The organism is Halomonas nitroreducens, from assembly GCF_003966155.1.
Classification (GTDB): Bacteria; Pseudomonadota; Gammaproteobacteria; order Pseudomonadales; family Halomonadaceae; genus Halomonas; species Halomonas nitroreducens.
Genome location: NZ_RXNS01000009.1, coordinates 111,369 through 169,039, shown reverse-complemented (window position 1 = coordinate 169,039; position 57,671 = coordinate 111,369). Strand labels below are relative to the sequence as shown.

General features: G+C 68.3%; 48 protein-coding genes (2 of these 48 cut by a window edge). 18 read left to right on the top strand and 30 right to left on the bottom strand.

The features are described 5' to 3' along the window. From kdsA to pilM, 11 genes are all read right to left on the bottom strand, one after another. Positions 1-745 carry the 5' portion of a 3-deoxy-8-phosphooctulonate synthase gene (kdsA, locus tag EKG36_RS11065; RefSeq protein ID WP_126484024.1) on the bottom strand. It extends 107 nt beyond the left edge of the window, so the window shows 745 of its 852 coding nt (coding positions 1-745); the start codon lies at positions 743-745; its stop codon lies beyond the left edge, outside the window. Between the two features lie 5 nt (positions 746-750). After that, positions 751-2,409, bottom strand: a complete 1,659-nt coding sequence (locus EKG36_RS11060) for a CTP synthase (protein ID WP_126484022.1) — start codon at positions 2,407-2,409, stop codon at positions 751-753. Positions 2,410-2,735: 326 nt separating this feature from the next. Beyond that, positions 2,736-4,154: an FAD-dependent oxidoreductase gene (locus EKG36_RS11055; RefSeq protein ID WP_126484020.1), complete on the bottom strand. Its 1,419-nt coding sequence runs from the start codon at positions 4,152-4,154 to the stop codon at positions 2,736-2,738. 22 nt (positions 4,155-4,176) lie between these two features. Then, positions 4,177-8,625 carry a glutamate synthase large subunit gene (gene gltB, locus EKG36_RS11050; RefSeq protein WP_126484018.1) on the bottom strand — a complete coding sequence of 1,483 codons (4,449 nt, stop codon included), beginning with the start codon at positions 8,623-8,625 and terminating at the stop codon, positions 4,177-4,179. A 436-nt stretch (positions 8,626-9,061) separates the two neighbouring features. Next, a complete protein-coding gene (gene aroB, locus EKG36_RS11045; protein WP_126484016.1) occupies positions 9,062-10,168 on the bottom strand; it encodes a 3-dehydroquinate synthase in 1,107 nt (368 codons plus the stop codon). A gap of 5 nt (positions 10,169-10,173) precedes the next feature. Then, positions 10,174-10,716, bottom strand: coding sequence for a shikimate kinase AroK (aroK, locus tag EKG36_RS11040; RefSeq protein ID WP_126484014.1), 543 nt, complete (start codon positions 10,714-10,716; stop codon positions 10,174-10,176). Beyond that, on the bottom strand, positions 10,716-12,743 hold the full coding sequence (locus tag EKG36_RS11035; protein WP_126484060.1) for a type IV pilus secretin PilQ: 2,028 nt from the start codon (positions 12,741-12,743) through the stop codon (positions 10,716-10,718). Before EKG36_RS11035 ends, aroK begins: the two co-directional genes overlap by 1 nt. A 70-nt stretch (positions 12,744-12,813) precedes the next feature. Beyond that, positions 12,814-13,338: a pilus assembly protein PilP gene (locus EKG36_RS11030; RefSeq protein ID WP_126484012.1), complete on the bottom strand. Its 525-nt coding sequence runs from the start codon at positions 13,336-13,338 to the stop codon at positions 12,814-12,816. After that, on the bottom strand, positions 13,335-13,967 hold the full coding sequence (locus EKG36_RS11025; RefSeq protein WP_126484010.1) for a type IV pilus inner membrane component PilO: 633 nt from the start codon (positions 13,965-13,967) through the stop codon (positions 13,335-13,337). The genes EKG36_RS11030 and EKG36_RS11025 overlap by 4 nt, the downstream gene beginning before the upstream one ends. Beyond that, positions 13,964-14,524 carry a PilN domain-containing protein gene (locus EKG36_RS11020; protein ID WP_126484008.1) on the bottom strand — a complete coding sequence of 187 codons (561 nt, stop codon included), beginning with the start codon at positions 14,522-14,524 and terminating at the stop codon, positions 13,964-13,966. The genes EKG36_RS11025 and EKG36_RS11020 overlap by 4 nt, the downstream gene beginning before the upstream one ends. Beyond that, entirely contained in the window at positions 14,521-15,582 is a 1,062-nt protein-coding gene (gene pilM, locus EKG36_RS11015; protein ID WP_126484006.1) for a type IV pilus assembly protein PilM, read from the bottom strand. Before pilM ends, EKG36_RS11020 begins: the two co-directional genes overlap by 4 nt. 256 nt (positions 15,583-15,838) lie before the next feature. Between pilM and EKG36_RS11010 the strand changes: the two genes are divergently transcribed. Together EKG36_RS11010 and EKG36_RS11005 are read left to right on the top strand one after the other, a co-directional pair. Then, complete coding sequence (locus EKG36_RS11010; RefSeq protein WP_126484004.1) at positions 15,839-18,364, top strand: penicillin-binding protein 1A; 2,526 nt, start codon at positions 15,839-15,841, stop codon at positions 18,362-18,364. 86 nt (positions 18,365-18,450) lie between these two features. Next, entirely contained in the window at positions 18,451-19,194 is a 744-nt protein-coding gene (locus EKG36_RS11005) for a DUF481 domain-containing protein (protein ID WP_126484002.1), read from the top strand. A 60-nt stretch (positions 19,195-19,254) separates the two neighbouring features. Here the strand turns inward: EKG36_RS11005 and EKG36_RS11000 are convergent, their stop codons facing one another. Then, positions 19,255-20,526, bottom strand: a complete 1,272-nt coding sequence (locus tag EKG36_RS11000; protein ID WP_126484000.1) for a malic enzyme-like NAD(P)-binding protein — start codon at positions 20,524-20,526, stop codon at positions 19,255-19,257. Between the two features lie 277 nt (positions 20,527-20,803). Beyond that, positions 20,804-21,016, bottom strand: coding sequence for a 50S ribosomal protein L31 (rpmE, locus tag EKG36_RS10995; RefSeq protein ID WP_126483998.1), 213 nt, complete (start codon positions 21,014-21,016; stop codon positions 20,804-20,806). A 144-nt stretch (positions 21,017-21,160) separates the two neighbouring features. On the opposite strand from rpmE, the gene EKG36_RS10990 reads away from it, so the two are divergent. From EKG36_RS10990 to tatC, 13 genes are all read left to right on the top strand, one after another. Then, positions 21,161-23,404: a primosomal protein N' gene (locus EKG36_RS10990; RefSeq protein WP_126483995.1), complete on the top strand. Its 2,244-nt coding sequence runs from the start codon at positions 21,161-21,163 to the stop codon at positions 23,402-23,404. A gap of 243 nt (positions 23,405-23,647) precedes the next feature. Next, positions 23,648-25,333, top strand: a complete 1,686-nt coding sequence (gene argS, locus EKG36_RS10985; protein WP_126483993.1) for an arginine--tRNA ligase — start codon at positions 23,648-23,650, stop codon at positions 25,331-25,333. Between the two features lie 3 nt (positions 25,334-25,336). After that, positions 25,337-26,077, top strand: a complete 741-nt coding sequence (locus EKG36_RS10980; RefSeq protein WP_126483991.1) for an SPOR domain-containing protein — start codon at positions 25,337-25,339, stop codon at positions 26,075-26,077. A 272-nt stretch (positions 26,078-26,349) separates the two neighbouring features. Then, complete coding sequence (hslV, locus tag EKG36_RS10975) at positions 26,350-26,868, top strand: ATP-dependent protease subunit HslV (RefSeq protein ID WP_126483989.1); 519 nt, start codon at positions 26,350-26,352, stop codon at positions 26,866-26,868. 2 nt (positions 26,869-26,870) lie between these two features. Further along, positions 26,871-28,193, top strand: a complete 1,323-nt coding sequence (gene hslU / locus EKG36_RS10970; RefSeq protein ID WP_126483987.1) for an ATP-dependent protease ATPase subunit HslU — start codon at positions 26,871-26,873, stop codon at positions 28,191-28,193. Between the two features lie 123 nt (positions 28,194-28,316). After that, positions 28,317-28,700, top strand: a complete 384-nt coding sequence (locus EKG36_RS10965; RefSeq protein ID WP_126483985.1) for a gamma-butyrobetaine hydroxylase family protein — start codon at positions 28,317-28,319, stop codon at positions 28,698-28,700. Positions 28,701-29,032: 332 nt separating this feature from the next. Beyond that, the gene (gene ubiE, locus EKG36_RS10960; protein WP_126483983.1) at positions 29,033-29,788 is read left to right on the top strand and encodes a bifunctional demethylmenaquinone methyltransferase/2-methoxy-6-polyprenyl-1,4-benzoquinol methylase UbiE; all 756 of its coding nucleotides are present in this window, start codon (positions 29,033-29,035) and stop codon (positions 29,786-29,788) included. A 7-nt stretch (positions 29,789-29,795) separates the two neighbouring features. After that, positions 29,796-30,437: a ubiquinone biosynthesis accessory factor UbiJ gene (locus tag EKG36_RS10955; RefSeq protein ID WP_126483981.1), complete on the top strand. Its 642-nt coding sequence runs from the start codon at positions 29,796-29,798 to the stop codon at positions 30,435-30,437. Continuing rightward, complete coding sequence (gene ubiB / locus EKG36_RS10950; RefSeq protein ID WP_126483979.1) at positions 30,434-32,056, top strand: ubiquinone biosynthesis regulatory protein kinase UbiB; 1,623 nt, start codon at positions 30,434-30,436, stop codon at positions 32,054-32,056. The genes EKG36_RS10955 and ubiB overlap by 4 nt, the downstream gene beginning before the upstream one ends. Before the next feature lie 27 nt (positions 32,057-32,083). Further along, positions 32,084-32,419, top strand: coding sequence for a phosphoribosyl-ATP diphosphatase (locus tag EKG36_RS10945; protein ID WP_126483977.1), 336 nt, complete (start codon positions 32,084-32,086; stop codon positions 32,417-32,419). Between the two features lie 53 nt (positions 32,420-32,472). Continuing rightward, positions 32,473-32,727, top strand: coding sequence for a Sec-independent protein translocase subunit TatA (gene tatA / locus EKG36_RS10940; protein ID WP_126483975.1), 255 nt, complete (start codon positions 32,473-32,475; stop codon positions 32,725-32,727). Between the two features lie 6 nt (positions 32,728-32,733). Further along, positions 32,734-33,144, top strand: a complete 411-nt coding sequence (gene tatB, locus EKG36_RS10935; protein WP_126483973.1) for a Sec-independent protein translocase protein TatB — start codon at positions 32,734-32,736, stop codon at positions 33,142-33,144. Then, positions 33,141-33,917, top strand: coding sequence for a twin-arginine translocase subunit TatC (gene tatC, locus EKG36_RS10930; RefSeq protein WP_126483971.1), 777 nt, complete (start codon positions 33,141-33,143; stop codon positions 33,915-33,917). The genes tatB and tatC overlap by 4 nt, the downstream gene beginning before the upstream one ends. A gap of 167 nt (positions 33,918-34,084) precedes the next feature. Here the strand turns inward: tatC and elbB are convergent, their stop codons facing one another. Then, complete coding sequence (gene elbB / locus EKG36_RS10925) at positions 34,085-34,747, bottom strand: isoprenoid biosynthesis glyoxalase ElbB (protein WP_126483969.1); 663 nt, start codon at positions 34,745-34,747, stop codon at positions 34,085-34,087. Between the two features lie 204 nt (positions 34,748-34,951). Here elbB and hemB point away from each other — a divergent pair, with 204 nt between their 5' ends. Next, on the top strand, positions 34,952-35,959 hold the full coding sequence (hemB, locus tag EKG36_RS10920) for a porphobilinogen synthase (protein WP_126483966.1): 1,008 nt from the start codon (positions 34,952-34,954) through the stop codon (positions 35,957-35,959). Positions 35,960-36,001: 42 nt separating this feature from the next. Further along, the gene (gene ppk1, locus EKG36_RS10915; RefSeq protein WP_185827538.1) at positions 36,002-38,206 is read left to right on the top strand and encodes a polyphosphate kinase 1; all 2,205 of its coding nucleotides are present in this window, start codon (positions 36,002-36,004) and stop codon (positions 38,204-38,206) included. 7 nt (positions 38,207-38,213) lie between these two features. Here ppk1 and EKG36_RS10910 read toward each other — a convergent pair whose 3' ends face one another. The 7 genes from EKG36_RS10910 to rho all read right to left on the bottom strand — a co-directional run bounded on the left by EKG36_RS10910 (position 38,214) and on the right by rho (position 45,193). Beyond that, a complete protein-coding gene (locus EKG36_RS10910) occupies positions 38,214-38,726 on the bottom strand; it encodes a DUF3087 family protein (RefSeq protein WP_126483964.1) in 513 nt (170 codons plus the stop codon). An 88-nt stretch (positions 38,727-38,814) separates the two neighbouring features. Continuing rightward, entirely contained in the window at positions 38,815-39,909 is a 1,095-nt protein-coding gene (locus EKG36_RS10905) for a 3-deoxy-7-phosphoheptulonate synthase (RefSeq protein WP_126483962.1), read from the bottom strand. Positions 39,910-40,433: 524 nt separating this feature from the next. Then, a complete protein-coding gene (locus EKG36_RS20945) occupies positions 40,434-40,562 on the bottom strand; it encodes a hypothetical protein (RefSeq protein ID WP_263591145.1) in 129 nt (42 codons plus the stop codon). 41 nt (positions 40,563-40,603) lie between these two features. Next, entirely contained in the window at positions 40,604-41,317 is a 714-nt protein-coding gene (folM, locus tag EKG36_RS10900) for a dihydromonapterin reductase (protein WP_126483960.1), read from the bottom strand. Then, positions 41,314-42,093 carry an NAD(P)H-flavin reductase gene (locus tag EKG36_RS10895; protein ID WP_126483958.1) on the bottom strand — a complete coding sequence of 260 codons (780 nt, stop codon included), beginning with the start codon at positions 42,091-42,093 and terminating at the stop codon, positions 41,314-41,316. The genes folM and EKG36_RS10895 overlap by 4 nt, the downstream gene beginning before the upstream one ends. Next, on the bottom strand, positions 42,090-43,583 hold the full coding sequence (gene ubiD, locus EKG36_RS10890; protein WP_126483956.1) for a 4-hydroxy-3-polyprenylbenzoate decarboxylase: 1,494 nt from the start codon (positions 43,581-43,583) through the stop codon (positions 42,090-42,092). The genes EKG36_RS10895 and ubiD overlap by 4 nt, the downstream gene beginning before the upstream one ends. Positions 43,584-43,933: 350 nt before the next feature. Beyond that, entirely contained in the window at positions 43,934-45,193 is a 1,260-nt protein-coding gene (gene rho, locus EKG36_RS10885) for a transcription termination factor Rho (protein ID WP_126483954.1), read from the bottom strand. Positions 45,194-45,639: 446 nt separating this feature from the next. On the opposite strand from rho, the gene ppx reads away from it, so the two are divergent. Continuing rightward, a complete protein-coding gene (ppx, locus tag EKG36_RS10880) occupies positions 45,640-47,178 on the top strand; it encodes an exopolyphosphatase (protein WP_126483952.1) in 1,539 nt (512 codons plus the stop codon). Between the two features lie 7 nt (positions 47,179-47,185). On the opposite strand, the gene tilS is transcribed toward ppx, so the two are convergent. The 9 genes from tilS to EKG36_RS10835 all read right to left on the bottom strand — a co-directional run. After that, complete coding sequence (tilS, locus tag EKG36_RS10875; RefSeq protein ID WP_126483949.1) at positions 47,186-48,478, bottom strand: tRNA lysidine(34) synthetase TilS; 1,293 nt, start codon at positions 48,476-48,478, stop codon at positions 47,186-47,188. 281 nt (positions 48,479-48,759) lie between these two features. Next, positions 48,760-49,713: an acetyl-CoA carboxylase carboxyl transferase subunit alpha gene (accA, locus tag EKG36_RS10870; protein ID WP_126483947.1), complete on the bottom strand. Its 954-nt coding sequence runs from the start codon at positions 49,711-49,713 to the stop codon at positions 48,760-48,762. 128 nt (positions 49,714-49,841) lie between these two features. After that, a complete protein-coding gene (gene dnaE / locus EKG36_RS10865; protein ID WP_126483945.1) occupies positions 49,842-53,348 on the bottom strand; it encodes a DNA polymerase III subunit alpha in 3,507 nt (1,168 codons plus the stop codon). Between the two features lie 43 nt (positions 53,349-53,391). Continuing rightward, a complete protein-coding gene (gene rnhB, locus EKG36_RS10860; protein WP_126483943.1) occupies positions 53,392-54,003 on the bottom strand; it encodes a ribonuclease HII in 612 nt (203 codons plus the stop codon). After that, positions 54,000-55,187: a lipid-A-disaccharide synthase gene (gene lpxB / locus EKG36_RS10855; RefSeq protein WP_126483941.1), complete on the bottom strand. Its 1,188-nt coding sequence runs from the start codon at positions 55,185-55,187 to the stop codon at positions 54,000-54,002. Before lpxB ends, rnhB begins: the two co-directional genes overlap by 4 nt. 22 nt (positions 55,188-55,209) lie before the next feature. Next, a complete protein-coding gene (lpxA, locus tag EKG36_RS10850) occupies positions 55,210-55,977 on the bottom strand; it encodes an acyl-ACP--UDP-N-acetylglucosamine O-acyltransferase (RefSeq protein WP_126483939.1) in 768 nt (255 codons plus the stop codon). Beyond that, complete coding sequence (gene fabZ, locus EKG36_RS10845) at positions 55,974-56,417, bottom strand: 3-hydroxyacyl-ACP dehydratase FabZ (protein WP_126483937.1); 444 nt, start codon at positions 56,415-56,417, stop codon at positions 55,974-55,976. Before fabZ ends, lpxA begins: the two co-directional genes overlap by 4 nt. A 106-nt stretch (positions 56,418-56,523) precedes the next feature. Next, positions 56,524-57,561, bottom strand: a complete 1,038-nt coding sequence (gene lpxD, locus EKG36_RS10840; RefSeq protein WP_126483935.1) for a UDP-3-O-(3-hydroxymyristoyl)glucosamine N-acyltransferase — start codon at positions 57,559-57,561, stop codon at positions 56,524-56,526. Positions 57,562-57,594: 33 nt separating this feature from the next. Beyond that, positions 57,595-57,671, bottom strand: the final stretch of a protein-coding gene (locus EKG36_RS10835; RefSeq protein WP_126483933.1) for an OmpH/Skp family outer membrane protein. It continues 430 nt past the right edge of the window; only the last 77 of its 507 coding nucleotides appear in the window; its start codon lies off the right edge, out of view; it ends in the stop codon at positions 57,595-57,597.

Genomic DNA, 57,671 nt, shown 5'->3' with positions numbered 1-57,671 from the left:
ACTTGGCATTGTCCGGGTCCGGGTGCGCCTCCAGGAACAGGCCGGCCAGCCCCACGGCGACACCGGCCCGGGCCAGCTCGGCAACCTGGGCGCGACGCCCATCGGCGCTGTCGGCCCGGCCGCCCGGGCGCTGCAGGGCATGGGTGACGTCGAACAGCAGCGGGTAGCCGGTCTGCTTCATGTCACCGAAGCCGAGCATGTCCACGACCAGGTTGTTGTAGCCGAAGCTGGTGCCGCGCTCGCAGAGGATCAGCCGATCGTTGCCGGCCTCCTCGCACTTGCGCAGGATATGGCGCATCTCGTGAGGGGCCAGGAACTGCGGTTTCTTGATGTTGATCACCGCCCCGGTGGCAGCTATGGCCACCACCAGGTCGGTCTGGCGAGCAAGGAAGGCCGGCAGCTGGATGACGTCGGCCACCTCGGCGACGGGCTTGGCTTGCCAGGGCTCGTGGACATCGGTGATGACCGGCACGCCGAAGCGCGCCTTCACCTCGGCCAGGATCTCCAGGCCCTGCTCGATGCCCGGCCCCCGGAAGGAGTGGATGGAGCTGCGATTGGCCTTGTCGAAACTCGCCTTGAACACGTAGGGCATGCCCAGGCGCCCGGTGACCTCGACATAGGCCTCGGCGACCTCGAGGGCGAGCTCACGGGATTCCAGCACGTTCATGCCGCCGAACAGGGTCAGCGGCAGGGCGTTGCCGACCGGCAGGCCGGCAACGTCGATATGGCATTCGGGGGCGGTCATCGACCTCACTCCTGCGGGGCGGCGGTCTGGGCACGGGTGCGCACCGCCTTGTGCTCCAGGGCCGCGTTGACGAAGCCGGTGAACAGCGCATGGCCGTCACGGGGGGTCGAGGTGAACTCCGGGTGGAACTGGCAGGCGACGTACCAGGGATGGTCGGCCAGTTCGACCATCTCCACCAGGGAGTTGTCGACGCTGCGCCCGGAGACCACCAGGCCGGCCTTCTCGAGGCCCTCGACGAACTGGTTGTTGACCTCGAAGCGGTGGCGGTGGCGCTCGACGATCTCGTCGTCGCCGTAGGCCTCGCGGGCCTTCGAGCCCGGCGCCAGGCGACACACCTGGCCGCCCAGGCGCATGGTGCCACCGAGGTCGGAGGCCTCGTCGCGCAGCTCGATCTTGCCTTCCGGGTTGAGCCACTCGGTGATCAGGCCGACCACCGGGTGCTGGGTGTCATGGGTGAACTCGGTGGAGTTGGCATCGCCCCAGCCGGCCTTGTTTCGGGCGAACTCGATGACTGCCACCTGCATTCCCAGGCAGATGCCCAGGTAGGGGATCTTGTTCTCCCGGGCGAAGCGAGCCGTGGCGATCTTGCCTTCCACGCCGCGCTCGCCGAAGCCACCGGGCACCAGGATGGCGTCCTTGCCGGCCAGGCGTTCCGGGCCATGACGCTCGATGTCCTCGGAGTCGATGTAGTCGATGTTGACCTTGACCCGACTCTGGATGCCGGCGTGCACCAGCGCCTCGTTGAGCGACTTGTAGGCGTCGAGCAGCTCCATGTACTTGCCGACCATGGCGATGTTGATCGACTTGAGCGGGTTGAGCTTGGCATCGAGCACACGGATCCACTCGGTCAGATCGGCCTCGTCGGCCTCCAGGCGCAGCTTGTCGCAGACGAACTCATCCAGGCCGTGCTCGTGGAGCATCAGCGGGATGCGGTAGATGGTGTCGGCGTCCTGCAGCGGGATAACCGCGCGCTCCTCGACGTTAGTGAACAGCGCGATCTTGCGCCGCTCGCTTTCCTCCAGCTCCACCTCGCTGCGACAGATCAGGATGTCCGGCTGGATGCCGATGGAGCGCAGCTCCTTGACGCTGTGCTGGGTGGGCTTGGTCTTCGTCTCCCCGGCGGTCTTGATATAGGGCACGAGGGTGAGGTGCATGAAGATTGCCCGGCTGGCGCCCAGCTCGCTGCGAATCTGACGGATCGATTCGAGGAAGGGCAGCGACTCGATATCGCCCACCGTGCCGCCGATCTCGACCAGGGCCACGTCGGCGCCCTTGCCGCCCTCGTAGACACGGCGCTTGATCTCGTCGGTGATATGCGGAATCACCTGCACGGTACCGCCCAGGTAGTCGCCGCGGCGCTCCTTGCGCAGCACGTGCTCGTAGACCCGCCCGGTGGTGAAGTTGTTGGCCTGGGTCATCTTCGTGCGGATGAAGCGCTCGTAGTGCCCGAGGTCCAGGTCGGTCTCGGCCCCATCCTCGGTGACGAACACCTCGCCGTGCTGGAAGGGACTCATGGTGCCCGGATCCACGTTGATGTAGGGATCGAGCTTGAGCATGGTGACCTTGAGGCCCCGAGCCTCGAGAATCGCCGCCAGCGAAGCCGACGCGATGCCCTTGCCGAGAGAGGACACAACGCCGCCGGTCACGAAGATATATCGTGTCATGGAGAACCTGTCGAAACGTGATCGGTAGGCCCGGCAGGAAGCCGCGCCAGGATGGGACGACAGCGTAGCAGAATACGACCAATGGCTCAATTTGAGCGCCAGACAGGATCATGGAGGGGAGTCCCGACGACGGGTCCCGGTGTGCCGGACCATCGAGGGGGCCTGTGCCCTGCCCTGCGGCACTCTGGCCTGCTGGGCCGGCCCGTTCGGCGGCATCCGCCCTATCCATGGCCAAAGCCCCCTCCACGAACTGTCCCCGGCGCCGCTCGCTTCGAGCGTCGAGCAGGACGATAACGCCACCCTGCTCGAGGCCCTGAGCCCGTGGCTTACACCTCCAGGTAGTCGAGGATGCCCTCGCCGGCCTGGCGCCCTTCGTAGACCGCGGTGACCACCAGGTCGGAGCCGCGCACCATGTCCCCCCCGGCGAAGATCTTCTCGTTGGTGGTCTGGAAGGCGTGGGCGCCGTGCTCCGGCGCCTTGACCCGGCCGCGCTCGTCGACGTCGATGCCCACGGTCTCGAACCAAGGCGCCGGGCTCGGCTGGAAGCCGAAGGCAATGACCACGGCATCGGCGGGCACCACTTCCTCGGAGCCGGGCACCACCTCGGGACGCTGGCGACCATTCTCGTCGGGCTCGCCGAGGCGCGTGCGCACCACCTTGACGCCCTCGACGCCGTCCTCGCCGACCACCGCCACGGGCTGGCGGTTGAAGAGGAACTCGACCCCCTCCTCGCGGGCGTTGACCACCTCCTTGCGCGACCCGGGCATGTTCTCCTCGTCGCGACGATAGGCGCAGGTGACCGCGCTGGCGCCCTGGCGGATGGCGGTGCGGTTGCAGTCCATGGCGGTGTCGCCGCCGCCCAGTACCACGACCCGCCTGCCTGCCAGGGAGACATAGTCCGCCGGGTCCTCCTCGAAGCCCAGGCAGTGGTTGACGTTGGCGATCAGGTAGTCGAGCGCCTTGTGCACCCCCGGCAGGTCCTCGCCGGGGAAGCCACCTTCCATGTACTTGTAGGTGCCCATGCCGAGGAAGACGGCATCATACTCCTCGAGCAGCGTGTCGAAGGGCATGTCGCGGCCGATCTCCACGCCCAGGCAGAACTCGACGCCCATCTCCTCGAACACCGCCCGGCGCCGTTCCATGACGGTCTTCTCGAGCTTGAACTCGGGAATGCCGAAGGTCAGCAGGCCGCCGATTTCGGGGTACTTGTCGAACACCACCGGCTTGACGCCGTTGCGCACCAGGATGTCGGCGCAGCCGAGCCCCGCCGGGCCGGCGCCGATGATCGCCACACGCTTGTCGGTCCAGGTGACGCCGGACATGTCCGGACGCCAGCCCATGGCGAAGGCGGTATCGGTGATGTACTTCTCCACCGAGCCGATGGTCACCGCCCCGAAGCCGTCGTTGAGGGTGCAGTCACCCTCGCAGAGGCGGTCCTGGGGGCAGACCCGGCCGCACACCTCGGGCAGCGAGTTGGTGCGGTGGGAGAGCTCGGCGGCCTCCAGGATATTGCCCTCGCTGACCAGCTGCAGCCAGTTGGGGATGTAGTTGTGGACCGGGCACTTCCACTCGCAGTAGGGGTTGCCACAGTGCAGGCAGCGATGCGCCTGGCTGGCTGCCTCCTGGGGCTTGAACGGCTCGTAGATCTCGGCGAACTGGCGCGCCCGGGTGCGGGCCGGCTTCTTCTCGGGGTCCTGGCGACCCACGTCGATGAACTGGAAATCGTTGCTCAAACGGTTGGCCATGTCTGTGCTCCTCTCTGCGGGCTTACTCGGGACGCCGACGGGATTCGGCAAGCAGGCCGGCGAGGCTCGCTGCCTTGGGCTTCACCAGCCAGAAGTGGCGGATGAAGTCGCTGAAGTCCTCGAGGATGTCGCGTCCGCGTTGGGAGCCGGTCTCCGCGACGTATTCCTCGATGATCTCCCGCAGGTGTCGCCGATGGGCCTCCATGGCCTCGGTGTTGACGCGGTGGATTTCCACCAGTTCATGGTTATACCTGTCGACGAAGGTGCGGTCCTCGTCGAGCACGTAGGCGAAGCCCCCGGTCATGCCCGCCCCGAAGTTGACACCGGTCTCGCCGAGCACGGCGACCAGGCCGCCGGTCATGTATTCGCAGCAGTGGTCTCCGGCCCCCTCGATCACCGCATGGGCGCCGGAGTTGCGCACCCCGAAGCGCTCGCCGGCGGTGCCGGCGGCGAACAGCTTGCCGCCGGTGGCGCCGTATAGGCAGGTGTTGCCGATGATCGCCGTCTTGTGGCTCTCGAAGGCGCTCTCTCGGGGCGGCACGATCACCACCTTGCCACCGTTCATGCCCTTGCCCACGTAGTCGTTGGCATCACCCTCGAGGTAGAGCTGCAGACCACGGGCGTTCCACACCCCGAAGCTCTGGCCCGCCACGCCGCGGAAGCGGGCAGTGACTGGTGCCTCTTCGAGGCCGGCCTCACCGTAACGCTTGGCGATCACGCCGGAGGCCAGGGCACCGACGGAGCGGTCGCAGTTGGTGATGACGAAGTCGAACTCGCCGCCCGATTTCTCCTCGATGGCCGTCTTGAGCGCCTCCAGCACCTCCTGGTTCTTGGCGCCCGGGTCGTGGGGCACGTTGCGACTGACACCGCAGAACTGTGGCGCCTCGGCCGGCACGAAGTCGTTGGTCATCAACGGCGACAGGTCGAGCTTGCGCTGGGACTCGGTCCCCCCCTCGATCACCTCGAGCAGGTCGGTGCGCCCGATCAGGTCGGTCAGCTGGCGTACGCCGAGCATGGCCATCAACTCGCGCACCTCCTCGGCGATGAAGCGGAAGTAGTGCTTGACCATGTCCACGGTGCCGCGGAAGTGCTCGTCGCGCAGGAACTGGTGCTGGGTGGCCACGCCGGTGGCGCAGTTGTTGAGATGGCAGATGCGCAGGTACTTGCAGCCCAACGCCACCATCGGGGCGGTACCGAAGCCGAAGCTCTCGGCGCCGAGAATCGCGGCCTTGATCACGTCGAGGCCGGTCTTCAGGCCACCGTCGGTCTGCAGGCGGATCTTGTCGCGCAGGCCGTTGAGCCGCAGCGCCTGGTGGACCTCGGGCAGGCCCAGCTCCCAGGGACTGCCGGCGTGCTTGATCGAGGTCAGCGGGCTTGCGGCGGTACCGCCATCGTAGCCGGACACGGTGATCAGGTCGGCATAGGCCTTGGCCACCCCGGTGGCGATGGTGCCGATGCCGGGCTCGGAGACCAGCTTCACCGAGACCTGGGCGTCCGGGTTGACCTGCTTGAGGTCGAAGATCAGCTGCGCCAGGTCCTCGATGGAATAGATGTCGTGGTGCGGCGGCGGCGAGATCAGGGTCACGCCGGGCACCGAGTAGCGCAACCGGGCGATCAGCTCGTTGACCTTGCCGCCGGGCAGCTGGCCGCCCTCGCCGGGCTTGGCGCCCTGGGCCACCTTGATCTGCAGCACCTCGGCGTTGGCCAGGTAGGCCGGGGTGACGCCGAAGCGGCCGGAAGCGATCTGCTTGATCTTGGAGCTGCGGATGGTGCCGTAGCGGGCCGGATCCTCGCCGCCCTCGCCGGAGTTCGAGCGCCCACCGGCCTCGTTCATGGCCTGGGCCAGGGCCTCGTGGGCCTCCGGCGACAAGGCGCCCAGCGACATGCCGGCGCTGTCGAAACGCGGGATCAGGCTCTCCACCGGCTCCACCTCGGAAAGCGGCAGCGCCGTCTCGGCAGGCTTGAGCCTGAGCAGGTCACGAATGGTCGCCGGATCACGGTCGTTGACCAGGGCCGCGAACCTCTTCCACTTGGCGTAATCGCCTTCCTGCACGGCCTCCTGGAGGGCCTTGACCACGTCCGGGTTGTAGGCGTGGTATTCGTGGCCGTGCACGTACTTCATCAGGCCGCCATGGGAGATGCTCTTGCGTGGCTTCCAGGCGTCCTTGGCCAGCAGCTCCTGCTGCAGCTGCAGCTCACTGAAACCGGTCCCCTCGATGCGTGAGGCCATGCCGGTGAAGCACAGCTCCATGACCTCGGCGGCCAGCCCCACGGCCTCGAACAGCTGCGAACCGCGGTAGGAAGCAAGCGTCGAGATGCCCATCTTGGAGAGGATCTTGAACAGCCCCTTCTGTAGGCCCTTGCGGTAGTTCTCGCGGGCATCCGCCGGGTTGCCGACCAGCTCGCCGGTGCGGTGCATGTCGGCCATGACCTGATAGGCCAGCCAGGGATAGACCGCGGTGGCTCCCACCCCGAACAGCACCGCCATCTGGTGGGCATCCCGGGCATAGCCGGTCTCCACCACGATGTTGATCCGGGGACGCAGGGCCAGGCGGCCCAGGTGATGATGCACGGCCCCCACGGCCAGGGCGGCATGGATCGGCACCTGCTGCCGCTCGAGCTGAGCATCGGAGAGCACCAGGATCACCTTGCCGTCGCGCGCGGCCTGCTCGGCCTCGCCACACAGCGCCTGGAGGGCGCCCTGCAAGCCGACCACCTCGGGATCATAGCCCAGCGACAGGGTGTGGCTGACGAAGGCCGGGTCGTCCTGGGTGACCAGGGCAGTGAACTTGCGCGGCGACAGCACCGGCGTGGTCAGGATGATGCGGTGGGCATGCCCCGGGGTCGCCTTGAAGACGTTGCGCTCGGCACCGATGCAGGTTTCCAGCGACATCACGATCGCCTCGCGCAGCGGATCGATGGCCGGGTTGGTGACCTGAGCAAACTTCTGGCGGAAGTAGTCGGTCAGCAGCCGATGCTTGCCGGAGAGCACCGCCATGGGGGTGTCGTCGCCCATCGAGCCCACCGCCTCCTGGCCGCTCTCGGCCAGCGGACGCAGCACCTGGTCGCGCTCCTCGAAGCTGACCTGGAACATCTTCTGCTGCACGGCCAGTGCCTCGGCATCCATGTTCTGGAAGCGTGCCAGCTCGGTGAGCGCCGACTCGAGGTAGTTGGCCTCCTGCTTGAGCCAGCGCTTGTAGGGGTAGGCGGACTTGAGTCGCTCGTCGATGTCGGTGGTATGCAGCACCTCGCCGGTCTCGGTGTCCACGGCCAGGATCTGGCCGGGGCCGACGCGGCCCTTGGCGACAACGTCCTCGGGCCGGTAGTCGTAGGTACCGATCTCCGAGGCCAGGGTGATGTAGCCGTTCCTGGTGATCACCCAGCGCGCCGGGCGCAGGCCGTTGCGGTCGAGCATGCAGACGGCCTGGCGACCGTCGGTCATGACCACCCCGGCCGGGCCGTCCCAGGGCTCCACGTGCATGGAGTTGTACTCGTAGAAGGCGCGCAGGTCACCGTCCATGATCTCGACGTTCTGCCAGGCCGGCGGCACCATCATGCGCACCGCGCGGTGCAGGTCCATGCCACCGGTGAGCAGCACCTCAAGCATATTGTCCATGCTCGAGGAGTCGGAGCCGGTGGTGTTGACGATCTCGTCGAGCTCGGCGATGTCGGGCAGGCGCTCGCTGACGAAGTTTTCCTTGCGCGAGTTGGCCCAGCCGCGGTTGGCCTCGATGGTGTTGATCTCGCCGTTATGGGCCATCAGGCGGAACGGCTGGGCCAGCGGCCAGCGCGGCGCGGTGTTGGTGGAGAAGCGCTGGTGGAAGACGCAGATGGCGGTCTCCAGGCGCGCGTCACCCAGGTCCCGGTAGAAGGCCGGCAGGTCCACCGGCATCACCAGCCCCTTGTAGGAGACGACCTCGGTGGACAGCGAGCAGACATAGAAGTCCTCGTCGTCGCGCAGGGCCTGCTCGGCGCGGCGCCGGGCCATGAACAGGTCGACGTCGAAGGTGTCGCCGGTCGCCGCGCCGGGCTCGACGAAGAGCTGTCGGATGCGCGGCAGGCAGTCCAGGGCCATGGGGCCGCAGACGCCGGGATCCACCGGCACCTCGCGCCACCCCAGCACCTTGAGGCCACGGGCCTCGAGCTCGCTCTCGAGGGTCTCGCGCCCCCGTGCCTCCCGGGCATCGTCGTCGGGCAGGAAGATGCTGCCCACGGCGAAACGCTCGCCGAGCTCGACCCCGAGGGATTCCTTGGCGATGTCACGCATGAAGCCGCCGGGCATCTTCAGCAGCAGGCCGCAGCCGTCGCCGGTCTTGCCGTCGGCGGCGATGCCCCCGCGGTGAGTCATGCAGGTCAGGGACTCGATGGCGGTCTGCAGCAGGTCGTGGCTGGCCTGCCCCTCCATGTGGGCGATCAGGCCGAACCCGCAGTTGTCCCGAAACTCGCCGGGTTGATGGAGACCTCTGTTCATGGGCGTGCCTCAGCTGATAAGGGTGTTTTTATGCAGTTTCATGTGATATTTTATAATGTTTTTCTTCTTTCACGATGCCGATTCCGAGACATCAAGACTGCATGGCAAAAGGCTGGACAGCATAGCCAGCCTGGCCGTCACCACGCAACGCCCCTCCCCTGCCCCGCTCCGCAAAACCATCGACAAATCCGTGACTTGCAATCAAAGAAAAGCAAAAAAACCCGTCAACTCAACGAGTTGCAGGAGATCAATACGAGCGTTTCATGCCTGCCCGACATTCACTAGACTTTAGTCCAATATGGCGCCCAACCCCCATACCGATACTGCATAAGGCATGCGGGTTGATTAAGCTCAGCCGCCTCGACGACCTCGACAGGGGCCCGAAAACGACGACGCCCGCTGGGCAGCGGGCGTCGATACAGGCAGGCGGCGCGGGTCAGCGGCGCGGGAAGCCCTCGAGCAGGGCGGCCAGGCATTCGGGAGGCGTCTGGTCATGGATGCAGGCCTCGCCGAGACGGCGCAGCAGGATCAGGCGGAGGCGGTCGTCGAGGTTCTTCTTGTCGAGGCGCATGACCGCCAGGAAGTCCCGGGAAGCCATGTCGGCGGGGGCCTCCAGGGGCAGCGCCGCCGCCGCAAGGATTGCCCGGACCCGCGCCACATCCGCGTCGCCGAGCCACCCCAGACGCTGCGACAGCTCGGCGGCCATCAGCATGCCGGTGCCGACGGCCTCGCCATGCAGCCAGCGCCCATAGCCCTGGTGCGCCTCGATGGCGTGGCCGAAGGTATGGCCCAGATTGAGCAGCGCCCTCACCCCCTGCTCGGTCTCGTCCTCGGCGACGATCTCGGCCTTGAGGCTGCAGCTGCGCTCGATGGCCCGGGTCAGCGCCGCGGCCTCGAGCCCGCGCAGCGCTGCCATGTGGGTCTCCAGCCAGCCCAGGAAGCCAGGATCGCGAATCAGGCCGTACTTGATCACCTCGGCAAGGCCGGCGGACAGTTCCCGGGGCGGCAGTGTCGCCAGGGTGTCGGTGTCGATCAGCACCGCCCGCGGCTGCCAGAAGGCGCCGATCATGTTCTTGCCCCGCGGGTGGTTCACCCCGGTCTTCCCGCCCACCGAGGAATCCACCTGGGACAGCAGGGTGGTCGGCACCTGCACGAAGGCCACGCCGCGCTGGTAGCAGGCCGCCGCGAAGCCGACCATGTCGCCGATCACCCCGCCTCCCAGGGCCACCAGCGTGCAGCGGCGGTTGAACCCTGCCTCGAGCAGGGCATCCCAGATGCGCTCGACGCTGGCCAGGGTCTTGGTGGCCTCGCCATCCGGCAGCACCAGCTCACGCACGTCGAGGTCGTCGCCAAGCCCCTGCCGCAGGCGCGACAGGTAGAGGGGCGCCACCGTCTCGTTGGTCACCACCATCACCTGGCGGCCGGCCAGGTGGGGCGTCAGCCACTGGGGATCGCCCAACAGCCCCGGGCCGATGTGGATGGGATAGCTGCGCTCGCCCAGCGCCACCCGCAGGGTACTCAGGGCATCGTCCGGTTGTGTCATGGGTCTCAGGCCTTGCACTGAAGGGGGTCGATCAGGCGCTGCACGCGGCGCACGATCTCGTTGACCACGGCCCGGGGGCCGCGGCGGTCGGTGCGCACGATGATATCGGCCGTGGCCCGGTACAGCGGGTCGCGCTGGACGAACATCTCGCGCAACACCTGCTCGCGATCGTCGCGCTGCAGCAGCGGGCGGTTGCGATCCTTGGCGGTACGCCGCAGCTGCTGCTCCACGGTGGTATAGAGATAGACGACGGTGCCGCAGTCACGCAGTACGCGCCGATTCTCCTCCCGCAGCACGGCACCGCCACCGGTGGCAATCACCACGTTGTCGAGCCTGGCCAGCTCGCGGATCATCTGCGTCTCGCGATCGCGAAAGCCCGCCTCGCCCTCCACGTCGAAGATCCATGGGATATCGGCGCCGCAGCGGGCCTGGATCTCATGGTCACTGTCGAGGAACTCACGTGACAGCTCGGCCGCCAGGAGGCGGCCGATGGTGCTCTTTCCGGCCCCCATGGGGCCGATCAATATCAGATTGGGTAGTGCCGGCATCAGCGAATCGCCAGGTTGTCATCCAGTATTCGGGGCGTGATGAATACCAGCAACTCTACCTTATCGTTGGTGTCCTCGGTATAGCGGAAGAGATTTCCGAGCACCGGCAGGTCGCCCAGGAAGGGCGTCTTGAACAGGCTGCGCACCTGCTCGGTGGTGAGAATTCCGCCCAGCACCACGGTCTCGCCGTTCTCCACCAGCACCTGGGTGGTGATCTCGTTGGTGTCGATAGCGGGCGCCCCGCCGAAGGTCTGATCAGCCACCGTGTCGTTGTTGATCACCAGGTCCATGATGATGCGGTTGTCCGGGGTGATCTGTGGTGTCACCTCCAGGGACAGCACGGCTTCCTTGAACTCGACGTTGGTCGCCCCGCTGGAGGTCGACTCCTGGTAGGGGATCTCGGTGCCCTGCTTGATCAGCGCCGTGCTCTGGTTGGCGGTGATTACCCGCGGCTGGGAGATGGTCTGGCTCTTGCCCTCGCTCTCCAGTGCCCGCAGCTCCAGGTCGAGCAGGATATCGCCGGACAGGTAGCCGAAGCTGAAGGCGGTGGAAGGATTCACGGCGCTCCCCAGATCCACGGACAGCCCGCCATCGGGCACACTACCGGTCGCCGCCCCACCCAGGTCAATGTCACTGCCACCATGGTGAATGGCGGGGGTGTCCGCGGCAGAAAGCCCCCAGTTCACCCCCAGCTCGCGGGTGGCGCTGTCCCGGGCGATGACGATCCGCGCCTCGATCTGCACCTGGCGCACCGCCACGTCCAGCTGCTCCAGGGTCTGGAGGATGGCAGCGATCTGCTCGGCGGTGTCCTGCACCAGCAGGGTATTGGTGCGCACGTCCACGGCGACCCGGCCCCGCTCGGTGAGCAGCCCGAAGCCGGTGTCGCTGCGCAGCAGCGCCGCCAGGTCGCCGGCCTTGGCGTACTTGACCTGGATATACTCGGTCTCCAGCGGCGCCAGGGTCTCGAGCTGCTCCTGGGCCTCCAGCTCCTGGCGCTCGAGCTGGGCCAGCTCCGCGGCCGGCGCCACCACGATGACGTTGCCTTCCTGGCGACTGGCCAGGCCATGGCTCTTGAGCACCAGGTCGAGGGCCTGATCCCAGGGCACATCCTCGAGGTTGAGGGTGACGCGGCCGGTGACGCTGTCACTGGCCACCAGGTTGAGGCCGGTGAAGTCGGCGATGATCGCCAGCACCGAACGCACCTCGATGTCCTGGAAGTTGAGGGTGATGCGCTCGCCGGTGTAGGGGAACTGCTCGCGCACCTGCTCCTCACGCTCCGCCGGCGTCACCGGCTGGGCCGAGATAGTCAGCTGGCGCCCGGTCTGGGTGGAGAGCATGGCGAAGTCACCGCTGCCCTCGATCTCCAGGGTGACGCCGTCCCGACCCAGGCGGGGAGTGATCCGCTTGAGGGGCGTGCCGAAGTCACTGACGTCATAGACCTGGTTCAGGGAGGCCGGCAGGGTCACGCCCTGCAGGCGGGCCACGATGCTGGACCGCCCACTCTCGCGGACCCGGGCATCCACGCCCGCCCGGTCGAAGGTGACCACCAGGCGACCCGCGCCGTCGTCGCCGCGGCGGAAATCGATATCCTCGACGCTCGGCCCGGTTGCATCACGGGGGGACGCGGACGCCTCGGCAGACGGGCTCGCCGCGGCGACCCCGCCGCCGATGGATAGCCGCAGGCGGTTGCCGAGCTGGGCGGTGTCGTAGGGCAGCGGCCCCGTGAGGTCGAAGACCAGCCGCGTCCGCGAACCGGCCTCCAGGGCGGTGACCCGCTCGACGCCGCCGATCCCCAGTTCCTGGCGACGACGTTCCAGGCCGCTGGACGTCTCCATCAGGTCGATGGTCAACCGCGGGGGATCGTCGAGGCGATAGCCACGCACTTCGGGGACCGGCCCGCTGAAGTCGAGATCCACCTCGAGGGCCCCGCCGCCCCCCTGGCGGAAATCGAGGCTGGTGAGCGTGGATGCCGCCATGGCGGCGGTGGATATCGCCAGCATGGCCAGCACCGCAAGCGCGCGTGTCATCGGTTTCATGGTTCCCCTCTCCCCTACTGCGTACCGCTTATCCGTCCCGGTCGGGGCGGCGCGTTATTATCTAGCCATCCAGCGTCAGCAGCGTACTGCGCTCGATCCATCCTCCCCGGCCGGTGGGCACGATCTCCACCAGCTGCACCGAGGCCTGCGTGATACCCACGATGCGCCCGAAATCCGAGCCCATGTGGTCACCGACCCGCAAGCGGTGCACGTTGCCGGTCGGCGCCCGGACCAGCGCGGAGGGTTGCCCGCCGACCATCAAGGTCCCCACCAGGGCCAGGTCGTCGAGGTGGTAGGCCTCGAGGGGATCCTTGGGGCGTGCCATGTCCGGCGCCAGGTCGACATCCCCAGCCGGCAGCTCACGGCTCTCGGGCAAGCGCGCCTGGAAGGGGCTGCGGGCATCGGCGAAGCGATAGTCCACCGAGCGGTAGACCGGCATCGGCGGCAGCGGCTCGAGGGTCAGCGCTCCCGGGTCGGCACGCAGCTCGGCGAGTTCCCGCTCGAGCCCGGTGAGATCGGGGTCACCACAGGCACTCAGGACGAGCGCCACGGGCAATGCGCCCCCCATGCGCAACCAGTTCCTCATTGCGACCCCTCCTCCTCGGGCGACGCCTCCGGCGGCTGATAGCTATAGGTCCGGGCCAGCATCGACAGCTCCAGACGGCTGCTGTCCGTCGGCTTGAGCTCGAAATCGTGCTGGGTGACGATGCGTGGCAGATCGGCGACACCCGCGATGAAGGAGCCGATGCGGTGGTAGTCGCCGCGCACGCGGATGTCGAAGGGCCGCTCGACATAGAACTCCTGGGTGACCGGGCTGCGCAAGCGGATGAAGTCGATGGTCAGCTGGTTGTCGATGGCTGTCTCGCTGATGTCGTCGATCAGCGACGGTATCTCCGGCCCGCCGGGCAGCATCGCCACCAGCGTCGCCAGGCGGCCGTCGAGTTCCTCGACCTGCTCGCGCAGGGCGGGCAGGTTCGCCGCCTGGGCCGCCTTGCTGCGGAAATCCCTCAGCAGCTGCTCTTCCTGCTGGCGGGCCTGCTTGAGTTCCTCGGCCTTGGGAGCCGCCAGGTACCAGTACATCCCGGCAAAGGTGAGCCCCAGCACCAGCACGCAGCAGATCAGCTGCAGCAGGAAGGGCCAGCCGCCGGATTCCTTGATGTCCAGCTCGCCCCAGTCGAGGTCCCGCAGGCGGCGGAATTCCGTAGACAGGTTCATTGCGCCACCTCCTTCACCGCCGCCCCGGGCATGTGCTGGTTGACACTCAGGTTGAAGCGTCGATTGTCCTCGGCGGACTCCACCTCGGACAGTACCGGCACATCGAAGACCGGCGAGGCCTCGAGGGCGCGCAGCTGGTCGGAGACCCGCCGGTTGTCCTCCGCCAGGCCACTGAGCCGCAGCGAATCGCCCTGACGGGCGAGGCTCGCGTAATGCACCCCCGCTTCGAGGCTCTTGGCCAGCGCATTGAAGACATGCACGGTCTGCGGCCGCTCGGCCTGGAGACGCTGAAAGACCTCGATGCGGCGCTTGAGCGTGGCGATCTGTTGCTCGTACTCGCTGACCGCCCGGATATCACGATCCAGCTCGACGGTCCGCTCGCGGATCAGCGCATGGCGCTCCCGCTGGGCCGCGAGCTGCTGATCGTAGTGCCAGGTCATGCCGTAGCCGGCCCCCAGCCCCACCAGGGCAACCAGCAGCAGCGCCATGTAGAATCGCTTGCTGCGTTTCTGGCGCTGTTCTTCGCGCCAGGGCAGCAGGTTGATCTCGATGGTCATGAGCGCACCCTCATCGCCAGGCCGCAGGCCGTCAGCATGGCCGGGGCATCACCGGCCAGGGTCTGGACATCGATTCGCGGATTCACCTTCATGCGCCGGAAGGGGTTGGCGATCACCACCTCCATGCCGCTCTCCTCGGCGAGTCGATCGGCCAGGCCGGGCAGCACGCTGGTCCCCCCCGCCAGGATCATGCGGCGCACCTCGTGCTTGCGCCCGGCGGTGTAGTAGAGTTGCAGCGAGCGCCCCACCTGCTGTACCAGGGTGTCGAGGAAGGGATCCAGCACGCTGCGCTGGTAGTCCTCCGGCAGGCCGCCCCGCTTCTTGGCCAACCCGGCCTCTTCCAGGCTAAGGCCATAGCGGTCGCGAATCTCCTCGGTGAGGGCCCGCCCCCCGAAGACGGTATCGCGGCTGTAGGTGATGCGCCCGTTGCGCAGCACATGGAAGGCGTTCATGTTGGCGCCGATATCCACCAGCGCCACGCAGTCTTCCTGGCCGGCCGCCGGCGGCAACTGCGATCCCAACTCGGTGAAGGCCCGCTCCATGGCAAAGGTCTCCACGTCTACCGCGGCCGGGGTGAGGCCGGCCTGGCGCAGCGCCTCGGTCAGCTGCCCGACGTCCTGGTTGCGACAGGCGACCAGCAGCACGTCCTGCTGATCGCCATAGCGGGCGTTGAGCCCGAGGCGCTGGAAGTCGAAGGCCACCTCGCTGAACGGAAAGGGGATATGCTTGTCCGAGTCGAGTTGAATTCGCGTCTCGATCTCGTCATCGGCGAGGGAGGCGGGTAAGGTGAGGGTCTTGGTAATTGCCGCACTGGCCGGCACTGCCACCGACGCCCTGGCGCTGGAGGGCCGGGCGTGATCCACCGCGCGCTTGAGGGCATCGACCACCTCGCCCATGTCACGTATCCGCCGCTCGACGACAGCCCCTTCGCGCAGCGGACGGACGGCATAGCTCTCGACCTGATAGCCGGCCCCGACCCGCTTGAGTTCGATGAGCTTGACCGTGGCCGAGGTGATATCGACCCCGACAAGCCCTTTACCGGATGCCCCGAATCGCATCTAGATCATGCCCCCGACTGATCCTGGCGGCGAGCCGCTCGTTATAATGACTCACTTGACCCCTGGATGAAGGTACCAGCAGGCCAGGGCCTGTAATCCGAGGTTACATGATATTTCCAAATCTCACACGGCCCGGGTGTCGCCAAGTGTCAACGCTGGTGGTCGTCGGGCCGGGTTCCTATAATGGCCGGCGCGTCCCGAGCCCCGCTCCTCGTCCCGTCATCGTTCCCGTTCTCAGCATGGATACCGCCTTTTCATGACGTTCATCAGAAAACTGGCTTTCTCGGCCCTGTGGCTGCTGGCATCGCTCTCTGCCGCCACACTGCTGGCCGTGATTGGTGCCGCCCTGTATTTCGCCCCGGGATTGCCGGATGTCCGCCAGCTGCAGGACTTCGAGCTGCAGACGCCGCTGCGCATCTTCACCCGGGACGGCAAGCTGATCGGCGAGTTCGGTGAGGAACGGCGCCTGCCGGTGGAGTTCGATGAGATTCCCCAGGAAATGGTGCAGGCTCTGCTCGCGGCCGAGGACGCCGGCTATTTCGATCACCACGGCGTCGACCCCAAGGGCCTGGCGCGCGCCGCCGTGGAACTGGCGGCCAGTGGTGGCGATATCCAGTCGGGCGGCTCGACCATCACCATGCAGGTGGCCCGCAACTATCTGCTGACACTGGATCGCACCTATACCCGCAAGATCCGCGAGATCCTGCTGGCGCTGCAGATGGAACAGATCCTCAGCAAGGAGGAGATCCTCGAGCTGTATGTCAACAAGATCTTCCTGGGCCATCGCGCCTACGGCATCGCCGCCGCCGCCGAGGTCTACTACGACCGTCCGCTGGACGAGCTGACCCTGGCCGAGCAGGCGATGATCGCCGGCCTGCCCAAGGCTCCCTCCGCGTTCAACCCGCTGGCCAACGCCGAGCGCGCGCTGATTCGCCGCAACTGGATCCTGTTCCGCATGCGCGAACTCGGCTTCATCGACCAGCCGGCCTACGACGAGGCGGTCCAGGCCCCGATCACCGCGCGGCGCTATATCACCAAGGCCGAGGTCCAGGCCGACTACGTGGCCGAGATGGCCCGCCAGTTCGCCGTCGAACGCTTCGACGACGCCTATACCGGCGGCTATCACATCTACACCACCCTGGACAGCGAGCTCCAGCCGCAGGCCCGCCACGCCCTGGCCGAGGGCCTGATCGCCTATGACACCCGTCACGGCTGGCGCGGCCCCGAGGAACGCGAGATCCCCCGCGGCCTGGCCGAGGCTCAGGAGCGCACCGACCGCCAGGGCCTGGAGGAGGAACTCGCCGAGTCCCCCGAGGTCATGCAGACCGCTCGCCGCGCCGCCGAGCGCAGCCAGACCGAGGTCGAGGGCATCGACGGCGACGTCAGCAACTGGCTGCAGGTGCTGGAGCGCACCCCGGTGCTCGGCCCTCTGGAACCGGCCATCGTGGCGGAAAGCGAGGGGCGCGAGATGCGCGTGCTGGCTCGTGGCGGCGAGGTCCGGACCCTGGACTGGGAAGGCCTGAAATGGGCGCGTCCCTACCGCAGCGCCCGCAGCCGGGGAGCCGCACCGGACACCGCCGCCGAGATCGCCAGCTCCGGCGACCTGGTGCGCATCCTCCAGCGCGAGGACGGCAGCTGGCGCCTCTCGCAACAACCCAAGGTCCAGGGCTCGCTGGTGGTGATGGACCCCGAGACCGGTGCCGTCCTGGCCCTGCAGGCCGGCTTCGATTTCGACGCCAGCAAGTTCAATCGCGCGACCCAGGCGCGCCGTCAGGCCGGCTCCATCTTCAAACCCTTCATCTACCTGGCCGGCCTCGACAGCGGCGAGATCAACCCCGCCAGCGTGGTCAACGACGCTCCGGTGGTGATGGAGGATGGCAGCAACGAGCTGTGGCGCCCCAACAACTCCAGCGGCGACTTCCTCGGCCCGACCCGGCTGCGCGTGGGGCTGGCCCGGTCGCGCAACCTGGTGACCATTCGCCTGCTGCAGACCCTGGGCCTGGAGCGCACCATCGGCTTCCTCGAGGACTTCGGCTTCCACCCGGAGCGCCTGCCCCATGGCCTGGCACTGGCGCTGGGCAGCACCAGCCTGACCCCCCTGGAAATGACCCGTGGCTATGCAGTGTTGGCCAACGGCGGCTTCGCCATCGAGCCCTGGCTGATCCAGCGGGTGACTCGCGGCGAGGAGCAGACCCTGGTGGAAGAGGCCGACCCCATGGTGGCCTGCCGGGAGTGCAGCGAGGACCAGGCCACCGTGGAGCGCGACGGCGAGACCTACCGGGTCGCCCCCCGAGTTGCCGAGCCGGCCGCGGTCTACCTGCTGCGCGACATGCTGCGCGATGTAGTCGAGCGCGGCACCGCCCGCCGCGCCCTGGCGCTGGAGCGCATCGATATCGTCGGCAAGACGGGCACCACCAACGACCAGCGCGACGCCTGGTTCGCCGGCTTCAACACCGACCTGGCCACCACCGTCTGGGTCGGTATGGACGACAACACCTCCACCGCCGAGTACGGCTCCCAGGCCGCGCTGCCGATCTGGGTCGACTTCATGGGCCGCGCACTGGAGGGCCGCCCGGAGGCGCTCCCCGAGCGTCCGGAGAGCGTCGTCTCCCGCCGGGTCGATCCCGACACCGGCCGCCTGCTGCATGATGGCCAGCCCGGCGGCATCGAGGAGCTGTTCCACGCCGACCACCTCCCCGACTACCAGCCGCGCCGGGTCGACCAGGCCGTGGAACAGGAAAGCGGCTCCCAGGGGACCGCCGCCTACGAGGCCATCTTCTGAACCGGGCCAGGCGGGCGGGTCGACCGGCCGGTCGCCCCGCCCGGACCCCGGTGTGCCGACACCCCGAACGACAGCGAGACACAGCCATGCGTCTCATGCGCCTTCCCGCCGCCCTGTGGCTGCTGGCCTCGGCCGGCAGCGCCCTCGCCTCCCCCTTCTATGCGCCTCCCGCGCCGGAGGAGGACGCCCCGCCCTGGAGCGGCGAGACCGAGCTCGGGTTCACCCATCTGGCCGGCAACACCGATAGCCAGACCCTGATCGCCAAGGGTCGCCTCGTGTGGTTGACCGGCCCGGTGACGCACAGCCTGCGCGGCGAGATCCGCCATGTGACCCAGGACGACGATACCAGCGCCGAGCAGTACCTGGTGGCCATGCGGGAACGCTACGAGATCGAGGGTCCCCACTACCTGTTCGGCTTCGCCCGCTGGGACAAGGACCGCTTCAGCGGCTACAACTACCAGCTCACCACCATCGCCGGCTACGGCCGGCAACTCCTCGACAGCGACGAGCAGTCGCTGTCCCTGGAAGCCGGTCCCGGCTATCGCCTCGACAACGTGCGCGATGCTCCAGACGAGCGGCTAGCCGTCCTCTACGGCGCCATGGATTACCGCTGGAAGTTCTCCGATACCGCGAGCTTCAGTCAGGAGCTGTCGGTCGAGGCCACCGACGACAACAACACTTCACGCTCCCTCACCTCGCTGACGGCCCGCCTCAACGACCATCTGGCGCTCAAACTGTCTCACGAGATCGAGCACAATTCTCGTCCCCCGGAGACTGCCGAGGCGCGCACCGATCTCACGACCAGCGCGTCGCTGCTCTTCGACTGGTAGCCCGGACACGACGACGCCGGCCCGTGGGCCGGCGTCTTCACATCTGAGCAAGCCCCGGCGTCAGGCGCCGTAGACATCCTCCACCGTCTTCAGGGGATAGTGGGAGGGATAGGGCTTGCGCGCCACGCCGGAGTCCACCGCCGCCTGGGCCACGGCAGCGGGCACCCGCTCCAGCAGCCTTACGTCCACCGGCGTGGGAATGATGTAGTCGGGGCCGAAGGACAGGCTGTCCTTGTCGTAGGCGTCCAGCACCGCCTGGGGAACCGGCTCCCGGGCCAGGTCCTTCAGTGCATGCACTGCCGCCACCTTCATCTCCTCGTTGATGCGGGTGGCCCGCACGTCCAGGGCCCCGCGGAAGATGAACGGGAAGCCCAGGACATTGTTGACCTGATTGGGGTAGTCCGAGCGCCCCGTGGCCATGATCACGTCCGGTCGGGTCTCCCGGGCCAGGTCGGGATGGATCTCGGGGTCCGGATTGGTGCAGGCGAAGACCACCGGGTTCGGCGCCATCTTGCGGATATGCTCGGCGGTCATCAGGCCGGGGCCGGAGAGCCCGACGAAGACATCGGCCCCGTCGATGGCGTCGTCCAGGGTCCGCTTGTCCGTCTCGACGGCGAACATGGCCTTGTACTGATTGAGGTCCTCGCGACCGCTGTGGATCACGCCCTTGCGATCGAGCATCACCAGGTTCTCGGCCCGGGCCCCGCAGGAGACCAGCAGCTTCATGCAGGCGATGGCCGCCGCCCCGGCCCCCAGGCAGACGATTCGCGCGTTCTCCAGCGCCTTGCCGGCGATGTCCAGGGCGTTGAGCATGCCGGCGGCGGTCACGATGGCCGTGCCGTGCTGGTCATCGTGGAACACCGGAATGTTGCACTGCTCGACCAGGGCGCGCTCGATCTCGAAGCACTCCGGCGCCTTGATGTCCTCGAGGTTGATGCCGCCCCAGGTGTCGGCGATGCGCGCCACGGTGTCGATGAAGGCCTGGGGACTCTCGGCATTGACCTCCAGGTCGATGGAGTTGATGCCGGCAAAGCGCTTGAAGAGCACCCCCTTGCCTTCCATCACCGGCTTGCTGGCCAGCGCGCCAAGGTTGCCCAGGCCAAGGATGGCGCTGCCGTCGGAGATGACCGCGACCAGATTGCCCTTGCCGGTATAGAGGTAGGCGTTTTCCGGGTCACGGGCGATCTCGCGAACCGGCTCGGCCACGCCCGGGCTGTAGGCCAGAGCGAGATCCCGCGCCGTGGCGGTGGGCTTGGTCAGCTCCACCGACAGCTTCCCGGGAATGGGTTTCGCGTGATAATCCAGCGCCGCCTGTCTCTTCGCGTCTGTCATGCTCAGGATCCGGTCCACATTGGTGTTGAGGCCACCCAGAATATAAAAAAAACTTCCATTTCTCAACTTGAACGGGATTTCCTTGTTTTCCCGTCGAATTATCGCGCGTTTGACGACAATGCGCCCCATTTGGCGAAAGTTATACTTCCGCCCCCTCGCTATAAACAATCCCTTATTGCTTAACCTTAGCCCCCTCTGGACAAAAAAAGAAACCCGCCGGAAGGCGGGTTTCTTCATCGATGTCGACGGACTCGGCGGCGAGGCGCCGAGGGACGCATCAGCGCTTGAGCGCGGCACCGAAACGCTTGTTGAAGCGCTCGACGCGGCCACCGGTAGTCGCCTGCTTCTGCTTGCCGGTATAGAAGGGATGGCACTGCGAGCAGACGTCCAGGGACAGGTCCTGGCCGGCGGTGGAGCCCACTTCGAAGGTGGCGCCGCAGGAGCAGGTCGCGCTGACCGTCTTGTAATCCGGATGGATACCTTGTTTCATCTTGAGCCTCGTTGAGCTGTATGCCGCCACCTGATCTGCTGCCAGGCACCGCATACGGGTTGTCTGAACGTTCAAACCGGTCGCCCGCGCCCCTTGGGCGGCGCGGCGGCGAATTATTCTAGCAGAGCCGCCTGCGGAGGCCAATTGTCCGATACATCCTCCCGGCCCGCCCCTCGCGTGCTGGGCGTTGCCGTCCCCTCGCCGTTGCGCCGCCTGTTCGACTACCGCCCCGGCGGTGATCCGCCGGCCGGTGGCTGGCAGCCGGGACTGCGAGTGCGGGTGCCGTTCGGGCGGCGCCAGGTGGTCGGGGTAATCCTCGAATGCCGCGATGACAGCGCCCTGCCGCTGGCCACCCTCAAGCCCGTCGACGCCTGCCTGGACGATGCCCCCCTGCCGGAGGACTGGCTGTGGCTGTGCCGCTTCACCGCCCGCTACTACCAGCATGCCCCCGGTGACACCCTGCACCAGGCGATGCCCGCCCTGCTGCGTCAGGGACGGGCCCTCGAGGCCCGCACCCGGGAACGCTGGCGGGTAACCGCCTCCGCCGCCCAGGAAGTGCCCCCCGGCCTCGCCCGGGCCCCGCGCCAGGCCGAGCTGCTGGCCATGCTACGCCAGCACCCTCACGGCCTGGTCACCCAGGCCGTGCTCGCTCAGTCGTTCAGCCGTGACCAGCTCAAGGCGCTGGTCGACAAGGGGCTTGTCGAGCGCCTCGAGGAGCCACGGACCGCCACGCCGGCCGGCCAGGCCGGGCCGCTGCTGGCCGAGCCGGCCCTGCCGCTCCAGCGGGAGCAGGCCGCCGCCCTGGCGGCGCTGCACGAGCAGCTCGACGCCTTCCACCCCTGCCTGCTGCATGGTGTCACCGGCAGTGGCAAGACCGAGGTCTATCTGCAGCTGATCGAGGCCGTGGTGGGACGGGGACGCCAGGCCCTGGTGCTGGTGCCGGAGATCGGTCTCACGCCCCAGACCCTGGCGCGCTTTCGCAGCCGTTTCCGGGTGCCGGTGGTCGCGCTGCACTCCGGGCTCACCGACCACGAGCGCCTGGATGCCTGGGAGGCCGCCGCCAGCGGCCGCGCGCCCATCGTCATCGGCACCCGCTCGGCGATCTTCACGCCGCTGGCCCGCCCCGGGGCGATCATCGTCGACGAGGAGCACGACGGCTCCTTCAAGCAGCAGGAGGGATTGCGCTACCACGCCCGGGACCTGGCGGTGGCCCGCGCCCACCGCCACGGCATCCCGCTGGTACTGGGCAGTGCCACGCCGTCGCTGGAGACCTTGCAGCGGGCCCTGGCCGGGGACTATCGCCACCTGCGGCTGACCCAGCGCGCCAGCCGCCATCCCCCAGCGCGTCTGGAACTGGTCGACCTGCGCGGCCGCCCGCGCCGCGGGGGGCTGATCCCACCGGTCATGGAGGCCATCGAGTCGACGCTGGCCGCCGGCCACCAGGTGCTGGTGTTCATCAATCGTCGTGGCTTCGCGCCGACCCTGGCCTGCCATGCTTGCGGCTGGATGGCCGAGTGTGACCATTGCGACGCGCGCATGACCCTGCACCGCCAGCCGCCGCTGCTCGCCTGCCACCACTGCGATCGCCGCCGGGCCCTGCCTGACGCCTGCCCGGACTGCGGCAGCGCCGACCTGCGCCCCTTGGGCAGCGGCACCGAGCGCACCGAGGAAACCCTGGCCGAGCGCTTTCCCGAGACCCCCGTCTATCGCATCGACCGCGACAGCACCCGCCGTCGCGACGCCCTGGAACAGACCCTGACCGAGGTACGACGCGGGGCGCCCTGCCTGCTGGTGGGCACCCAGATGCTGGCCAAGGGCCACCACCTGCCGCACGTGACCCTGGTGGTGGTGGTCAACGCCGATGCCGGCCTCTACGCGAGCGACTTCCGCGCCCTGGAGCACAGCGCCCAGCTGCTCGAGCAGGTGGCCGGCCGCGCCGGGCGAGCGGCCCATCCCGGCCGGGTGCTGGTGCAGACCCTGCATGCCGACGATCCCAACCTGCGCCTGCTGGCGGCCCGCGGCTACGACGCCCTGGCCGAGCAGTTGCTGGAGGAGCGCCGCGCAGCACTGCTGCCGCCCTTCCGCCACCTGGCCCTGCTCCGCCTGGAGAGCCCCCGGGAGCCGGCCGTCAGCGAGCTTGGCGGCCGCGCTGCCGCGGCCTTGCGCGAGCATCTCGCGCAGCGCGGGCTGGAGGTGGACTGCCTGGGGCCGGTGCCGGCGCCCATGGAGCGCCGCCAGAACCGCTATCACCTGCAGGTCATGCTCGGTGCCGAGAAGCGCAGCCGGCTCCACGAGGCCGGCGCCTGGCTCACCGCCTGGCTAGAGGCCGAGCCGGCGGCACGCCGGGTTCGCTGGTCGCTGGACATCGATCCCCAAACCCTCAGCTGAAAGCTGAAAGCTGGAAGCTGGAAGCTGGAAGCTGGAAGCTGGAAGGCAATAGTTTTCCTCCAAAGCCCGCGTCTTGGGCTTTTCTTCCAGCTGTAAGCTTACGTCCGCGAAGCGGACGATCTTCCAGCTCGCGACGAAGCCGCGGGCAGGGTTTAAAGCCCGCACGCAATTGTCGATAATGTGCGGCCAAATGCCCGCCGACGGGCGACAGACACGCCCGCGCCACAGGACATCAGACTCCCCATGAAAGACACCATCATCTCGCTGCTGGAAGCTGCCCTGGACCAACTCAAGCGCCAGGGCGTGCTGCCCTCCGAGCTTGCCCCGACCATCAAGGTCGACCCTACCCGCGACAAGGCCCACGGTGACTACGCCACCAACCTGGCGCTGGCGCTCGCCAAGCCCGCCGGCAAGAAGCCCCGCGAGCTCGCCGAGGCCCTGGTCGCGGCCCTGCCGGCAAACGACGCGGTGGCCAGGGTGGAGATCGCCGGCCCCGGCTTCGTCAACTTCTTCGCCGCTACCGACGCTGCTGCCCAGGTGGTGCGCCAGGTTCTCGACAACGGCGACGCCTTCGGCCGCAGCCTCACCGGCCAGGGCCAGAAGGTGCAGGTGGAATTCGTCTCCGCCAATCCCACCGGCCCGCTGCACGTCGGCCATGGTCGCGGCGCAGCCATCGGCGACTGCCTGTGCCGCCTGCTGGAGGCCACCGGCCACGACGTCACCCGCGAGTTCTACTACAACGACGCCGGCGCCCAGATCACCAATCTGGCGCGCTCGGTCCAGGCACGCGCCAAGGGCATCGATCCCGAAGACGCCGGCTGGCCCGCCGACGGCTACCGCGGCGGCTACATCATCGACGTGGCCAACGCCTACCTGGCCCGCGAGGCGGTCCATGCCGACGACCGCCACGTCACCGCCAAGGGCGACCCCGACGACCTCGACGCCATCCGCGACTTCGCCGTGGCCTACCTGCGCCGCGAGCAGGACCTCGACTTGCGCGCCTTCGGCGTGGAGTTCGATGTCTACTTCCTCGAGTCCTCGCTGTACCGCGACGGCAAGGTAGCGGCCACCGCGGCCCGCCTCGCCGAGCGGGGCCATACCTATGAGCGCGAGGGCGCCACCTGGCTGCGCACCACCGATTTCGGTGACGACAAGGACCGGGTCATGCGCAAGTCCGACGGCGACTACACCTATTTCCTGCCCGACGTCGCCTACCACCTCGACAAGTGGCAGCGCGGCTTCACCACCGTGATCAACGAGCAGGGCGCCGACCACCACTCCACGGTGACGCGGGTGCGTGCCGGGCTGCAGGCCCTGGAGGCCGGCATTCCCGAGGGCTGGCCGGACTATGTGCTGCACCAGATGGTGATGGTCACCCGCTCCGGCGTGGAGGTGAAGCTTTCCAAGCGGGCCGGCAGCTACGTCACGGTGCGCGACCTGATCGACGAGGTGGGCCGCGATGCCACCCGCTTCTTCCTGGCCGCCCGCCGCGCCGACTCGCAGCTGACCTTCGACATCGACCTGGCCCGCTCCCAGTCCAACGACAACCCGGTCTACTACGTCCAGTACGCCCATGCCCGGGTCTGCAGCATGCTGCGCAAGGCCGAGGCCGAGGGCCAGCCCTTCGACCATGCCCAGGCCATGGCGAGCCTGGCGCTGCTCGACGCCGACCAGGAGAAGACCCTCCTCAATCGCCTGGCGCGCTACCCCGAGGTGGTCGAGCATGCCGCCGCTGCCCGGGAGCCCCAGCAGATCGCCCAGTATCTGCTCGACCTCGCCGCCGAGTTCCATACCTGCTACAACGCGGTGAAGGTGATGGTCGAGGACGACGCCCAGCGCAACGCCCGCCTGGCGCTGGGCCTGGCCACCCGCCAGGTGCTGCGCAACGGCCTGGACCTGATGGGTGTCGGCGCCCCCGAGGAGATGTAATCCATGGCCAGCCGCAAGCCCCCCGCCAACCGCAAGCGCGGCGCCACCAGCAGCAAGCGTCGCCCGGCCAAGCCCCAGCGGCGTGGACTGCCCGGCTGGCTCTGGGGGCTCGCCGGCATGGTCGCCGGTTTCTTGATCTCCCAGCACCAGCATGGCACCGCGCCCTGGCAGGACGGGCCGGTCTCGCCGCTGGCCACGGTCGTGCCCAAGCCCCCCGCCTCTGCCGACGGGACAAGCGGCGGGGAAGACCCACCGGCGCCGGACGAGCCGCGCATGCCGACCTTCGAGTTCTATACCCTGCTGCCCGAGTCGGAAGTGATCGCCCCGGGTGGCCAGGTGCCGGATTCCACCGCCACCCCGCCGCCGAGGCCGCCCGAGGCCGAAACCGACGAGGAGCAGGCCCGGCCGGCGGCCGCGGCGGACGACCCCATCGCCCAGGTGATCGCCGCCAACAGCGCTCCCGCCGAATCGACCGCCGAGCCGGCTTCGCCCCCCGATGCCGGGGACGGCAAGCGCTACGTGCTGCAGGCGGCGTCCTTCCGGGCCTCCGGCGATGCCCGCCGCCTGGCCAGCCGCCTCCAGGACTTCGGCCTGCTGGCCAAGATCAGCGAGGTCCAGACCGGCGACGGCGCCACCTGGCACCGGGTCCAGGTGGGTCCCTACAGCGACCGCCGCGAGCTCAACCGCGCCCAGGACCTGATGGTCACCCAGGGCATCGAGCCGCTGCTGATCCAGCTGCAATGATGCCTTGGCACGGTTGAATTCCCGACCGGGCGCCCGCACCTCCCCTGAAGCTCATTCACGGCGCCGCCCCTCGCGGCGCCGAAAAGGGAATCGCTGCACAAATCGACGAGCGGAGTGAAGCGCAAGGCGCACGGAGCGGAGAAACCGGAGCATAGGCAAGCGATATGTGAGGATTTCGAGCACCGCGCAACGCAGCGATTCGCCCGCGCAGGCATCTGTGGAGCGTTTCCAAAGTCATCGGGAGTCTTCGTCTCCCTCAAGGAGTCCCCTCCATGACCACGATCGTTTCCGTGCGTCGCGGCGACCAGGTGGCCCTGGCCGGCGACGGCCAGGTCTCGCTGGGCAACACCGTGATGAAGGGCAACGCCAGCAAGGTGCGTCGCCTCTACCGCGGCCAGGTGCTGGCCGGCTTCGCCGGCGGCACCGCCGATGCCTTCACCCTCTTCGAGCGCTTCGAGGCCCAGCTCGAGAAGCACCAGGGCAACCTCACCAAGGCCGCCGTGGAGCTGGCCAAGGACTGGCGCACCGACCGCGCCCTGCGCCGCCTGGAGGCGCTGCTCGCCGTGGCCGACAAGCACGCCTCGTTGATCATCACCGGCAACGGCGACGTGGTGGAGCCCGAGCGCGGCATCATCGCCATCGGCTCCGGTGGCAACTTTGCCCAGGCCGCGGCCCGCGCGCTGCTCGAGAACACCGAACTGCCGGCCCGCGAGATCACCGAGAAGTCGCTGGAGATCGCCGCCGACATCTGCGTGTTCACCAACCACAACGTCACGCTGGAAGAGCTCTGACCATGACCCGGATGACCCCCCGCGAGATCGTCCACGCCTTGGACCAGTACATCATCGGCCAGCAGGACGCCAAGCGCGCCGTGGCCATCGCCCTGCGCAACCGCTGGCGGCGCATGCAGCTCGACGGCGAGCTGCGCCACGAAGTCACGCCCAAGAACATCCTGATGATCGGCCCCACCGGCGTGGGCAAGACCGAGATCGCTCGCCGCCTGGCCAAGCTGGCCGGCGCCCCCTTCATCAAGGTCGAGGCCACCAAGTTCACCGAGGTGGGCTACGTGGGCCGTGACGTGGAGTCCATCGTCCGCGACCTCACCGAGGCCGCCATCAAGCTGGTCCGCGAGCAGGCCAAGGACGAGGTGCGCCATCGCGCCGAGGACGCCGCCGAGGACCGTATCCTCGATGCCCTGCTGCCGCCACCCCGCGGCCAGGAGGACCAGCCCCGCACCGAGAGCTCGACCCGCCAGGCCTTCCGCAAGAAGCTTCGCGAGGGCGACCTCGACGACAAGGAGATCGACATCGAGGTGACCCAGCAGGGCCAGGGCATCGACATCATGACCCCGCCGGGCATGGAGGAGATGACCAACCAGCTGCAGAGCCTGTTCTCCAACATGGGCAAGCAGAAGACCGAGACCCGCCGCGTGGCGGTGCGTGATGCCTTCGCCCTGCTGCGCGACGAGGAGGCCGCCAAGCTGGTCAACGAGGAGGACATCAAGCAGCGGGCCATCGAGGCCGTCGAGCAGAACGGCATCGTCTTTCTCGACGAGATCGACAAGGTCGCCAAGGGCAGCGGCCAGTCCAGCGGCGGCGAGGTCTCCCGGGAGGGCGTGCAGCGCGACCTGCTGCCGCTCATCGAGGGCTCCAGTGTCTCCACCAAGCATGGCATGGTGAAGACCGACCATATCCTGTTCATCGCCTCCGGCGCCTTCCACCTGTCGCGCCCCTCGGACCTGATTCCCGAGCTGCAGGGCCGGCTGCCGATCCGCGTCGAGCTCGATGCCCTGACGCCGGACGACTTCAAGCGCATCCTCACCGAGCCCTCCGCGGCCCTGACCCGCCAGTACGAGGCACTTCTCAAGACCGAGGAGCTCGAGGTCGTGTTCACCGAGGACGGCATCGAGCGCATCGCCGAGATCGCCTGGAAGGTCAACGAAGGCACCGAGAACATCGGCGCCCGCCGCCTGCACACGGTGATGGAGCGCCTGCTGGAGGAGGCCTCCTTCAAGGGCTCCGACATCGGCAGCCCGCTGACCATCGATGCCGCCTACGTCGACTCCCAGCTCGGCGAGCTGGCGATGGACGAGGATCTGTCGCGGTATATCCTGTAACCCAGCTATAAGCTGTAAGCTTGAAGCTGGAAGAACGCCGCTTCGCGGCGAAGGCTGGAAGACTCGAACTCACTTCGGGGTTAACTTCCGGCTTCCGGCTTCAAGCTCACCGAAGGTGCTTTTATGTCCGCCCCCATCCCTACCAAGGTGCACTATCACAAGCAGGACCGGGAGCTGGAGCTGACCTACGCGGGCGGCGAGAGCCACCGCCTCTCGGTGGAATACCTGCGGGTCTTCTCGCCCTCCGCCGAGGTACGCGGCCACGGCCCGGATTCCGCCACCCTGCAGGTCGGCAAGAAGCACGTCGGCCTGGCCAATATCTCCCAGACCGGCCGCTATGCACTCAAGCTGCACTTCGACGACGGCCATGACAGCGGCCTCTACAGCTGGGACTACCTGTATGACTTGATTCAGCACCGGGAGACCAACTGGGCCGACTACCTGAGGCGCCTCGAGCAGGCCGGAGCATCCCGGGAGCCACTCGGCATCGAGATCAAGCAGCTATAGGCTGCTGACCGACAGACGCCGGGGACGGGTCGCAAAGAGAGCCTACGCCATGGGTGAGAGGACTCCTCCGAACGGGATGGCCAGCACCGGACCTGCAGGCGATGCGCGACGCGAGAGCGCCGCCGGGCGTCGGTAGCCGCCCCAGGATGGATGTACAGCGCCCCTCGCCGGCCTGTCGTCGGATCCGACGCGAGCCGCTATTCGATCATGCAAGCCCTGAGCGTCGGGACCCACGTCAAGACAAGGGTCACTGGAGGACGCTACAATGGCGCCCCATCGGCGCGGCCCCGGCCTCGCCTCCCATGTGCAGCTGACTCGGGAGCCTCCCCCGCATGACCCCCAGCGACAAGCGCACCACCCACTTCGGCTACCAGGAAGTCCCGGTCGAGGAAAAGGCCTCCCGCGTGGCCCATGTCTTCCACTCGGTGGCGTCCCGCTATGACGTGATGAACGACCTGATGTCCTTCGGCATCCACCGCCTGTGGAAGCGCCTGACCATCGAGCGCGCCGGGGTGCGCCCGGGTCACAGCGTGCTGGACATCGCCGGCGGCACCGGCGACCTGACGTGGAAGTTCTCGCGGCTGGTCGGGCCGCGAGGGCGCGTGGTGCTCGCCGACATCAACGAGTCCATGCTGCGGGTCGGCCGCGACAAGCTGCTCGACCGGGGCGTGGGCGGCAACGTCGAGTACGTCCAGGCCAATGCCGAGACCCTGCCGTTTCCCGACAACACCTTCGACTGCATTACCATTGCCTTCGGCCTGCGCAACGTCACCGACAAGGACGCCGCCCTGCGCTCCATGGCCCGGGTGCTCAAGCCCGGCGGCCGCCTGCTCGTGCTGGAGTTCTCCAAGCCCGGCAACCCGCTGCTGACCCGCGCCTACGACGAGTACTCCTTCCGCCTGCTGCCGCGCATGGGCGAGCTGGTCGCCGGCGACGCCGACAGCTATCGCTACCTGGCCGAGTCGATCCGCATGCACCCCGACCAGGAGACCCTCAAGGGCATGATGGAGGCCGCCGGCCTGGAGCGCGTCGAGTATACCAATCTCACCGGGGGCGTCGTCGCCCTGCACCGCGGCATCAAGCTGTGAGGTCGTGATGGCGCTGACACCGACCCTGCTGCTGGGTGGCCTGGAACGCACCCTCAACGCCCTGCTTGCCCGCGACCCCGCCGCCCCCGCGCGCCTCGCCCGCCTGGCGGGACAGCGCATCCTGCTGCGCCTCGAGCATCCGCCACTGGCGCTGGCCGTGCACTTCCACCCCCAGGGCCTGGACCTGCTGCGCCAGGACGAGGCACCGGAGGAGGCCTACGACGCGGTCGTCGAGCTCGATACCGAGACCCTCGGCGAACTGCTCGGCGGGGCCTCGGTGGAGCGGCTGATGTTTCAGGGCAAGCTGGCGGTGCGTGGCCGCATTCACCTGCTGGAGGCCGCCCGGGACCTGCTGCTGGACCTGGACCTGGACTGGGAGGGCGAGCTGGCCCGCTGGCTCGGCGACATTCCGGCCCATAGCCTGGCCGAGGGCGTGCGCAGCCTGGGCCGCTGGGGCCTGCGCACCCGCCAGGAGCTGTGTGCCGACGTCTCGGAATATGTCTTCGAGGAGGCCCGGCTGCTGCCGGGCCGCCACCAGCTCGAGATCTTGCGCGACCACCTCACCGAACTGGAGATCACCACCGACCGCCTCGAGGCCCGCCTCGAGCGCCTGCGCCGGCGACTGACGGGCCAGGAGGGCCGCGCATGATCCCGCGGCTGCTGCGCATCGGCTGGGTGATCACCCGCTACCGCCTCGACACCCTGCTGCCCCTGGAGCGCCTGCCCTGGTGGCTGCGCCTGGTGCTGACCCTGTCGCCGCTGCGCCTGGTGCCCATCGGGCCCCGCCCCCGGGGAGAGCGCCTGCGCCTGGCCCTGGAGACCCTGGGGCCGATCTTCGTCAAGTTCGGCCAGGTGCTGTCGACCCGCCGCGACCTCTTCCCCGAGGACATCGCCGACGAACTCAGACGCCTGCAGGACCAGGTCCCGCCCTTCCCCGGGCGCGAGGCCCGAGCGCTGGTCGAAGAAGAACTCGCCATGCCGCTGAGCGAGGCCTTCGCCGACTTCGCGCCCGAGCCGCTGGCCTCGGCCTCGGTGGCCCAGGTGCATGCCGCCCGCCTGCACGGAGGCGAGGAAGTGGTGGTGAAGATCATCCGCCCGGGGATCGAGCGGGTGATGCGCCAGGACATGGCGCTCATGTACCGGGTCGCCGGCCTGCTGGCCCGCATCCCCGAGGCCCGTCGGCTGCGCCCCGTGGAGGTGGTGCGTGACTACGAATCGACGCTGTTCGACGAGCTCGACCTGACCAAGGAAGCCGCCAATACCTCCCAGCTCAAGCGCAACTTCAAGGGCTCGCCGCTGCTGTTCGTGCCGGCCATCCACTGGGAGCTGACCCGCCGGCGGGTGATGGTCCAGGAACGCATCCATGGCGTGCCGGTGGCCGACACCGTGGCCCTGGCGGCCCAGGGCACCGACCTCAAGAAACTCGCCGAGCGCGGCGTGGAGATCTTCTTCACCCAGGTCTTCCGCGACAACTTCTTCCATGCCGACATGCATCCGGGCAACATCTTCGTCTCCCGGGAAACGCCCTGGGACCCCCAGTACATCGCCATCGACTGCGGCATCGTCGGCAGCCTGACCCGGGAGGATCAGGACTACCTGGCCCGTAACCTGCTGGCCTTCTTCCACCAGGACTATTACGAGGTGGCGGCCCTGCACATCGAGTCGGGCTGGGTCGGCGAGGATACCCGGGCCAACGAATTCGCGGCGGCGGTACGCACCGTCTGCGAGCCGATCCTCGAGAAACCCCTCAAGGACATCTCCTTCGGCCAGGTGCTGCTGGGCCTGTTCCAGACCGCGCGGCGCTTCAACATGGAGGTCCAGCCCCAACTGGTGCTGCTGCAGAAGACCCTGCTCAACATCGAGGGCCTGGGCCGCCAGCTGTATCCGGACCTGGACCTCTGGGCCACCGCCAAGCCCTACCTGGAACAGTGGATGAAGGAGCGAGCCGGCGCCCGGGGCTTCTGGGAATCGCTCAAGCGCCAGGCACCGGAACTCTCCCGCCAGCTGCCTGAACTGCCGGTGCTGGCCCACCAGGCCCTGGCCCGGGCCGAGCATGGCCATCACCAGCATCGCCGCCAGGCCGAGGCGGTCGGGGCCATCCGCCGCCAGCTCGACCGCCAGGACCGACGTCAGCGCCGACTGCGCCTGGGCCTGCTGCTGGTGGCGGTGGCACTCGCCTGGCAACCGCTGGTCGAATGGACAGGTGGCCAACCCTGGCCGGTGCTCGGCGCCGCGGCGCTGGGTGGCCTGTTGCTGGCGTGGAACTGACGATCCCCTGTAATGGAACCTACTCCCATGAGTGATATTCTCGACCGCCTCCATGATGTGCTTGAGCAGCGCCGCCAGGCGGCCCCCCAGGACTCCTACGTGGCCAGCTTGCATGACAAGGGCTTGAACAAGATACTCGAGAAAGTCGGCGAGGAAGCCACCGAGACCCTGCTGGCGGCCAAGGATGCCGAGGCCGGTGACGCCGACCGGCACCAGGCAGTGATCGCCGAGACGGCCGACCTGTGGTTTCATAGCCTGGTGATGCTCTCGCACCTGGGGCTCGACCACCATCAAGTGCTCGACGAGCTCGCTCGTCGGTTCGGCCTCTCCGGCCATGACGAGAAGGCCGCGAGGCAACGTTAGTCCGCATCGACCGTTCCGGGCGTGGCCCGGGACCCGAACCAGAGGAAATCTCTATGTTAGGTGGTATCAGTATCTGGCAGCTGCTGATCGTGCTCGGCATCATTATCCTGATCTTCGGCACCAAGAAGCTGCGCAACGTCGGCGGCGACCTGGGCGGGGCCGTGAAGGGCTTCAAGAAGGCCATGAACGACGAGGACAAGACCGAGGAAGCCGACAAACCCCAGGCCCAGGTGCGCCACGACGACGAGGGTCAGACCTACGACGTCAAGGCCGAGCAGAAGCCCGAGGAACAGGAAGAGCGCAAGTAAGCCGCCATGTTCGACATCGGCTTTCTCGAACTGTTGATCATCGGCGTGGTAGGCCTGCTGGTGCTGGGACCCGAGCGCCTGCCCAAGGCCGCCCGGACCCTGGGCCTGTGGATCGGCAAGATCAAGCGTACGGTCTCCGGCATGCAGCGCGAGATCAGCGCCCAGCTCGAGGCCGAGGAGCTGCGCCAGAAGCTCGACGAGCAGCAGAAGAAGCTCGACGAGGGCCTCGACCGGGTCAAGCGTGACGTGGAGGGCATCGCCGACACGCCTCCCCGGGACCCCGCCAAGCCCTCCGCCGAGGAGGCTCCGTCCTCGCCGCCGCCCGAGCAGCGCCTCGACGATGCCCTGGCCAGAGCCCGCGAGACGGCCGCCGATGAGCCAGACGCCGACGCCCACAAGGATTCCGCCGCGCGATGAGCCACTCCGACGACTCCCGGGACCCCGGACAGGCCCAGGCCCCGCTGATCGAGCACCTGATCGAGCTGCGCTCGCGGCTGATGCGGGCCGTGGTGGCCATCCTGGTGATCTTTCTCGGGCTCTATGCCTTCGCCAACGACATCTACGGCTTCGTCGCCGAACCCCTGATGGCGCTGCTGCCGGAAGGCTCCCAGATGATCGCCACCGAGGTCGCCTCGCCCTTCCTGGCGCCCTTCAAGCTGACCCTGGTGGTGGCGGTGTTCATTGCCGTGCCCTACGTGCTCCACCAGGCATGGTCCTTCGTGGCACCGGGGCTCTATGACAACGAGAAGGCTCTCGCCCTGCCGCTGCTGGCCTCCAGCGTGGCGCTCTTCTATGCCGGAGCCGCCTTCGCCTACTACGTGGTCTTCCCGCTGCTGTTCCAGTTCTTCACCCAGACCGGGCCGGAGAACGTCGCGGTGATGACCGACATCAACCAGTACCTGAACTTCGTGCTCAAGCTGTTCTTCGCCTTCGGGGTGGCCTTCGAGATCCCCATCGCCACCTTCCTGCTGATCCTCAGCGGGGCGACCACGGTGGAGAGCCTGTCGAAGAAGCGCCCCTACGTGGTGCTCGGCTGCTTCGTGGTCGGCATGCTGATGACGCCGCCGGACGTGGTCTCCCAGAGCCTGCTGGCGGTGCCCATGTACCTGCTCTACGAGGTCGGCCTGTTGTTTGGCCGCCTGGTGCGCCGCAAGCGCGAGGCGGATGCCGCCGACGAGGACGAGGCGTAAGCTCGAAGCTCGAAGCTCGAAGCTCGAAGCTCGAAGCTCGAAGCTCGAAGCTCGAAGGCAAGCTAAAGCAGAGCGCCTCCATGGCAAAGCCATGGAGGCGCGGTTCTTCCGGCTTCACGCTTATCGCTTACGGCGCCCGGGCGAAGCCGGAGCACCGGACCGCCGGGTCAGAGATCCATCAGCTCGTCGAGGCGATCGACCAGCTTGAAGATGCCGGTGGCCGCCTCGCCAATGCGGGTGGCCAGCATGTAGGCCGGTGTGGTGACGACGCGGTGCTCGAAGTCGACTACGATATCCTCCACGCTGCAGCTGCGATGCAGGCCGCCCATGCTGCTGATCGCCCCGGCCACGCCTGGATCATGGCCGATGGTCACGGCGATGCCCGGCCCCAGCAGGCGCGGCACCATCACTGGTGCGATGCACATCAGGCCGATCGGCTTGCGATCCTCGTGGAAGGCGGCCAGGGCCTCCACCAGGTCGCCCTGAATCACCATGTCGGCGCCGGCCTCGGCGAAGTTGGAGAGGTTCTTGGCCGCGCCGAAGCCGCCCGGCAGGATCGCCGCATCGAAGGCGTCCGCATCGAGTTCGGTCAACGGCTCGATCTCGCCCCGCGCCAGGCGCGCCGATTCGACCAGCACGTTGCGCCGCTCGCCGTCGACCACTTCGCCGTTGCGATGGTCGATGACATGCTGCTGGTCGATGTCCGGCGCGAAACAGCGGTAGCCGATGCCCAGCTGGTCGAGCCGCAGCAGGGTCAGGGTCGTCTCGTAGATCTCCGAGCCATCCTGCACGCCGCACCCCGACAGAATGACTGCCACCTGTTTGCTCATGTCCTTCTCCTCGAACGCATCCTGCCGATAGGCGACAGGGCCGGTAAACGTGAAGCCACCACTTTAGAGAGTCGCCCGGGGTGCGACAAGGCGCGTGTTCCGGCGCCCGGTCACGCTGATATACTCGGGACATTGTCATCGTATTGTCATCCCCGGCCACCAGACTCATCGCTGGCGGCCCTGGTCCGTTTCGGAGAAGATGCCTTGAGTTTCACGACCTCTCGCCAGTATCCCGCCACCCGCATGCGTCGCATGCGCCGTGACGACTTCTCGCGCCGTCTCATGCGCGAACACACCCTGACCGCCGCCGACCTGATCTGGCCGGTGTTCGTGGTCGAGGGCGAGGGGCAGCGCGAGGCGGTGCCATCGATGCCCGGCGTGGAGCGGCTGTCGCTGGACCTGCTCATCGAGGAGGCTCGCGAGGCCCATGCCCTCGGCATCCCGGTAATGGCGCTGTTCCCGGTGGTGGATCCCGCGCTGAAGAGCGAACTGGCCGAGGAAGCCTACAGCGCCGGCGGGCTGGTCCAGCGTAGCGTGCGGGCCCTCAAGGCGGCCGTGCCCGGGCTCGGCATCATGACCGACGTGGCTCTCGACCCCTACACCAGCCATGGCCAGGACGGCATCCTGGACGCCGATGGCTATGTACAGAACGATCGCACCGTGGAGACGCTGCTCAAGCAGGCGCTGTCCCATGCCGAGGCTGGTGCCGACATCGTCGCGCCCTCGGACATGATGGACGGACGCATCGGCGCCATCCGCCAGGTGCTCGAGCAGGAGCAGTTGCACAACACCCGTATCATGGCCTATAGCGCGAAGTATGCCTCACGCTACTACGGCCCCTTCCGCGATGCCGTGGGCTCCGCAGCGAACCTGGGACGCGCCGACAAGGCCACCTACCAGATGGACCCCGCCAACGGCGACGAGGCCCTCCAGGAGGTCGCCCTCGACCTCGCCGAGGGCGCCGACATGGTGATGGTCAAGCCGGGCATGCCCTACCTCGACGTGGTGCGCCGCATCAAGGAGGAGCTCCGGGTGCCGACCTTCGCCTACCAGGTCAGTGGCGAGTACGCGATGCACATGGCCGCCTTCGACAACGGCTGGCTCGACGCCGACAGTGTGATGCTCGAGTCGCTGACGTGCTTCAAGCGCGCCGGTGCCGACGGCATCCTGACCTATTTCGCCAAGCGGGCGGCCAGACTGCTCGCCGACTAACCGCCGGAGGGGAGTCGCCTCCGGTCCACGACAGGGAACCCCATGGACGAATCGCGCCGCCCCGACACGCCCTCCGTCCCGGACAACGCGTCCGGCGGCGAGATCATCAGCGAGGCTCCCGCCCCGCGCCTGAACCAGACCCGCACCGGCATCAAGCCCAAGGCGCTGCCGGATCCCGAGTCCGACCTCACTGACCCGGGACTGTACTTCAACCGCGAGCTGTCACACCTGCAGTTCAATGTGCGGGTGCTGGAGCAGGCCCTGGACGAGGCACACCCGCTGCTCAACCGGCTGATGTTCCTGCTGATCTTCTCGTCCAACATGGACGAGTTCTTCGAGATCCGGGTCGCCGGCCTGAAGAACCAGATCATGGTCGGCGACGAGACGCCCGGGAGCGACGGCCGTCCGCCGCGCTCGGTGCTGGCCGAAATCTCCCAGATCGCCCACGCCCAGGTGGAGCGCCAGTACCGCATCCTCAACGAGGCGCTGATCCCCGCTCTGGAGGCCCAGGGCCTGCGCTTCCGTCGCCGCGGGGATTGGACCGAGGCCCAGCGCGCCTGGGTGCGGGACTACTTCGAGACCGAGATCATGCCGGTGATCAGTCCCATCGGCCTCGACCCCTCGCACCCCTTCCCGCGCCTGGTCAACAAGAGCCTCAACTTCATCGTCGAGCTGGAGGGCAAGGACGCTTTCGGCCGCGAGGGCGGCCTGGCCATCCTGCCGGCGCCACGCTCGCTGCCCCGCATCATCGCCCTGCCCGGCGAGCTCTGCGAGAAGGGCTTCAGCGAGTACGCCTTCCTGTCGTCGATGATCCACGCCCATGCCGAGGAGGTGTTTCCCGGCATGAAGGTGCGCGGCTGCTACCAGTTCCGCCTGACACGTAACGCCGACCTGTCGGTGGATCCGGAGGACGTCTCGGACCTGGCCTCGGCGCTGCGCGGCGAGCTGCTCTCACGGCGCTACGGCAGCGGCGTGCGCCTGGAGGTGGCAGACAACTGTCCCGACGACCTGGCCGAGTTCCTGCTCCGGCAGTTCGAGCTCGATGAGGCCGATCTCTACCGGGTCAACGGGCCGGTGAACCTCACCCGCATGATGTCCGTACTCGGTGACGTGGATCGCCCCGAGCTGCTCTATCGCTCCTTCACGCCCGGCCTGCCCAAGGCGCTGAAGAAGCGCGAGAGCGTGCTCCAGGCCATGGCCGAGGGCGACATCCTGCTGCATCACCCTTTCCACTCCTTCTCGCCGGTGGAGGAGATGCTGCGCGAGGCGGCCCGGGATCCGGAGGTGCTGGCCATCAAGCAGACCCTCTACCGCACCGGCGCCGACTCGCCCATCGTCAACGCCCTGGTGGAAGCCGCCGGCAACGGCAAGGAAGTCACGGTGGTGATCGAGCTGCGGGCGCGTTTCGACGAGGCCGACAACCTCGCCCTGGCCTCGCGTCTGCAGGAGGCCGGGGCCATCGTCATCTACGGGGTGATGGCCTACAAGACCCACGCCAAGATGATGCACATCGTGCGCCGCGAGAAGGGCCAGCTGCGCCACTACGCCCACCTGGGCACCGGCAACTACCATTCCAAGACCGCCAAGCTTTACACCGACTACAGCCTGCTCACCGCCGATCCGGTGCTCTGTGCCGACGTGCACAAGGTCTTTCAGCAACTCTCCGGCATGGGCCGCGCCCGCCAGATCGAGAAACTGCTTCACGCGCCCTTCACCCTCCATGAGCGACTGGTGGCGATGATCGACCGGGAGGCCGAGCATGCCCGCAAGGGCAAGCGGGCCCACCTGATTATCAAGTGCAACTCGGTGACCGAGCCCAAGCTGATCCAGGCCCTCTATCGGGCCGCCCAGGCCGGCGTGGAGTGCGACCTGATCATCCGCGGCATGTGCTGCCTGCGCCCCGGGTTGCCGGGTATCTCCGAGTCCATCCGGGTGCGCTCGATCATCGGACGCTTCCTCGAGCACACACGGGTCTTTCACTTTCACAACGACGGCAAGCCCGAGACCTGGGGCTCAAGCGCCGACTTCATGGCGCGCAACATGTTCCATCGGGTGGAGACCTGTTTCCCGCTGCTCGACAAGAAGCTGGCGGCCCAGGTGCGCAAGGACCTGGAGACCTACCTGGTGGACAACTGCCAGAGCTGGCTACTGCAGGCTGACGGCACCTACGTCAAGCAGACCCCTGGCGAGGCGGCCCCCATCAGCGCCCAGGAGACACTGCTCTACGCCTACGCCGCCCGGGTCTAGGCCCGGCTCATCCGCGGCGGAAGGCGCTGAGGTCCGCCTCGTCGAGGCCCTCGACCCGCTCCGGCAGGCTGCGGGCCCGCCGGGCCAGGCGCAGGGCCTGACGTTCGGCCAGCAGCTCGGCATCGTCGTCCAGGGTTCGCCCGTCGAGCTCGCCCAGCTGCGCCATGCCCTGGTGGTAAAAGGCCAGCACCGCCAGGGCCCGCTCGTCGCCTTCGGCCATTCCCCGGCGCAGGGTGGGCAGGTAGCCACTCACCTTCGAGAGCTGCTGCTTGAGCCGCCAGCCATAACGCACCGGGCCCAGCCAGGGCCGTTCGCGCAGCGCGGCCAGCACCAGGCTGGTGGCCACCAGCCCCAGCAGCACGCCCAGGGCATTGAGCCAGAGACTCGGCGTAAAGGCAGTGCCGAGCAGTTGGGTGAAGACCAGGCCGAAGACGATCAGCTGACCGGCCATGGCCAGGCCAACCAGGCGGGAAGTCCGGCGGTAGGTGTGGGGATCGTGGGACTCGAAGCGAAACGACATGGGGTGGCCTTGGCGATGAGGGACGATGCCGGGATTATCACGGCATCGTCGCCTGGCGTACAGTCGGCGCCGTCACCCGGCAGCCCGGCTAGCCTCGCCCGTCGACACTGGCCCCCCGCAGGCGTTCCGCCGCGGTCGTCAGCAGGTGCTCGGTGGTCTCCCAGCCGATACAGGCGTCGGTGACCGAGACCCCGTAGCGCAGCTTTCCCGGGACCAGCGGCTGCTTGCCCTCGTGGATATGACTCTCCAGCATCAGCCCGACCAGGGCGCAGTCGCCGGCCAGGCGCTGCCCCAGGACGTCGAGCATCACCTCGCTCTGGCGACGATGGTCCTTGCGTGCATTGGCGTGGCTGCAATCGACCATCAGCCGAGGGGCCAGGCCGGACGCCTCCAGTGCCCGACGGCTGGCGGCCACCTCGGGCGCCCGGTAGTTGGGCTCGCCGTGGCCGCCGCGCAGCACTACGTGGGTATGCGGGTTGCCCGGAGTCTCGCGCACCATCGGCCGGCCATCCGGTGCCATGGCGAAATGCTGGTGGGGATGGGCCGCGGCGCGCATGGCATCGATGGCCACCTGCAGGTCGCCGCTGGTGGCGTTCTTGAAGCCCACTACGGCCTCGAGGCCGCTGGCCATCTCGCGATGCAGCTGGGACTCGGTGGTGCGAGCGCCGATCGCCACCCAGGCCAGCAGGTCGTCCAGGTAGGGGGCGAGCATCGGCTGCAGCAGCTCGGTAGCCACCGGCAGCCCCAGCGCGGCGATCTCGCGCATCAGCGAGCGCGACAGCGTCAGGCCCCGGGCCAGGTCACCTCGACCGTCCAGGTCCGGGTCATAGGCCAGGCCCTTCCAGCCCACGGTGGTGCGGGGCTTCTCCACGTAGACCCGCATTACCGGCAGGATGCGATCCTCGATCTGCGGGGCCAGCGCCGCCAGCCGCCGGGCATACTCCAGGGCGGCTTCAGGGTCATGGATCGAGCAGGGGCCGACCACCACCAGCAGTCGGTCGTCGCGGCCCGCGAGGATCTCGCGGATGGCCTGGCGCTGGCCCTCGATGCGCCGGGCCAGGGCCGGCTCGAGCGGCAGCGCCCGATGCAGGGCCTCGGGGGTGGGCAGCTGGGGGGTGGTGTCGCGACGGGCCTCGGTAGCGTCGCTCAGCGAATGGCAGGCAAGGGAAACGGGGGCGTTCATGGGGGTCAACTCCGTGAGCGGGAACATCGGCTGGTCGTCATGCCACCGGCAGTCTCACGGTCGGAGGTGGCGCCCTGGCCCGACCGCGTATCGCTAAATCGCCAACCATAGCCATAATAGTCCCGTCCCAGGGTGCAGAACTCGGCGTGGGCGCGATGCGATGCGGTCATGGATCGTCTCCTGTCGTCGTGTCTCGGGGCCTGCAATGCAGAACCCCCGGGCGGGTTGGCCGTCCGGGGGTTCTGTGGTCGGAGGCAACCCTGGGCGGGGCGTGCCTCGCGGCGTGGTCCTTGATGCTGGGTCAGGACACGGCCGCCGGCACGCCGGCGCTAAACCAGTAGCCCGGCCAATAGTGAACGAGACCGCTGAACTCCCTCCGATCACGGGAGGCCGCTGCCACGGAGGCAGACAGCGAATCGCAGGGGGTCATGAGTCGGCTCGATACCATGGTCGTCTCCTGAGGTCTGTTGTCATCCTGCCGTCTCGCGGAGCGGATGGCAAGGATGACGTGGTCCCCTGGCAGCTCAACCGGTGGCCAGCTGCACCCAGCCGATGGTTGCCGGCAGTGCGCTCATGCCAACCAGCACCGCCAGGCCCAGGAAGACCGCCAGCAGGCCGCTGTCGTCCTTGAAGTTCTCGTCGTGTCCCGCCATGTCATGCTCCTCTCGGGGTGGTCGTCAGGATGACCGGCATTCTAGCGAAGATGCCGGCCGCCATCGACTGGCAGGGTGATCCCGGTCACGTAGCGGTTATCGAGCAGGTAGCGCAGGCTCTGGTGGATGATCCCCGGCCCGGGGATCAGGCCCATGGCGGACTTGGCCCTGGCCTTTTCGGCATAGGCCTCGTCGTCCCCCTCGTTCAGCATGATCATCGCCGGGGCGATGGCGTTGACCTGGATCGAGGGCGCATACATCGCCGCGAAGGACAGGGTCAGGTTCTCGAGTCCGGCCTTGGTGGCGGCATAGGCGGCGTGCTTGCGCGAGCCCTTGCGGGCCACGTAGTCGGTCATGTGCACGATGTCACGCATCGGCTCGCCGCAGGCCTCGAGCAGGTCGCGCGCATGCAGGTTGATCAGGTAGGGCGCCAGCATATGCACCCGGAACAGCCGCTCGAAGTTCTCCCCGGCATCGTCGTCCGTCGTGTCCGGCGCCCAGTCGCTGGCATTGTGCACGATGGCCCGCAGCGACGAGGTCTCGGCCCGCAGCCGCACCAGGAAATCCTGGATGCCGGCTTCGCTGGCGAAGTCGGCCCGCAGGGTGACGATGCCGCGTGCGCGCAGCGCATCCAGGGCAGGACGCTCGCGACGGTAGCTGATGATTACCGGATGGCCCTCGTCGACGAGCCGTTCGGCACAGTGCCGCCCCAGGCGCTGGGCGCCGCCGGTGATCAGGATGGGCGAGGCGCTCATGCCCGCCGCTCCCGCACCAGACTGCCCACCGTCGGCACCAGCGGGTCCCGGGGCGCATAGGCGAAGACGTCGGAAAACACCCGGGATGGCACCAGTCCCAACGAGGCCAGGACGTCGACGCAGGCATAGACCATGCCGGGCGAGCCGGATAGGTAGACGTCATGGGCGGAGACGTCGTCGAGGTTCTCGGCGAGGGCCTCGTCGATCCGTCCCCGGTGGCTGACCACCCGCTCGGCCTCGAAGCCCGCCTCCAGCGGCTGCTCACAGACGCCATGGAAGGTCACGCCCATATGCTGCGCGGCCCACTCCCGGGCCAGGCGCTCCAGGTAGAGGTCGCGGCGTTCCCGGGCGGCCCACCACAGCGAAATGGTGCGCGACGGGTCGGCGTGCAGGGCCGCCTCGACAATGGCCTTCATCTGGGCAAAGCCGGTGCCGGCGGCAACCAGCAGCAGGGGGCGCCCGCTGTCGGGGTCCAGCACGCAGTCGCCGCCGGGCAGGCGCAGGGTCAGGTGCTGGGCCTCCACCAGCAGCTCGCGCAGCCGGGCGGAGTTGCTCCGCTCCGGCCAGTGCTGGATATGCAGCTCGAGCCGGCCGTCGCCGCCGTGGGCGTTGGCAATGGAAAAGGGCACCCAGGTCGCGTCGTCCAGCTGCATCTCGAGGTACTGGCCGGGGTCGTGGGCCATGGCCTCGGCGCGGCCCTCCAGGTGCACACGGAAGACGTCGGGGGTGAGGTCCTCGACCTCGACGACCTGGCAGGTCAGGGTCCTTGCCGTCATGAATGCCTCTTGTCGGTGTCAGGGAATTCGATACCCAGCTCGCCCCACCGCTCGCTGACCCGGGCCTTGACGGCCGCGTCCATGACGATGGGCGTGCCCCACTCGCGGTCGGTCTCGCCGGGCCACTTGCCGGTGGCGTCGAGCCCCATCTTGGAGCCCAGCCCCGCCACCGGCGAGGCAAAGTCCAGGTAGTCGATGGGCGTGTTCTCCACCAGCACCGTATCCCGGGCCGGGTCCATGCGGGTGGTGATGGCCCAGATCACGTCCTGCCAGTCCCGGGCATCCACGTCGTCGTCGAGGACCACCACGAACTTGGTATACATGAACTGGCGCAGGAAGCTCCACACGCCCATCATCACCCGCTTGGCGTGACCGGGGTACTGTTTCTTCATGGTCACCACCGCCATGCGGTAGGAACAGCCCTCCGGCGGCAGGTAGAAGTCGACGATCTCGGGGAACTGGCGGCGCAGGATGGGTACGAAGACCTCGTTGAGCGCCAGCCCCAGGATCGCCGGCTCGTCCGGGGGACGGCCGGTGTAGGTGGAATGATAGATGGCGTCACGGCGCAGGGTCATACGGGTCACCGTGAACACCGGGAAGCTCTCCACCTCGTTGTAGTAGCCGGTGTGATCGCCGTAGGGCCCCTCGGGGGCCGTGTCGTCCGGATGGATGACCCCCTCGAGGATGATCTCGGCGGAGGCCGGCACCTCCAGGTCGGCATGGCCACACCGGACCAGCTCGGTGCGCGAGCCGCGCAGCAGCCCGGCGAAGGCATACTCCGAGAGGCTATCCGGCACCGGCGTCACCGCGCCGAGGATGGTCGCCGGATCGGCGCCCAGGGCTACCGCCACCGGGAAAGGCTCGCCGGGGTGCGCCTGGCACCATTCCTGGAAGTCCAGCGCCCCGCCGCGGTGGGACAGCCAGCGCATGATCAGGCGGTTGCGCGACAGCTTCTGCTGGCGGTAGATGCCGAGGTTCTGGCGCTTCTTGTGCGGTCCCCGGGTGATCACCAGCGGCCAGGTCACCAGCGGTGCGGCATCGCCGGGCCAGCAGTGCTGGATGGGCAGGCGGTCGAGGTCGACGGCGTCGCCCTCGAGGACCACCTCCTGCACCGGCGCCCGCTTCAGGACCTTGGGCCCCATGCTCATGACCTGCTTGTAGACCGGCAGCTTGTCCAGGGCATCGCGGAAGCCCTTGGGCGGTTCCGGCTCCTTGAGGAAGGCCAGCAGCTCGCCGACCTCGCGCAGGGCATCGACCGAGTCCTGGCCCATGCCCAGGGCGACCCGCTTCGGCGTGCCGAAGAGGTTGCCGAGCAGCGGCATGTCGTGGCCCTTGACGTTCTCGAACAGCAGTGCCGGCCCGCCGGCCCGCAGGGTGCGGTCGCAGATCTCGGTGATCTCCAGATAGGGGTCCACCTCGGCGGTGACGCGCTTGAGCTCCCCCTGCTCCTCCAGCGCGGCGATGAACTCGCGCAGATCCTTGTACTTCATGCGGCCTTCCCGTTTGCTGAACGACACACGGCAAAAGGGGCAGCATAGCATGCTGCCCCTCGAGGATGCTGCGAGGGGAAACGGCGCGCGGCGCTCGCCCTCGGAGATATCGCTGCCAAGACGCGGTGGGGCCGTCCGTCACGAGTGGGAGCGGACGGAGCAGGCAGTCGAGCCGGCAGTCAGCGACGACTCGTCAGGACAGACGATGTGGGCGGCTGCGCGGCTCATGGCGCGAGCGACATGGACGTCGCGAATCCAGAGCGCCGCGCGGAATCCGTCACTCAGCTGCTCGACCGGCCTGGCGCCCCGCTGTATTCCCACACCGCATCGTCAAGCGCAGCAGGACACCATCAACGTCGCTTCATGGCCTCGAAGAATTCCAGGTTGGTCTTGGTATCCTTCAGCCGGTCGATGAGGAACTCGGTGGCCGCCACGTCTTCCATGGGGTTGAGCAGCTTGCGCAGGATCCACATGCGCTGCATCTCCTCCTCGGAGGCGATCAGGTCCTCGCGACGGGTGCCGGAGCGGCGGATGTTAAGCGCCGGATAGACCCGCTTCTCGGCCAGCTTGCGGTCGAGGTGGGCCTCCATGTTGCCGGTGCCCTTGAACTCCTCGAAGATCACCTCGTCCATCTTGGAGCCGGTGTCGACCAGCGCCGTGGCGATGATGGTCAGGCTGCCGCCCTCCTCGATGTTGCGCGCCGCGCCGAAGAAGCGCTTGGGCTTCTCCAGGGCGTGGGCGTCGACGCCGCCGGTGAGCACCTTGCCCGAGGAGGGCACCACGGTGTTGTAGGCCCGGGCCAGGCGGGTGATGGAGTCGAGCAGGATCACCACGTCCTTCTTGTGCTCGACCAGCCGCTTGGCCTTCTCGATGACCATCTCGGCCACCTGGACGTGACGCGCCGGCGGCTCGTCGAAGGTCGAGGCCACCACCTCGCCGCGCACCGTCCGCGACATCTCGGTGACCTCCTCGGGCCGCTCGTCGATCAGCAGCACAATCAGGTGGCACTCGGGATTGTTGCGGGTGATGGAGGTGGCGATGTTCTGCAGCATCAGCGTCTTGCCTGCTTTGGGAGGCGAGACGAGCAGGCCACGCTGGCCCTTGCCGATGGGGGCGGTGAGGTCGATGATTCGCGCCGTCAGGTCCTCGGTGGAGCCATTGCCGATCTCCATGCGCAGCCGCTCCTGGGGGAACAGCGGCGTGAGGTTCTCGAAGAGGATCTTGTGCTTGGCGTTCTCGGGCTTGTCGAAGTTGATCTCGCTGACCTTCAACAGCGCGAAGTAACGCTCCCCTTCCTTGGGCGGACGAATCTTGCCGGAGATGGAGTCGCCCTTGCGCAGGTTGAAGCGCCGGATCTGGGACGGCGAGACATAGATGTCATCGGGGCCGGCCAGGTAGGAGCTGTCGGCACTGCGCAGGAAGCCGAATCCGTCCTGCAGGATCTCCAGCACGCCGTCGCCGTAGATAGCCTCGCCGCTCTTGGCGTGCTTCTTGAGGATGGCGAAGATGATGTCCTGCTTGCGGGAGCGTGCCAGGTTGTCGATGCCCATTTCACGGGCGATCTCCAGGAGTTCCGGCACGGGCTTTTGCTTGAGTTCGGTAAGATTCATCGGTGTGTTCAGAAGTTGCTCGTGGAAGCCGGGCAGTCATGCGCCGTATGAGACAGGAGGCGAGACGGTAACGCCGCGTGGATGCGTTCAGAGCCCGGACAGGCTGCCACTCGTCGTGTGCTTCGTATGGCCGTGGGCTGACAACCGCCTGAGAAGGGCTGCCGGGCCAGTTCGGGAGCGAGGGAGCAGGTTCGTTTTCGCCTGAATCAGCGGGTCGTGGCCGAGGGCCAGGATCGCGGGCTGATGCAGTGGGCTATCTGACGACTTGGAAATGACCGCGGCGCAGTCGCCGTGAGCGGTCGGAAAGCATTCGGAACAGGCGAACGCCTCGATATTAGTCAACGCCGTCAGGAAACGCAAGCCTCGCGATTCCCCCCGGCCAAGGCGCGATTGACATGGCCGGGAGCGGCCCGCAACCTTTGCCCAGTCACCCTCAAGGACCCGCCATGACAGCGCCAACGGACCGGTTCGCCGCCACCGCCAGCGAACCTGCGATCGCCCCCGAGCCCCGCCGCCTTGCCGCCATCGACCTCGGCTCCAACAGTTTCCACCTGCTGGTCGCCAACTACCAGGATGATCGGCTGCAGGTGGTCGCCCGACTCGGCGAGAAGGTGCAGCTGGCCGCCGGGCTCGACGAGGACGGTCTCCTCGGCGAGGACGCCATGACCCGGGCCCTGGACTGCCTGGCCCGCTTCGCCCCCTTCCTGGAGGGCATCGGTCGCCGCGACCTGCGCGTGGTGGGCACCAATGCCCTGCGCGACGCCGCGAACAGCCAGGACTTCATCGAACGCGCCGAGGCCCTGCTGGGCACCCGCATCGAGGTCATCGCCGGCCGCGAGGAGGCCCGCCTGATCTACCTGGGGGCGGCTCACGCGGTGGCCGAGGACGGCCGGCGGCTGATCGTCGACATCGGCGGCGGGTCCACCGAGTTCATCATCGGTGAGCGCTTCGAGCCGCTGGCCCTGGAGAGCCTGCGGATGGGTTGCGTGACCTTCACCCGGCGCTTCTTCGACAGCGGCGAGATCACCGAGAAGCGCATGCGCCGCGCCGAGCTGGCGGCCCTCTCGGAACTCGCCAACATCCGCCGCCCCTACCAGACCATCGGCTGGGCCGACCCGGTGGGCTCCAGCGGCACCATCAAGGCCGCGGCCGCGGTGATCGCCGCCGCCGGCCTGGGGCCGGAGGGCGTGATCACCCGCCAGGGGCTGCTCGACCTGCGCAAGCGGCTGATCAAGTGCAAGCGCCTGGACAAGGTCGCCATGGCCGGGCTCAAGGCCGACCGCGCCAGGGTGTTTCCGGCCGGTATCGCCATCCTCGGCGCCGTCTTCGAGGCCTTCGCGCTGGACGAGATGCGCTATGCCGACGGGGCCCTGCGCGAGGGCGTGCTCTATGACATGGTGGGCCGCAACAGCCCCGAGGATTCCCGCCTCAAGACCCTGGACAACCTGTCGCGAAGCTACGGGGTCGACGGCCGCCAGGCGGACAATGTGGCCAGCACGGCCCTCGGCTTGCTCGACCAGGTCCGCGAGGCCTGGGAGCTGGACGACGACCAGGCCCGCTTCCTCGAGTGGGGGAGCCGCCTCCACGAGGTCGGCCTGGCCATCTCCCACAGCCAGTTCCATCGTCACGGCGCCTACCTGCTGGAATACTCCGACCTGGCCGGCTTCTCCCGGCCGGAGCAGCGCCTGCTGGCCTTCCTGGTGCGCGCCCACCGCCGCAAGTTCCCGGCCAAGGAGTGGCAGGCCCTGCCCACTGCCGAGCGGCGCTCCCATGCCCGGCTGGCCCGCCTGCTGCGCCTGGCGGTGATCCTCAACCACTCGCGCCCCGAACAGCCACCGGCCCTGCCGGGGCTCGAGGCCGACGGCGAGACCCTTCACCTGCACCTCGACACGAGCGACGAACCGAACCTGCTGCTCGCCGACCTGGAGCAGGAGGCCGGCTACCAGCAGGCGGTCGGCCTGCCGCTGACCCTGACCACCCGCTGAGCCGGCTTCAGGGTGCCTCCCAGCCCTCGGCACAGGCCAACCAGCCGTCGGGTCGGCCGACCGCCACTACCCGGTCGCCGTGCCAGGCCACCAGCAGCCGGTCGCGCTCCCAGGGCGGCACCCCCCACTCCTGCAACAACCGCTTGAGGTCGCGACGGCCGCGCCCGGCCAGCCGCAGGCGCTCGCCGCCACGCCGCGGGGTCAGGCGCAGCGACACCGGCCCGCCCGCCCGGGAGACGAGGCGCACTCCCAGCCGGCCCAGGGGCGTCGCCAGGGGTGCCTGGCCATCCCAGTCGGCCCGCCACGCCGGCGCCAGCGGGCACGGTGGGGCCATCAGGTGGAGTCGCGCCCGCCAGACCCGCGCCTCGGCGCCGGGCCAGGCCACCCGCACCGCCGCATCGCGGGACGCCGCGAGCTGGTCGAGCAGCGCCGCCAGGCGGCGGGCCGGGGGCCGCGGCAACCCCAGCCGCTCGAGGCAGTGACGCACCAGCAGGCGCCGGCGCGGGGCCGACAGGGCCAGCAGGTCGGCGACCGGCAGGCGCCCGGGGTCACCGCCCAGCCGGGCCAGGTCCTCGGCGGCCAGCTCCTCGAGCAGCCCTTCGGCCTCACCGGCCAGCGCCGCGCTGCGCGCCAGGCCCTCCCCCGCCCGGGGCCAGCGCCCGGCCAGCAGCGGCAGGACCCGGTGGCGCAGGAAGTTGCGGTCCGGGCCCTCCTCGGCATTGCTCGGATCCTCGACCCAGGCCAGGCCCCGCCGGCCGGCCTCGACCTCGAGGGTGGACCGGGACACGCCGAGCAGCGGGCGCGACAGCCGTGCGCCGTCCCGCCCCGGCTCGAGCCTGCGCGCCTCGGGCATGGCGGCGAGGCCACGGGGGCCGGCACCGCGCAGGGCGGCGAGCAGGAAGGTCTCGGCCTGGTCGTCACGGTGCTGGGCCAGCCACAGGGTCTCGCCCTCGCGGACCCGGCGCGCGAAGGCGGCGTAGCGGGCGGCGCGGGCCTCTCCCTCGAGCCCACGGCCCGCCGCCGGGTCGACGCTGACGTGGACGACGTCCAGCGGCACGCCGAGCCGCGAGGCCAGCCATCGACAGTGGCGTTCGAAGGCGTCGGCGGCGACCTGCAGGCCATGATGCACGTGCAGGGCCCGCAGCGGGCGTGGATGGCGGCGGCAGGCGTCGGCGGCGAGGGTCAGCAGCAGGCAGGAATCCAGCCCGCCGGAGAGGGCCACCCAGACGCAACACCCCGGCGGAGTCCGGGCCAGGGCGTCGTCGATCAGGGCTTGCAGGGAGGAGGGCTCGGGGCGCATGGGCAGGGATACCGCTCGGACGAATCGATGGAGGCACTATCGCGCCTCCACCCTACCGCCATGGAGACGTCCGCTTACGTCGCCATTCGCGGAGCCCCCAAGCCGTCGGCCTCCTCGAGCGACGATCAGGGCCAGGCCCGTTCCCGATGGGCCAACGCACTTCCCACATCCCTGTGGGTCGCAAGGCGGAGAAGACCGAAGCCGCGGAGTTTACCGACGGATGAATGAGCAGGATGAGGTCGTCTCCAACACCGCCAGATCGAGCGCAGACAAGCCCGATATCAGACCGGGGCGCCGTAGGACATCAGCCGCTCGTACCGACGCTCGAGCAGGGTCTCGGTGTCCAGGCCCTCCAGTCGGTCGAGGCTCGCCAGCAGCGAGGTCTTGATGCGCTCGGCGGTGGCCTCCGGGTGGCGATGGGCGCCGCCCAGGGGCTCGGGGATCAGGGTGTCGACGAAGCCCAGCTCCTTGAGGCGCTCGGCGGTGATGCCCATGGCCTGGGCCGCGTCGGAGGCCTTCTCGGCGCTTTTCCAGAGGATGGAGGCGCAGCCCTCGGGAGAGATCACCGCATAGGTGGAATACTGCAGCATCGCCAGCTCGTCGCATACGCCGATGGCCAGCGCCCCGCCGGAGCCGCCCTCGCCCACCACGGTGGCGAGGATCGGTGTCTTGAGCCGCGACATCACCCCCAGGTTGTAGGCGATGGCCTCGCTCTGGCCACGCTCCTCGGCATCGATACCGGGATAGGCCCCGGGGGTGTCGATGAAGGTGAGCACCGGCATCTTGAAGCGCTCGGCCATCTCCATCAGGCGGCAGGCCTTGCGGTAGCCCTCGGGACGCGGCATGCCGAAGTTGCGGCGCACCTTCTCCTTGACGTCGCGGCCCTTCTGGTGGCCGATGACCATCACCGGCCGGTCGTCCAGGCGGGCCACCCCGCCGACGATGGCGGCGTCATCGGCGAAGCGGCGATCCCCGTGGAGCTCGTCGAAGTCGGTGAAGACGTGCTCCAGGTAGTCCAGGGTGTAGGGCCGCTGGGGATGACGGGACAGCTGGGACACCTGCCAGGGGGTCAGGTCCTTGAAGATCGACTCGGTCAGCTTGCGGCTCTTGTCCTCGAGCCGGCCGATCTCGTCGCTGAGGTTGACCTGGCTGTCGTTGCCGACCAGGCGCAGCTCCTCGATCTTGGCCTGGAGCTCGGCGATGGGCTGTTCGAAGTCTAGGTAGTTGGGATTCATGGGCTAGCCTTGTCTCGTCGGCCGCGGGACGACCGGGGGAAGCGTCGAATGTGGGGCATTATCGCACCCTCAGTGCACGGCGCAAGGCAAGTCCGGGCCGGCAGCGAGGGGGCGGATCTCGCCGCGGCTCAGCGGTACTTGAGGCGGACACCGTCCTGCCCCTCCACCTCGCGCAGGGCGATCAGCAGCTCGTCGGAAGGGGTGACCTTCCAGTCCTCGGCCAGTTCCAGCCAGCCGGTGGCCTCGGCGTTGCGGTAGCGCAGCCGCACCGGCAAGCCGCTGCCGTCGCGGTAGGGCGCGAGGCTGTCGCGCAGGCTGTCCACCAGGCGGCCGTTGACCCGGGCACCATCCAGGGACAGCTCCACCGCCTGGCCGTAGCGGGTGCGGGCATCGACCATCGGGGTGATTTCCTTGCCGCGTAGCCGCAGCCCCCCCGAATAGTCGTCGCTGGAGACCTCGCCCTCGACGATCAGCACCTGGTCGGTGTCGAGGCGGCCGCGCAGGGCGTCGAAGAGCTCGCCGAACAGCGAGGCCTCGATGCGTCCGGTGCGATCGTCCAGGGTGACGAAGGCCATGGTGTCGCCGCGCTTGGATTTCATGGTGCGCAGGCCCACCACCAGGCCGGCGACCCGCTGGGGCTCCCGGGACGGCTTGAGCTCGCTGATGCGCGTGGAGACGAAGCGCTCGAGCTCCTTCTCGTACTCGTCGATGGGGTGGCCGGTCAGGTAGAGCCCCAGGGTGTCCTTCTCGCCGGCCAGGCGCTCCTTGTCCGACCAGTCGCGCACCCGCCGGTAGTCGGCGTAGGCGTCCGAGTCGCCATTGTCCGGCGCGGCGAAGGCCTCGCCGAACATGTCCATCATGCCGAGGTTCTGGTTGGTCTGGTTCTGGGCCGCCGCCTTCAGGGCATCCTCCAGGGCCGCCGCGAGCACCGCCCGGCTCGGCCCCAGGGTGTCCAGGGCGCCGGAGCGGATCAGCGCCTCCAGAGTGCGCTTGTTCATGCGCTTGGGATCGACCCGCTTGCAGAAGTCGAAGAGGTCACGGAAGGCGCCGCCCTCCTCGCGAGCCTCGACGATGGCGCCGATGGGCCCCTCGCCGACGCCGCGGATGGCGCCGAGGCCATAGACCACCCGCGCCTCGGGATCGACGGTGAACTTGTAGCCGCCGACGTTGACATCCGGCGGGGTCACCGTGAGCCCCAGGTGGCGGCACTCCTCGATCAGCGGCACCACCTTGTCGAGGTTGTCCATCTCGGTGGACATCACCGCCGCCATGAAGGGGCCAGGGTAGTGCGCCTTGAGCCAGGCCGTCTGATACGACACCAGTCCGTAGGCCGCGGAGTGCGACTTGTTGAAACCGTAGCCGGCGAACTTCTCCACCAGGTCGAAGATGTTGCCCGCCAGATCCTTGTCGATGCCGTTGGCCGCGCAGCCCTCCATGAAGCCGGCGCGCTGCTTGGCCATCTCCTCGGGCTTCTTCTTGCCCATGGCGCGGCGCAGCATGTCGGCCTGGCCCAGGCTGTAGCCCGCCATCACCTGGGCGATCTGCATCACCTGCTCCTGGTAGAGGATGATGCCGTAGGTCGGCTCCAGCACCGGCTTGAGCAGCTCGTGCTGATAGTCCGGGTGGGGATAGGAGATCTCGGCCCGGCCATGCTTGCGGTTGATGAAGTCGTCGACCATGCCCGACTGCAGGGGGCCGGGGCGGAACAGCGCCACCAGGGCGATCATGTCCTCCAGCGAGTCCGGCAGCAGGCGCTTGATCAGCTCCTTCATGCCGCGGGATTCGAGCTGGAACACCGCCGTGGTCTCGGCCTTCTTGAGCATCTCGAAGGTCGGCTTGTCGTCCAGCGGGATGGCGTCGATATCCAGCGGTCCCTGCCCCTCGACGGCACGTACCTTGTCGACCATCTCCAGCGCCCAGTCGATGATGGTCAGGGTACGCAGGCCCAGGAAGTCGAACTTGACCAGCCCGGCGTCCTCGATGTCGTTCTTGTCGAACTGCACCACCAGCCCGTTGCCGTCCTCGTCGCAGAGCAGCGGCGAGAAGTCGGTGAGCTTGGTCGGCGCGATCACCACCCCGCCGGCGTGCTTGCCGGTGCCCCGGGTGATGCCCTCGAGCTTGAGCGCCATGTCCCAGATCTCCTGGGCCTCCTCGTCGGCCTCGAGGAAGTCCTTGAGCTGGGGCTCGTCCTCGATCGCCTTGGCCAGCGTCATGCCGACCTCGAAGGGGATCAGCTTGGAGAGCTTGTCGCCCAGCGAGTAGGGCTTGCCCTGGGCGCGGGCCACGTCGCGCACCACCGCCTTGGCGGCCATGGTGCCGAAGGTGACGATCTGCGAGACGGCGTCGCGGCCGTAGCGCTCGGCCACGTACTCGATCACCCGGTCGCGCTTCTCCATGCAGAAGTCGACGTCGAAGTCGGGCATCGACACCCGCTCCGGGTTGAGGAAGCGCTCGAACAGCAGGTCGTACTCGAGCGGGTCCAGGTCGGTGATCTTCTGAGCGTAGGCCACCAGCGAGCCAGCGCCGGACCCCCGCCCCGGGCCCACCGGAACGTCGTTGTCCTTGGCCCACTGGATGAAGTCCATCACGATCAGGAAGTACCCGGGGAAGCCCATCTGCAGGATGATGTCGAGCTCGAAGTCGAGGCGCTGGCGGTAGCGGGCGTCGATCTCGGCGTACTCGGCCCCGTCCCGGGGATAGCGCTCGGCCGGGTAGAGGAAGTCCAGGCGCTCGGTGAGGCCGTCGTGGGAGATCTTGCGGAAGAACTCGTCCTGGGTCATGCCCTCGGGGATCTCGTACTCCGGCAGGAAGATCTCGCCCAGGCGCACGTCGACGTTGCAGCGCGCCGCGATCATGGCGCTGTTGTCCAGGGCCTCGGGAATGTCGGCGAACAGCTCGGCCATCTCCTCGGGGCTCTTGAGGTACTGCTCCTCGGTGTAGCACCGCTCGCGCCGGGGATCGTCCAGGGCCTTGCCCTCGCCGATGGCCACCCGGGTCTCGTGGGCCCAGAAGTCCTCGCGCTCGAGGAAGCGCACGTCGTTGGTGGCCACCACCGGGGTGTCGGTCTCGATGGCCAGGTCCACCGAGAGGTGCACGCACTCCTCCTCCAGCGGCCGGCCGGTGCGGGTGAGCTCCAGGTAGAAGCGCCCGGGGAAGGCGGCCTGCCAGGCCTCGAGCAGACCGCGGGCCTCGTCATGGTGATCGGTGAGCAGGTGCCGCCCGATCTCGCCCTCGCGGCCACCGGACAGGGCGATCAGGCCCTCGCTCTGCTCGAGCACCCAGGCCTTGTCGAGCAGGGCCTGGCCGCCCTGCTGCCCCTCGACCCACCCCCGGGAGATCAGCTCGGTGAGGTTGCGATAGCCGACGTCGTCCATCGCCAGCAGGGTGAGCCGGTAGGGGTGCGCCTCGTCATGCGGGTTCGCCAGCCACAGGTCGCTGCCGATGATCGGCTTGAGGCCGGCACCCTGGGCGCCGCCATAGAACTTGACCAGGGCGAAGAGGTTGGCCTCGTCGGTGAGGGCCAGGGCCGGCGTGCCCTGGGCCACCGCCGCCTTGACCAGCGGCTTGAGACGCACCAGGCCGTCGACCAGGGAGAATTCGCTGTGGACGCGGAGATGAACGAAGGGAGCGGTCATGGCGGACTCGGGGCGTTGATGAACAGGAATCGGGCCGTCGACCCTAGAACCGGGCCAGCTGGCGTTTCACGGGAGCGAAGGAGCGGCGATGCTCGGGCAGGGTGCCCAGGCGCTCCAGGGCATCCAGGTGCTCCCGCGTCGGGTATCCCTTGTGGCGGGCGAAGCCGTAGCCGGGATGACGGGCATCCAGGGCCCGCATGCCGGCGTCCCGGGCCACCTTGGCCAGTATCGAGGCCGCCGCGATCGCCGGATGACGGGCATCGCCCTTGACCACCGCCTGGCCGGGCACATGATGCCCCGGGAGGCGGTTGCCGTCCACCAGCAGGTACTCCGCCGCGGGCGACAGGGCATCGATGGCGCGACGCATGGCCAGGTGGGTCGCATGATAAATGTTGTGCGCGTCGATCTCGGCGGCGCTGGCCTCGGCCACCGCGAAGGCCAGGGCCCGGGCGCGAATCTCGCCGTCGAGGGCCTCCCGTCGCCCGGCGGTGAGCGTCTTGGAATCGCCGAGCCCGTCGATGGGCGCGGCCGGGTCGAGGATCACCGCCGCAGCCACCACCGGGCCGACCAGGGGACCGCGCCCGACCTCGTCGACGCCGGCCAGCAGCCGGCCCCGGTAGTCGATGACCAGCGGGGGGAACGCCTCGGCCCTCATGGGCCTTCTCCCGCGGCCGGCTCGGGGGCCACGCTGGGGGGCAGCGCCCGCCCCGCCACCAGGGCCTCGAGGGCCTCGCTGGCACGCCGGCTGGCATCGCGCTGCAGGCCGGCATGCATCTCGGCGAAGCGCGCCTCCAGGTCGGCCCGCCCCTCGGCATCGTCGAGCAGCGCGGCGAGCCGGGCGGCGATGGTCGCCGGAGTGGCCGCGTCCTGGATCAGTTCCGGCACCAGGGTCTCCCGGGCGATCAGGTTGGGCAGCGAGATCCACTCGGTCTTGACCAGCCGCCTGGCCAGCCAGTGGGTCATCGGCGCCATGCGGTAGGCGACCAGCATGGGCCGATGGCAGAGCATCGCCTCCAGCGCCGCGGTGCCCGAGGCCAGCAGCACCAGGTCGCTGGCCACCATCGCCTCCCGCGACCGGCCATCGACCAGGGTCACCCGCCCGTGCAGCGCCTGGCGCTCCAAGAGCAGGGTCTCGAGCTCGGCGCGTCGCGCCGGAGTGGCGGCGGGGATGACCACCCGTAGCGCCTCGCGCTCGCGGCACAGCCGCTCCGCCGTGTTGAGGAAGGTCGCCCCGAGGAAACGGATCTCGTTGGCCCGGGAGCCCGGCAGCACCGCCAGCAGCGGGCCCGAGGCCGGCAGCCCCAGGGCCTCCCGGGCGCCCTGCCGGTCGTTGACCAGCGGCAGCTCGTCGGCGAGCGGATGGCCGACGAAGGCCACGGGCACGCGGTGGCGGGCATAGAAGGCCGCCTCGAAGGGCAGGAAGGTGAGCATGGCGTCCACGGAACGGGCGATGCCCTTGACCCGGCCCTGGCGCCAGGCCCATACGGAGGGGCTGACATAGTGGGCGGTGGTGATGCCGGCCTCGCGAAGCTGGCGCTCCAGGCCGAGGTTGAAGTCCGGGGCATCGATGCCGACCATGATGTCGGGTTGCCAGTCGAGGGCGTCGCGCTTCAGGGTACGGCGTACCCGCAGCAGCTCGGGCAGGTGCTTGACCACCTCGACCAGCCCCATCACCGACAGGGTCTCCAGCGGGAAGCGGCTGTCCATGCCCTCGTCGATCATGCGCGGCCCGCCGATGCCGCGAAAGGCGATCTCCGGATGGCGCGCCTTGAGGGCCCGCATCAGGCCGGCGCCGAGGATGTCGCCGGACAGCTCGCCGGCCACCAGATAGACACGCATGCCGGTACTCACGACGCCGGGCTCAGCGCACGATGCCGCGCGTCGAGGCCTCGATGGAGGCGGCAAAGGCCTCGGTCTCGGGCAGCGCATAGCGCGCGCGGATCTCGGTCAGCGCCTGCTCGACGGTCATGCCCTGACGATAGACCAGCTTGTAGGCCTCGTTCAGGGCGCGGATCGCCTCGTTCGAGAAGCCGCGTCGACGCAGCCCCACCAGATTCAGGCCATGCACCTGGGCGGGGTTGCCATTGATCATCACGTAGGCCGGGGTGTCCTTGGTGATGATCGAGCCGCCCCCGGCCATGGCGTGGTCGCCGAACCGGCAGAACTGGTGGATGGCGGAGAGGCCGCCGAGAATCACGAAATCGCCCAGATGGACGTGGCCGGCCAGGGTCACCTGGTTGGCCAGGATGCAGTCATGGCCGATCACGCAGTCATGGCCGACGTGGACATAGGCCATGAACAGGTTGCGCGAGCCGATGGTGGTCTCGCCGCGGTCCTGGACGGTACCCCGGTGCAGGGTGACGCCCTCGCGGATGACGTTGTCGTCGCCCATCACCAGGCGGGTCGGTTCGCCGGCGTACTTCTTGTCCTGGCAGTCCTCCCCCACCGAGGCGAACTGGAAGATGCGCGTGCGCTCGCCGAGCACGGTGGGCCCCTTGACCACCACGTGCGGCCCGATGCGTGAGCCAGCGCCGATCTCGACGTCGGCGCCGATCACCGTGAAGGGCCCCACCTCGACGTCATCGGCCAGACGCGCCCCGGGGTCTACGATGGCGGTGGGATGAATCAAGCGACCTTCCTCTCGGCACAGATGATGTCGGCCTCGCAGGCCACCTCGCCGGCCACGGTGGCCTTGCAGCGGAACTTCCAGATGCCTCGCTTCTCGCGAATCACGTCGGCTCGCAGCTCCAGCTGGTCGCCGGGCATCACCGGGCGCTTGAAGCGTACGTTGTCGCTGCCGACCAGGTAGTAGACATAGCCGTCGGCCGGCAGCTTGTTGACGGTCTTGAAGCCGAGAATACCGCAGGCCTGAGCGAGCGCCTCGATGACCAGCACGCCCGGCATGATCGGGTGGTGCGGGAAGTGGCCAGTGAAGAACGGCTCGTTGATGCTGACATTCTTGTAGGCAACGATGGATTCGCCAAGGGCAAGCTCCGTTACCCGATCCACCAGCAGGAAGGGATAGCGGTGGGGCAGATACTCACGAATCTCGTTGATGTCCATTACCATCGTAGCGACCTCTGAAATGACAGGATGCCCGCCCCGCACGGCGAGCATGGCCGTCGACACCGGGTCGACGGATGGGCGGGGGATTATACCGCCCAGGCAGGTGGCCTCAACCGCCGCGGCCGGCTTTCTCGAGCCGGCTCAGGCGACGCGCGATCTCGTCGAGCTGCTTGAAGCGCACCGCGTTGCGACGCCACTGGGCATTGTCCATGGCGCCGGTGCCGGAGGAGTAGACCCCCGGCTGGTGAATCGAGTTGGTGACCAGGCTCATGCCGGTGACCTGGACCCCGTCGCAGATCGTCAGGTGGCCCGACAGGCCCACACCGCCGCCGAGCATGCAATGACGACCGACCCGTGTGGAACCGGCGATGCCCACACAGCCGGCCAGCGCACTGTGATCGCCGACCTGCACGTTGTGGGCGATCTGCACCTGGCTGTCGATCTTGACGTCATTGCCGATCACGGTATCGCCCAGGGCACCGCGGTCGATGCTCGAGCAGCTGCCGACCTCGACATCGTCGCCCAGGACCACGCCCCCGAGCTGGGCGATCTTGTGCCAGCCGCCACCGTCGTGGGCGAAGCCGAAGCCGTCGGCGCCGATCACACAGCCGCTGTGCAGGATGCCCCGCTCACCGACCACCACGCCATGGTAGACGGTGACATTGGCGTGCAGCCGGGTGCCGGCCCCGATCCAGGTATCCGCCCCGACCACGCAGCCGGGCCCGATGACGACGTGGTCGCCGAGCACGACCCCGGCCTCGACCACCGCCTGGGGACCGATCGCCACGCCCTCGCCCAACGTCACGCCCTCGCCGACCACCGCGGAAGGATGGACACCGACGGTCTCCCGTCCCGCCAGGGGGTCGAAGAGCCGCGACAGCTCGGCATAGCCGAGGTAGGGGTTGTCCAGGGTCAGGCAGTCGCAGGGACATTCCCCGGCATGGCTCGGGTGCAGCAGGACGGCGGCGGCCCGGGTGCCCGGCAGGTCCTTGAGGTAGGCCCGGTTGGCCAGGAAGCTCACCTGCTCCGGCCCGGCGTCCCGCAGGGTGGCCAGGCCACGGACCCGTCGCTCGCCGTCGCCCTGGAGGCGTGCTCCCAGGTGCGCGGCGATCTCGGCGAGGCTCAGGGTTGGAGAATCTTGTGTCATGGGAACCCGGTGTCGAAAAAGTCTAGGGCCCGCTCAGTCGAGCGAATTGAGGATCTCGGTCACTTCCCCGGTCAGATCGGGCAGGTCCCCCTCGGCCTTGAGCACGCCGT

What these genes read in the sequence shown, in the direction of transcription:
- EKG36_RS11060 (WP_126484022.1), bottom strand. Translation starts at nt 2,409, where the DNA reads ATGACACGATATATCTTCGTGACCGGCGGCGTTGTGTCCTCTCTCGGC.
- EKG36_RS11055 (WP_126484020.1), bottom strand. Translation starts at nt 4,154, where the DNA reads ATGGCCAACCGTTTGAGCAACGATTTCCAGTTCATCGACGTGGGTCGC.
- gltB (WP_126484018.1), bottom strand. Translation starts at nt 8,625, where the DNA reads ATGAACAGAGGTCTCCATCAACCCGGCGAGTTTCGGGACAACTGCGGG.
- aroB (WP_126484016.1), bottom strand. Translation starts at nt 10,168, where the DNA reads ATGACACAACCGGACGATGCCCTGAGTACCCTGCGGGTGGCGCTGGGC.
- aroK (WP_126484014.1), bottom strand. Translation starts at nt 10,716, where the DNA reads ATGCCGGCACTACCCAATCTGATATTGATCGGCCCCATGGGGGCCGGA.
- EKG36_RS11035 (WP_126484060.1), bottom strand. Translation starts at nt 12,743, where the DNA reads ATGACACGCGCGCTTGCGGTGCTGGCCATGCTGGCGATATCCACCGCC.
- EKG36_RS11030 (WP_126484012.1), bottom strand. Translation starts at nt 13,338, where the DNA reads ATGAGGAACTGGTTGCGCATGGGGGGCGCATTGCCCGTGGCGCTCGTC.
- EKG36_RS11025 (WP_126484010.1), bottom strand. Translation starts at nt 13,967, where the DNA reads ATGAACCTGTCTACGGAATTCCGCCGCCTGCGGGACCTCGACTGGGGC.
- EKG36_RS11020 (WP_126484008.1), bottom strand. Translation starts at nt 14,524, where the DNA reads ATGACCATCGAGATCAACCTGCTGCCCTGGCGCGAAGAACAGCGCCAG.
- pilM (WP_126484006.1), bottom strand. Translation starts at nt 15,582, where the DNA reads ATGCGATTCGGGGCATCCGGTAAAGGGCTTGTCGGGGTCGATATCACC.
- EKG36_RS11010 (WP_126484004.1), top strand. Translation starts at nt 15,839, where the DNA reads ATGACGTTCATCAGAAAACTGGCTTTCTCGGCCCTGTGGCTGCTGGCA.
- EKG36_RS11005 (WP_126484002.1), top strand. Translation starts at nt 18,451, where the DNA reads ATGCGTCTCATGCGCCTTCCCGCCGCCCTGTGGCTGCTGGCCTCGGCC.
- EKG36_RS11000 (WP_126484000.1), bottom strand. Translation starts at nt 20,526, where the DNA reads ATGACAGACGCGAAGAGACAGGCGGCGCTGGATTATCACGCGAAACCC.
- rpmE (WP_126483998.1), bottom strand. Translation starts at nt 21,016, where the DNA reads ATGAAACAAGGTATCCATCCGGATTACAAGACGGTCAGCGCGACCTGC.
- argS (WP_126483993.1), top strand. Translation starts at nt 23,648, where the DNA reads ATGAAAGACACCATCATCTCGCTGCTGGAAGCTGCCCTGGACCAACTC.
- EKG36_RS10980 (WP_126483991.1), top strand. Translation starts at nt 25,337, where the DNA reads ATGGCCAGCCGCAAGCCCCCCGCCAACCGCAAGCGCGGCGCCACCAGC.
- hslV (WP_126483989.1), top strand. Translation starts at nt 26,350, where the DNA reads ATGACCACGATCGTTTCCGTGCGTCGCGGCGACCAGGTGGCCCTGGCC.
- hslU (WP_126483987.1), top strand. Translation starts at nt 26,871, where the DNA reads ATGACCCGGATGACCCCCCGCGAGATCGTCCACGCCTTGGACCAGTAC.
- EKG36_RS10965 (WP_126483985.1), top strand. Translation starts at nt 28,317, where the DNA reads ATGTCCGCCCCCATCCCTACCAAGGTGCACTATCACAAGCAGGACCGG.
- ubiE (WP_126483983.1), top strand. Translation starts at nt 29,033, where the DNA reads ATGACCCCCAGCGACAAGCGCACCACCCACTTCGGCTACCAGGAAGTC.
- EKG36_RS10955 (WP_126483981.1), top strand. Translation starts at nt 29,796, where the DNA reads ATGGCGCTGACACCGACCCTGCTGCTGGGTGGCCTGGAACGCACCCTC.
- ubiB (WP_126483979.1), top strand. Translation starts at nt 30,434, where the DNA reads ATGATCCCGCGGCTGCTGCGCATCGGCTGGGTGATCACCCGCTACCGC.
- EKG36_RS10945 (WP_126483977.1), top strand. Translation starts at nt 32,084, where the DNA reads ATGAGTGATATTCTCGACCGCCTCCATGATGTGCTTGAGCAGCGCCGC.
- tatA (WP_126483975.1), top strand. Translation starts at nt 32,473, where the DNA reads ATGTTAGGTGGTATCAGTATCTGGCAGCTGCTGATCGTGCTCGGCATC.
- tatB (WP_126483973.1), top strand. Translation starts at nt 32,734, where the DNA reads ATGTTCGACATCGGCTTTCTCGAACTGTTGATCATCGGCGTGGTAGGC.
- tatC (WP_126483971.1), top strand. Translation starts at nt 33,141, where the DNA reads ATGAGCCACTCCGACGACTCCCGGGACCCCGGACAGGCCCAGGCCCCG.
- elbB (WP_126483969.1), bottom strand. Translation starts at nt 34,747, where the DNA reads ATGAGCAAACAGGTGGCAGTCATTCTGTCGGGGTGCGGCGTGCAGGAT.
- ppk1 (WP_185827538.1), top strand. Translation starts at nt 36,002, where the DNA reads ATGGACGAATCGCGCCGCCCCGACACGCCCTCCGTCCCGGACAACGCG.
- EKG36_RS10910 (WP_126483964.1), bottom strand. Translation starts at nt 38,726, where the DNA reads ATGTCGTTTCGCTTCGAGTCCCACGATCCCCACACCTACCGCCGGACT.
- EKG36_RS10905 (WP_126483962.1), bottom strand. Translation starts at nt 39,909, where the DNA reads ATGAACGCCCCCGTTTCCCTTGCCTGCCATTCGCTGAGCGACGCTACC.
- EKG36_RS20945 (WP_263591145.1), bottom strand. Translation starts at nt 40,562, where the DNA reads ATGGCGGGACACGACGAGAACTTCAAGGACGACAGCGGCCTGCTGGCG.
- folM (WP_126483960.1), bottom strand. Translation starts at nt 41,317, where the DNA reads ATGAGCGCCTCGCCCATCCTGATCACCGGCGGCGCCCAGCGCCTGGGG.
- EKG36_RS10895 (WP_126483958.1), bottom strand. Translation starts at nt 42,093, where the DNA reads ATGACGGCAAGGACCCTGACCTGCCAGGTCGTCGAGGTCGAGGACCTC.
- ubiD (WP_126483956.1), bottom strand. Translation starts at nt 43,583, where the DNA reads ATGAAGTACAAGGATCTGCGCGAGTTCATCGCCGCGCTGGAGGAGCAG.
- rho (WP_126483954.1), bottom strand. Translation starts at nt 45,193, where the DNA reads ATGAATCTTACCGAACTCAAGCAAAAGCCCGTGCCGGAACTCCTGGAG.
- ppx (WP_126483952.1), top strand. Translation starts at nt 45,640, where the DNA reads ATGACAGCGCCAACGGACCGGTTCGCCGCCACCGCCAGCGAACCTGCG.
- tilS (WP_126483949.1), bottom strand. Translation starts at nt 48,478, where the DNA reads ATGCGCCCCGAGCCCTCCTCCCTGCAAGCCCTGATCGACGACGCCCTG.
- accA (WP_126483947.1), bottom strand. Translation starts at nt 49,713, where the DNA reads ATGAATCCCAACTACCTAGACTTCGAACAGCCCATCGCCGAGCTCCAG.
- dnaE (WP_126483945.1), bottom strand. Translation starts at nt 53,348, where the DNA reads ATGACCGCTCCCTTCGTTCATCTCCGCGTCCACAGCGAATTCTCCCTG.
- rnhB (WP_126483943.1), bottom strand. Translation starts at nt 54,003, where the DNA reads ATGAGGGCCGAGGCGTTCCCCCCGCTGGTCATCGACTACCGGGGCCGG.
- lpxB (WP_126483941.1), bottom strand. Translation starts at nt 55,187, where the DNA reads ATGCGTGTCTATCTGGTGGCCGGCGAGCTGTCCGGCGACATCCTCGGC.
- fabZ (WP_126483937.1), bottom strand. Translation starts at nt 56,417, where the DNA reads ATGGTAATGGACATCAACGAGATTCGTGAGTATCTGCCCCACCGCTAT.
- lpxD (WP_126483935.1), bottom strand. Translation starts at nt 57,561, where the DNA reads ATGACACAAGATTCTCCAACCCTGAGCCTCGCCGAGATCGCCGCGCAC.